The organism is Gordonia westfalica (genome assembly GCF_900105725.1).
Lineage (GTDB): Bacteria > Actinomycetota > Actinomycetes > Mycobacteriales > Mycobacteriaceae > Gordonia > Gordonia westfalica.
This window is the reverse complement of the sequence record NZ_FNLM01000034.1, coordinates 1-57671: the sequence shown is the minus strand read 5'-3', so window position 1 is coordinate 57671 and position 57671 is coordinate 1. Positions and strand designations below refer to the sequence as shown.

Below are 57671 nucleotides of genomic sequence, written 5' to 3'. Positions count from 1 at the left end.
CGTCACCTACGACGCGGCGACGTCGAACCGGGGCCTGACCCGGGCGCGCGCCCTGGTCCGCAAGGTGACCGGCAAGGATCTCTACCCGGAGCCGGATCATCTGCGCACCTTCGCCGAGGACATGTTCCGCACCGACCCGGTGGCCGAACGGTTCGTCGACGAGGTCTACGGCACCCTCGGACCCGAGGCCGCCCGCGCACTGTTGGACAAGGCGCTCACCGAGGGACTCGAGAGCATCGAGAACCCGCCGCCCGCGCTGGTCGAGCTGTTCGAGGAGTTCGAGACCATTCCGGAGTGGGTCGATCCGGCGCTCATCGCCGAGGGTGAGGAGATCTGGCGCCGCTGGGGTACCGGCCTGTTCAGCGTCGCCGGCGGGATCACGCTGGAGATGTACACCGAGGCCGCGGTCGCCAAGCCGCTGTCACTGGCCGGCGGATACGCCGGCGACAACGCGCTGCGCCGATTCCTGGAGACCTCCCGGTTCTGGATCGACGTCTCCCAGCCCGGCGCGCTGCTGACGCCCGGATCAGCCGGACGCGCGACGGCCATGCGGGTCCGCGTGATGCATGTGTGGGTTCGACGCACCGTCGCCGAGCATCCCGAATGGGACGTCGAACGGTGGGGCGAGCCGATCAGCCAGTCGTATCAGCTGCTGACGCTGCTCGGCGGCAGCGTCGTACCGGCGTCGGCCCTGTGGCTGACCGGGGTCCAGACCACACCTCGAGAGATACGGGTCCTGCTGCACTATCAGCGCTACCTCGGACACCTGCTCGGCGTGCGCACCCAATGGTTCCCCGAGACCATCGCCGACTCGCTACGACTGCTGGCCTTCGTCAACACGACACGCAGCTACGACGCGGGTGCCGAAGGCGCCGAACTCATCGAGTCGTTCCCCGCCGCATTCGCCAACGAGAACGCCAAGGGCCTCAAACGCATCCGCGGCAAGTACAACGCCATGATGTACGCCGCCTACTCGACGATCTACATGATGCCGACGACGCGCTTTCGCTACGACATGCCCAACCCGATCCCGGGCCTCGCGCTGATCCTCCTGCGGCTGCCCGCGGTGACTCTCGTCGAGACACTGCGCCGGGTGTCCCCGACGTTCCGCCGCCTCCACGAGAAGGCGATGTGCCGGCATCGGGAGAATTGGCACGACTGGCAGTCGTCGGGCCGCCCGGCCGAGTTCACGCACGGCAAGGGGCTGCGACGCTGACGCCTGCTCGGCCGGGTCGAGCGCGTGACCGGCAGGACGCCACGGTTTTGTCACCGCAACCCGCACGATTAGCGTTGTCGAAATGACCCAACCCCCGATCACGGAACCGACAGCCGGCGAGGCCCCCGACCTCGAGGCGCGCGTCGGCCACTATTACGTCCTCGACGGCTCCTATGAGGTCGGACGCGAGAAGGTCCGCGAATACGCCCGCGCGGTCCAGGACTACCACCCCGCCCACTGGGAGCCCGAAGCCGCTGCCGCTCTGGGATATTCGGGACTCGCCGCGCCGCTGACGTTCACCTCGATCCCGGCGATGGCCGCGAACCGCGAGCTGTTCGAGTCGGTGATCGTCGGCTACGACACCTACGTGCAGACCGAGCAGGTCTTCGAGCAGCACCGCCCGATCGTGGCCGGAGACGAGCTCGTCACCGATGTCGAACTGTCGAGCGTGCGCAAGGTCGCGGGCCGGGAACTGATCACGGTGACCAACACCATGACCGACGCCGCGGGCGAGAAGGTGCACACGATGCACACGACCGTCGTCGGCGTCACGGCCGACGAGGTCGATCCGACCCTCGGCCCGGCGGTGCGCAAGGTGATGATGCACGACGTCAACATCTTCAGCCACGAGGACACCCACCACCTGTACGAGAAGACAGTCCGGCCCGAGGGTGAGATCCGCGTCGCCGACGGCTCGGCGCGCCCGTCCGGCGCCCGGTCCTTCGACGAGCTGTCCGTCGGCGACGAACTGCCCATCCACAACGCCCGCATCTCGCGCGGCGACCTGGTCAACTACGGTGGCGTCGCCGGTGACGCCAACCCCATCCACTGGGACGAGGCGGTCGCTAAGCTCGCCGGGCTGCCCGACGTCATCGCGCACGGCATGCTCACCATGGGCCTCGGCGCGGCTTTCGTCGCCTCGTGGTCCGGCGACCCCGGCGCGGTCACCCGCTACTCGGTCCGGCTCTCGCAGACGGTCCCCGTCTCGGCCGACAACGGTGGCGAGATCGAGTTCAGCGGACGCATCAAGTCGCTGGACCCGGAGACCCGGACCGGCGTCGTGATCATCGTCGCGAAGTCGGGTGGCCGGAAGGTGTTCGGTCTCGCGACCATGAACATCCGCTTCTCCTGACGTCGGTTCCCCCGACGCCGGGGAGCGCTATTATCTGCATATGAATGCAGATAAGCATTCACCGATCGCTGAAGACCAGGTGCGATTGGTGGTCGAGGTCTTCCGGATGCTTGCCGATCCAACCCGGATCCAGCTGCTGTGGGCGCTGACCGACACCGAGATGTCGGTCAGCGAACTCGCAGACGTGGTAGGCAAGCCCGGGCCCTCGGTGTCACAACATCTCGCCAAACTCCGGATGGCGCGGCTGGTCCGCACCCGACGCGCCGGGACCACGATCTACTACAGCCTCGAGAACGAACACGTCCAACGGCTCGTCACGGACGCGGTCTTCAACGCCGAGCACGCCGGGCCCGGCGTACCTCCACACCATCGCGACGACCCCACGCTGCGCTCCGTCGATCCGGGTGTCGGCCGCGAGGCCTGAGCGATGACACATCTCCCCCGCGACCCGCATGCGAACGAGCAGCCTGACCACCATGCACACGGCCATCCGCATCACCACGACCACCCGCACCGACACGGCTTCACCGGGGTGATCGCCGAGATCTTCGCGCCGCATTCCCATGACGCCGCCGACAGCGTCGATTCCGCGCTCGAATCGTCGCGAGCGGGTATCCGAGCAGTGAAGATCAGCCTGGTGGTCCTGGGCGTCACCGCGCTGGCACAGGCCGGCGTCGTCGCCGTATCGGGCTCGATTGCACTGGCCGCCGACACGATTCACAACTTCTCGGATGCCCTCACCGCGGTACCGCTCTGGATCGCCTTCGCGATGGGCACCCGGCGAGCCACGCGCCGCTACACCTACGGGTTCGGGCGCGTCGAAGATCTGGCCGGCCTGTTCGTCGTCGCGATGATCGCGTTGTCGGTGATCATCGCCGGATACGAAGCCATCGGAAGACTCATGAATCCCCGCCCCATCGAACACGTCGGGTGGGTGGCGCTGGCCGGTCTCGTCGGCTTCATCGGCAACGAATGGGTGGCGCTGTACCGCATCCGGGTCGGCAGACGCATCGGTTCAGCCGCCCTCGTCGCCGACGGACTCCACGCACGCACAGACGGTTTCACGTCCCTTGCGGTGCTGCTCAGCGCAGCCGGTGCGGCAGTGGGGATTCCGCTCGCCGATCCGATCATCGGACTGCTGATCACGGTCGCCATCCTCGCGGTCCTGCGCACCGCGGTGCGAAACGTCTTCCGCCGCCTCCTCGACGGCGTGGACCCGGCACTCGTCGAGACCGCCGAGAAGACCCTCGCCGAACGTCCGGGAGTCCTGGCCGTCCGCAGCGTTCGCATGCGCTGGATCGGACATCGCCTCCACGCCGACGCCGAACTCGACGTCGATCCGAACCTACGGCTGACCGAGGCGCACACCATCGCGCACGACGCCGAACACGAACTGACCCATGCCGTTCCGAAGCTCGCCAGCGCGCTGATCCACGCTTATCCCGCACACGACGATCACGAGCACCCGATCAGTACTCACCCTTGATCACGAAGTACGAACCGCGAATGGCCCCGGCGAGCTTCGACTTCTGACGCGCGAACTTGAACTCCGATTCGAGTTCCTCGGCGAGGATTCGGGTCTGCCACTTCCCTGTCTCACATTCGGCCGGTACAACATCAGAGCCCCCGACGCGGGTCGGGGGCTCTGATGCCTGCGGGCTGCAGACGGATCACTCCAGAACGAACACCGGGATCTGGCGGTCGGTCTTGGTCTGGTACTCGGCGTAGGGCGGGTAGGCCGCGACCGCGAGCTCCCACCAGTGGGCGCGCTCGTCGCCGCTGATCTCACGCGCGGTCAGTTCCTTGACCTCGGTCCCGTCCTGCACGGTGACACGCGGGTTGGCCTTGACGTTGAAGTACCAGGCAGGATGCTCGGGCGCCCCGCCCTTGGAGGCGACCATCGCGTACTTTCCGTTCTCCTCCACACGCATGAGCGGCACGTACCGCTTCTTGCCCGACTTCGCGCCGGTGGTGGTGAACAGCACGATGGGACGATCCATCACCTGGACACCATCGGTGGTGCCCTGCTCCAGGATCTTCTCGGTCTGCTCGCGGACCCAGCCTTCAGGACTCAATTCTGCGTTGGCACTCATGGTGCAGGGAACACCCTGTCGCCGGCCGTTATTCCCTCGACGACCCGTTCACCGTCACGCAGAAGCGTCGGACGCGCCACCGGGCCGGACGTACAAACCGTCGACGAACACATCCACCAGCCGCCGGTTGCAGTCGAACCCTTCCCCGGGCACCGGCTGACACAACAGGGCAATCCCGTGCAACAGCATCGTCGCGCCGATGTCCGCCCGCAGGTCGTCGGAACCTGCGGCCAACAGCGAGTCCACCGCCGGCTCGAGTCGATCCACGATGTGGTCTGCCAACGAACCGAAGGCCGGATCCCCGAGTGCAGAGCCGAGGCGAGACCTCGCTTGGTGCCCACGAGTTCGATGTACCGGTCGACCCACCCGGCCAGCGCGTCGGCCGGTCGAAGAGAGTCCCGCAACTCCTCGGCGAGGTCCGCGCAGGCGTCGATCTCCTTCTCGAGGACAGCTACCACCAGGGTGGACCGCTTCGGAAAGTGGCGGTAGAGCGTGCCCACCCCGACCCCGGCCGCGTCGGTGATCTCCTTGGCGGGCGCGTCCACCCCGGATCTCGCGAAGACGATTCTTGCCGCATCGATCAGCGCGACGACGTTGCGCTGCGCATCGGCGCGCTTGCGCCGCGGCCGAAGCCCGGCGTCGGCGGCGGGGTCGACCTCGTGCGTCTGCATGGCACCACCCTGTCACGATCAGGCGTTCCGGAAAAGTCTTCCGGTTGGCCTTGTCTACCGGAATGCCTTTCCGTATATTAATCGGAACAGCATTCCAGTTAGGCGCGGCGGTCGCCGTCCGGTGGCCCTCTCCCACAACCACCTCACCGAGGAGAGCCCCATGCAGTACCGCACACTCGGCCGAACGGGGATCCAGGTCAGCCCGTACGCACTCGGCACCCTGCTACTCGGGGCATCGATGGGCAGCCCCGACCATGACGAGTCGGTCCGACTCATCCACACCGCGCTCGACGCCGGGATCAACTTCATCGACACGGCCGACGCGTACTCCCTGCCGCCGCATGGCGCTTCGGAGGTGGTGGTCGGCAAAGCGCTTCGAGGACGACGCGAAAATGTCGTTCTGGCAACGAAATTCAGTCGCCCGATGGGCGGCGACCCGAACCGGCGGGGCACCTCGCGCCGATGGATCGTGCGCGCGGTGGAAGAGTCCCTCCGTCGCCTCCAGGCCGATTACATCGATCTCTACCAGTCCACCACCCCGACCCCGACACCGATCTCGAAGAGACTCTCGCCGCACTCACCGACCTGATGAGCAGCGGCAAGGTCCGCGCCATCGGTTCGTCGAACACCCTGGTCTCGGACATCGTCGACGGACAGTGGGTCGCCGAGCGCCACGGCTTGCGCCGGTTCCGCACCGACCCGGCACCGTACTCACTGCTCAACCGCGGCATCGAAACCGAGATCCTGCCGACCGCACAGCGTTTCGGCATGGGCGTCATCGCTTGGGGCCGCTGGGCCAGGGCATGTTGACCGGGCGGGTCCGGCGAGGACAGAAGAGCGATCTCGTCCGCACAGGCATGATCAAGGCTCTCGACGACGAGAGGCGGCTCGAGAAGGTCGAGCAATTCCTCAGGTTGGCCACGGAGTCGGGCATCCCGATCACCCACCTGGCGATGTCGTTCGCCATCACCCATCCCGGCATCACCAGTGCCCTGATCGGACCGCGCACGATCCCGCAGCTCGACGACCTTCTCAAAGGGCTCGACGTGGCACTGCCCGACGATGTCCTCGACCGCATCGATGAGATCGTCCCGCCCGGAACCGACATCGGCAGGCTCGACCAGACCTATCTGCCCCCGGGCCGTTCTGAACCGATCCATGTCGCGTCGGCCCGTCCACGAGCGCGCCGCTGCTGTCTGACCCGCTACGGCTCACCCGACCTCGGGCCGTGTGTCGTCGCGGGCAGTGTGTCAGAGGCGTCCCGATACAGTGGGGCGCGCCAGACCCACCCGCACGAGCAACAGAGACGCCGATGACCTCAGCACAGGATCGAGATGCCGGCTCGACGACCAGCCTTTCCATGCCGACGCCGGTCGGCTCGATCACGGTCACAGGCAACGGCCGGGCGATCATCCGTGTCGCCTGGCGTGAAACGGCCGAGGCGATGGAATGCGCCCCGGCGGATCCGGCTCTTGCCGATCCGCTCCTGGCCGAGGCGGTCCGACAGCTCCGCGCGTACTTCGACGGTGAGCTGACGTCGTTCGATCTCCCGATCGCACTGCCCGACGTCTCCGACTCGGCCCGCGCCGTCCTGACGGCACTGCACCGGGACGTGCCGTTCGGATCGACGGTCACCTACGGTCAGCTCGCGACGATGAGCGGCACCACCGTGCCCGCTCGGAGCGTCGGGACGATCATGGGTATCAACCCCGTGCCGCTGCTGATCCCCTGTCACCGCGTCGTCGCAGGCGACGGTCTGGGCGGGTACTCCGGAGGCCCAGCCGGAGAAGGCCTGACGACGAAGCGTCGGCTCCTGGAATTCGAGGGCGCACTCCCGCCCACGTTGTTCTGAGGCCGGCAGGTCGCACGACCTCAGGCGATGGACTCCTCGGCCTCGATGGTGGGCACCGCATCGAGGAGTTCACGCGTGTAGGGATGCTCCGGGCTCCCGAAGACGCGGTCGGCGTCGCCGTATTCGACGACCTCTCCCCCGCGCATCACCAGGATGTCGTCGGCGACGTGGTGGATGACACCGAGGTCGTGCGAGATGAAGACCAGTGAGACACCGGTTTCCACCTGCAGCATCGCGAGCAGGTCGAGGATTCGGGCCTGGATCGACACGTCGAGGGCCGACACCGGCTCGTCGCACACGATCACCGACGGCTCGGGTGCCAGCGCGCGGGCGATGGCGACGCGCTGCCGCTGTCCACCGGACAGGTGCAGCGGGTGACGTCGACGGAACGCATCGGAGAGTCCGACGCTGTCGAGGAGCTCGGAGATGCGGTCGTCGAGTGCCTTGCCGCGCAGGTCCCGGGAACGCAGACTGTCGCGCAGGATGCGTTCGACGTTCCACCGCGGATCGAACGAGCTGAGCGGGTCCTGGTAGATGACCGACATCAGGTGACGGTTCGCACGACGTTCGACGTCGCTCAGCGCGCTCCACGGACGCCCGTTGAGCTCGACGGTCCCCGAGTCCGGGTCGGTGAGCCCGAGGACCATCCGGGCCGTCGTCGTCTTGCCCGATCCGGATTCGCCGACGATCCCCAGCGTCTTGCCGGGCAGGACGTCGAAACTGACGCCCTGCACGGCCGGCCTCACCGTCCTGTGTCTGCCCTCGAACGACTTTCGGAGATCGCGTACGCGCAGCGCGGGAGGCGTGTCGGCACCGGAACCCCTCGGTGCGTCGGGAAGGGTCTCGCCACTCGTCAGGAGGGTGCCCTTGGAGGTGCGCGACGGCACCGATGCGAGCAGGCTCCTGGTGTACTCGTGCGTCGGGTTACGCAGCACTTCGTCGGTGGAGCCGTATTCGACGATCTCGCCGTGCCGCATGACCGCGACGCGGTCGGCGAGCCGGGCGACCACGGCGAGGTCGTGGGAGATCAGGATGACGCCGTTGCCGCGCCCCTTGGCCTCGCCGAGGACGTCGAGGATCTGAGCCTGCACGGTGGCGTCGAGGGCGGTGGTCGGTTCATCCGCGATGAGCAGCTTCGGATCCTGCGCGAGAGCCGATGCGATCAGCGCGCGCTGGCGTAGTCCACCGGAGAGTTCGTGAGGACGTTGGGCGGCCCGCACACGGGGTTCGGGAACGCCCACCAGAGTCAACAGTTCGACGACCTTCTCGTCGCGTTCCGCACGGCGGAGCGGCGATCGATTTCGAAAGACGCTGCTGCCCCCTGATTCCGAGTGCGCAGTCAGCGCTTCCCCGATCTCGCTTCCGACGGTGCGCAACTGATCCAGCGACACCAGCGCGTCCTGCAGGACGAATCCGATCTCCCGTCCACGCAGCCGGCGCCAGTCCCGATCCTTGTATCCGACCAGCGACCGACCGTCGAAGGCGATGGCCTCGGCGCTGATCCGGGCGCCCTCGCCGGTGAGCCCGATGAGCGTGCGCGCGGTCACCGACTTGCCCGATCCGGACTCACCGACGATGGCCAGGCATTCGCCCGCGTTCACCGAGAACGAGACGCCCTTGACGACCTCCCGTCCGCCGAAGGACACGTGCAGGTCCCGGATCTCGGCGAGGGGTGTCCGGGTACCGGCGTCGTCGGTGCGGTCCTCGATGGAGGTCGCGACTGCGGTCATCGGGTGGTTCCTTCCAGTCGGGCGCCGAGGTGGCGTCCCACGGTGGTGAATGCGAGTGCGGTGATCACGATGACGAGACCGGGGAAGATCTCGAGCCACCAGGCGACGGTGATGTAGGTGCGGCCGGCGTCGAGCAGCGCACCCCATTCCGGCGACGGCGGGGCGACGCCGAGACCGAGGTAGGCCAGGCCGGACGCCCAGATGATCGCCTGACCGATACCGAGCGTGGCGGTGACGATCATCGGTCGCAGAGCGTTCGGAGCGATGTGCTGCACCAGGATCCGCGTTCGCGAGTGTCCCAGCGCGGTCGCCGCCTCGATGTAGGCGGCGTTGCGGACCGTCAGGACCTGTCCGCGGATGATCCGGGCATAGCCCGGGGCGATGCCGATCCCGATCGCGAAGATCAGCGTGTACGGTCCGGGGCCGAACACCGACGTCAGCAGGAGGCCGAGCAGGATCGTCGGGAAGGCGAACAGGACGTCGATCCAACGATTGGCCAGTGCCTGTGCAATCCGTCCCGAGAGCCCGGCCGTGATCCCCAGTGTCACGGCCAGCACGAGGGCGACGCCCACCGCGCCGAGTCCGATGGCGAGGGACTGCCTGGTGCCGAAGATGATGCGGCTCAGCAGGTCGCGCCCCGACAGGTCGGTGCCGAACCAATGCGCCCAGGTCGGCGGCGACAGCGTCGCGTCGAGGTTGATCGCGAGCGGGTCGTACGGCGCGATCAGCCCGGGGACCACCGCGGCGAGGGCCAGCAGGACCAGCACCCCGAGCGCGGCGATGACCGTGGGTGGCAGCGACCACGGCCGCCGTGGCGTCTCCGGTAGCGCGGTGACCGTACTCCGCGACGTCTTGATGGACGGTTTCTGGGTGGTGGTCACGGGACCTCGATCCGGGGGTCGATGACGGTGTACAGGAAGTCCACCAGCAGATTGGCGACGGTGTAGATCGCAGCGACGAGCACGACGATGCCGCTGACCAGCGGAACATCGCGAGAACTGGCGGCCGCGACGAGGGTCTGTCCGATGCCGGCCCTCGCGAACACGGTCTCGGCGATCACCGCACCCGACAGCAGGGCACCCATCGCCCAGCCTGAGACGGTCACCGCGGGAATGACGGAGTGGCGCAGCACGTGTCGGGCACGGACCGACAGGTCGCCGAGTCCGCGACTCCGGGCCGTGAGCACGAAGGGCTGGTCGAGCGCCCGTGCGAACTCGTCGCGGGCGACGCTGCCGAGGAACCCGGCGAGCGGGATCGCCAGCGTGAGCACCGGGAGGACCAGACCGCGCAGCGAGTCGCCGCTCTCGACCGGGAACCACGCGAGGTTGATCGCGAAGACGACCAGCAGGATCGAACCCAACCAGTACTGCGGGAGTCCGGCGCTCACGGTATCGAGCAGAGCGCCGACCGCACCGCCCGGCCCGCGACGACCTGCCGTCAGCGTCGTGGTCACCAGCACCAACAGCCACGCGACGATCAGCGCGCTGATGGTCAGGACCAGAGTCGGGCCGAGCTGAGCGGCGATGACGTCGGTGACCGGCTCGCTCAGCTGGTACGACGTACCGAGGTCACCGTGCAGGAGCCCCTGGAGGTAGTGCAGATACTGCTGCCAGATCGAGTCGGTGAACCCGAACTGGTCGTTGACCGGACCCAGCTCCTCGGGAGTGCGTTCGCGACTCTCTCCCGACGACAGGTTCAGCAGCAGGGTGGCGCGGTCACCCGGTGCGAGCACCTGCAGGAGGAACGTGATCGTCGCGGCCGCCCACAGCACGAACACGGCCGAGCCGAGTTTGCCGAGCCACCGCAACCACACCGCGGCACCCCCGCCGCGTCGACCCCTGGTCGCCGCGGCCGCCGGAGCCGCGTCGATGATCGTCGTCTTGTCGACCGGAATGGTCATCGCACAAACCTCGCATCCGCGAACACCGGTTCACCTTGGGATTTCTCGACCCACACGTCGTGCAGCTTCGGGTTGGCCGCGATCGAGGTCGTCTGCGTGTACAGCCCGATGGACAGCGCCTGGTCACCGATCAGCCTCTGGGCCTGGCTGTAGAACTCACGCTGCTCGGCCGGATCTGCCGAACTGTTGGCCTTCTCGATCAGCCCCTGCAGGATCGGGTCGTTGTAGTAGGCCGTGTTGTGCGGGTTGGGTGAGTCCTCGAGCCGCTGACGCCAGTTGATGTAGAGGAGGCCCGGGGTCGGGCTCGTCCAGTAGCCGACGTAGGCGTCGTAGGTGGGCGCCTTGGCGTAGTTTCCGCCGAAGTACTCGCTCTGCGTGGCCGGGACGAGTTCGATGTCGAAGCCGACGTCGCGGGCCTGGTAGGCGATGTTCTGCAGGATCGCCGCCCCCTCGGGTCCGACGATGGCGTCGGCCGCGTACACGACGCGTGCGGTCAGGCGACGGCCGTCCTTCGTGCGGATACCGTCGGAGTCGCGCGAGGTCCACCCGGCCTGGTCGAGTAGCGCGTTCGCCTTGTCCGGATCGCGGACGTAGGCGCCGGCAGCGGGATCGTAGTCCGGAGTGCTCTGACTCAGCGCACCGTTCGAATTGAACGGCACCACACCGAGAAACGCGGTCTCCACGGCCTTCTCGCGGTCCGCCGAGTAGGCGAACGCCTGGCGCACCCGGACATCGTCGAACGGTGCGTGATCGACGTTGAGCGTGATCGCGTTGGGTCGACCCGGCGTCACGTACTGCCTGGTCTGGAACCGCGTCGTCGCGTCGGCCCAGTTGATGGCCGGGACGTTGTAGATGACGTCGGACGAACCGCTGGTCAGCGAGCCGTATCGCAGGACCGGATCCTTGAGGAACTTCCAGATCACCTTGTCGACGTAGGCCGGTCCCTGATGCTTCGCATTGGCCGGCGCCGAGTTGTAGTGCGGGTTGCGCACGAAGGTGATGCTGCGGTTGCGATCCCAGCGTTCGATGATGAACGGTCCGGACCCCACCGGCTTCGAGCAGTTCGCCTTCTTCCCGCGCGCGAGCGCCGTCGGCGACTGAATTCCGAAGTAGCCCTGGGTCAGAACGGTTAGCAGCGGACTGTACGGCTGCTTGAGATGCAGCGCGTAGGTGTTGCGGTCGATGACCTCTCCGCCTGCGTAGTACTGGCCGATGTACGCCATGACCGTCCCGTTCGGCGCGTCCGGGTCGAGGTACTTGTCGAAGTTCGTCTTCACCGCCGCGGCATCGAGATCGGTTCCGTCGCTGAACTTCACGTCGGACTTCAGGTGGAAGGTGTAGGTCTTGCGGTCGGGCGAGATCTCCCAGTTCGTCGCCAGCCACGGCACGGGAGTCCCGTTGTCGTCGAGCGAGACCAGATTGTCGAGGTATTGCCGCGCCAGGTAAGCGTTCTGGACCCAGCCGCCGTGGATGCACGGCGGTTCCTGCTCGTGCCCGTACTCGATGACGCCGCCGTCGAGGTACTCGCCGGCCGCAGCGGGAACGCCCGTCGACGTGCCGTCTCCGGTTGCCGGGCGCTCACCGCACGCCGACAGCAACGCCGCGGCCGACAGGCCCACTGCCAGTAAAGCTCGAGTCCGTCTGGAACGGACAGATCTGAACACGCCAGGTACTCCTCGAGTTCGAGAGTCGTGAAACGACAGGGTGGAAAGAGAGAATCGGCGGGTCGGCACCGGTGGTTCGGCACCGTCGAGTCGGCACGGTGCACCCGCGGTCAGCTCCGTACGGTAGTGATCGGAGACATCTGCGTCAGGCATTGGATTCACCCTGAGTACAACGACGCACACGGCGGGGGGCGAAAGTACCGTCATCCGGGTGTCAGAGCCAAAACCCTTGCGTTTCGCCGCCTTTGTGATGAACACGACGTCCCACATCCTGCACGGGGCGTGGCGCGCTCCCGATGCCCGGCAGACGGATTTCAACTCGCTGCAGCACTGGATCGACCTCGCGAAGACGTTGGAGAAAGCCAAGTTCGACTTCGTCTTCTTCGCCGACGTCGTCGGACTCTACGACGACTACCAGGGCGACTGGAAGAAATTCGTCGACACCGGACTGCAGATCCCCAGCAACGACCCGCTCGTTCTCGCGTCCGCACTCGCGTCGCACACCGAGAACCTGGGTATCGCCATCACCAGCTCGATCCTGCAGGAACACCCCTTCGACTTCGCCCGGAAGATCTCCACGCTCGATCACGCCTCCAACGGGCGCATCGCGTGGAACATCGTCACGAGCCTCTCCCAAAATGCTTGGCGCAACTTCGGATACGACGGGATCACCGCCCACGACGACCGCTACGCGTGGGCCGAGGAGTACGTCGACGTCGTCTTCAAGCTCTGGGAGGGCAGCTGGGATGACGGCGCCCTGGTCCAGGACAAGGCCAGCGGCATCCACGCCGATTTCGACAAGGTCCACAAGATCAATCACGTCGGCGACCGCTATCGGGTCGAGGGTCCACACCTGGTGGCGCCCTCGCCGCAGCGCACGCCGGTGCTGTTCCAGGCCGGTTCGTCCCCGACGGGCCGCCGGTTCGCCGCCCGTAATGCCGAGGCGCAGTTCATCGTCTCGCCCACGCCGCAGGCTGCGAAGGGACTCGTCGACGACACCCGTCGTCTGGCTGCCGAAGCCGGCCGGGACCCGCAGGACATCCAGTTCTTCCAAGGTCTTTCGTTCGTCATCGGGAGTACCGAGGAGGAGGCACGCCGGAAGGCGGCCGAGCTCGACCAGTACATCGACCCGAGTACGATCATCGCCCACTCGGCCGGCGGCCTGGGGTTCGATCTCGGGTTCTACGACCTCGACACCCCGATCGGCGAGATCAAGACCGAGGGCACGCAGAGCACGTTGCTGTGGCTGCGCGAGGCCGTGCCGGACCGCGAACCGACCGTCCGCGACCTGGCCGAACTGCGCAGTCGCAGCGGACGTGTCGTCGGCACTCCGGAACAGATCGCCGATCGCCTGGCGGAGTGGCGCGATGCCGGCGTCGGTGGCATCAACGTCATCAACGCGACGATCCCGGGCACGTACGTCGAGTTCGCCGAGCACGTCCTGCCGGTACTGCGTGAACGCGGACTCGCGCAGCACGACTATGCGCCCGGCACGACGCGGCGCAAGCTGACCGGTCGGGACACCCTGCCGGAGACGCATCCCGCCGCGGCGTACCGCGGTGCGTTCGCGGAAAAGGTCGAGGTGCCGGTGTGAGCGTCCTGACCCGGGTCGTCGCCGACCGTTCGACAGTCCTGGCCGAGATCGCGGCCGATGCGGCTGCGCGTGAGCTGACCGGGACCGACCCGCACGCCCAGGTGCGATTGCTGAGCGAATCGGGTTACACCGCTTTGACTCTCGACGATGCGTCCGGCCCCGGGGCCGGCGCACCCGAGCTGTTCGAGTTCCTCATCGATCTGGCGCGTGCAGACCCGATCGTCGCCCACATCCTGCGGGCGCACTTCTGGTTCGTCGAGCAGATCCGCCGGTTCCCCGACGGGTCCGTGCGCGACCGGTGGGTCGCGGAGATCGCCGCGGGCAAGGTGTTCGGGAACGCGACCAGCGAACGCACCGGAAACGCCGGATCGCTGTCCTTCCAGACCCAGCTGAAAGCAGTCGACGGCGGGTGGCTGCTGACCGGGGCCAAGTTCTACAGCACCGGCACCGCGTTCTCGGACTACGTCTCGGTCACCGCGACCGTACGAGGCGGGGACTTCGACGGCCAGGTCGCGCGGATCGTCCTGCCCGTCGACCGGGCCGGCATCAGCATCGTCGACGACTGGGACGGGATCGGCCAGAACCGCACCGGTACCGGCACCACCACCCTGGACAACGTCCGGGTGACCGCCGACGACGTCCTCGCCTTCACCGACCCGGCGTCGACCGCGGCGATCGCCAACGACGGGCCGTTCCTGCAGCTCTATCTGCAGGCACTCATCACCGGAATCCTGTTGTCGGTCACCGATGATGCGACCGCCCTGCTGCGTTCGCGCTCAAGGACTTTCGATCACGCTCCGGCAGATGAACCGCGTCATGATCCGGTACTGCTCGGGACCGTGGGTGAGATCGACGCAGCCGCCCACGTGGCGCGGGCCGCCGTCCTCGACGCCGCACGGACCGTCGAGGAGGCGTTCGCGCCGGCACGCAGCGGCATGATCGAGCCCGATCTGTTCGTCAAGGCGTCGGTGGCGGCCGCGCGGGTGAAGGTCCACATCGATCGTGTCGGACTGCGTGCTGCCGCAGACCTGTTCGACGTCGGCGGAGCGTCGTCGGCGAGCCGGGCCAAGAACCTCGACCGGCACTGGCGCAACATCCGCACCGTGACCCTGCACAACCCGACGTCGTACAAGGCGATCGCCCTGGGTGACCTCCTGGTCAACGACACTCCCCTGCCGGCGAACGGGTACTTCTGACCGCACCACTGCACCCTGGAGCTCAGAGCTAGACACACCCAACTGCTCCCTGAGTGCGAGGAGCGCAAGCGACGAGCCTCGAAGGGCCTGGCGACATCACGTCGCCAGGCCCTTGTCGCATTCCCTCCGCCGGAACGAAGTCGCACGCGATGTCGATCAGGCTCTGCACCTTCGGCCGAGTTCGCGCGTCCTAAGCGATGTCGCACGCGACCTCAGTCCGGGTAACCCGTGCAATACACTGTGCCCGCGACGATCTGGTGATCACCGCGGGCACGAAGAGCTGCGTATTCGTCAGTTCACCGCACCTGCGAGCGTCTCGTCCGGAGCTCTGGTCACTCCCGCCCCGAACGCACCGCGGTACCGCGTGGCGTGATGGCGATCCGGCAACCGATCCCCTTCGCCGAAGATCTTCTGACGCAGCGTACCGTCGGAGTACTCGCTCTGGATGAGACCACGCTTGCGCAGAGTCGGGATCACCTGGTCGACGAAATCCTCGTATGAGGTGGGGATCTCGTAGTTCATGAGGTTGATGCCGTCGACGCCGCTCTGCTGCCAGGCAGCGAGCTCGTCGGCGATCTTCTCCGGGGTCCCGACGATGCGGAGATTGGTCGCGGTGTGGTGCGCGACATCGCGCAGCGTGGCCGGGCGGTCGGTCACGAGGTCGTTGATCCAGCCGATCATGGACCGGACTCCCTCGGTCTTGATCTCGCCGACCGGGGTGTCGAGGTCGTCGTGACCGAAGTCGATGCCGATGGAGCCCGACATGTGCGCGAGGTGGCCGTCGTGGTCGATCCACTCGTCGAGTTCCGCCGCGACTCGTGCTCCTTCGGCTTCGGTCGACGTCGGCACGACGTACAGGCCCTGGAAGAACTTCAGGTCGTCGGCTCGGCGCCCGAGCGCGACCGCACGCCTGCGGATGTCGGAGGTGTCCCGCAGTGCGGCTTCACGGTTGGGTGTTCCGAGGAACACTGCTTCGGCGTTCTGCGCCGCGAAGTCACGGCCGGCCTCGGAGGCACCCGCCTGGAACAGGAACGGCGTGCGCTGGGGGCTCGGCGACACCAGGTGTGGCCCTTCGACCTGGTACCGCTCTCCGATGTGGTTGATGCGGTGGACCTTGTCGTATTCGGCGTGGATGCCGCGCTCACGGTCCTGCAGCAGCGCGTCGTCGTCCCAACTGCCCTCCCAGAGCTTGTAGGTGACGTCGACGTACTCGTCGGCCCACGCGTAACGCGCATCGTGGGCGGTCAGTCCTTCGAGACCGAAGTTGCGGCTGGCATTGGGCAGGTAGTTCGTCACGATGTTCCATGCGATACGACCCTTCGTCGCGTGGTCGAGCGTCGAGATCCGGCGGGCGAAGTTGAACGGATGCTCCTGCAGAATGCTCGCGGTGAATGCGATCCCGAGATGCTCGGTCGCATAGGCGATCGCGCTGGCGAGCACGCTCGGGTCGTTGCTCGGGACCTGCAGACCCGCTTCGAAGTACTTCCGCTCGTCACCGCGGTACGGGGCGTAGAGCCCGACGACGTCGGCGAAGAATATGGCGTCGAACTTTCCACGCTCGAGCGTCTTCGCGAGATTCACCCAGTGGTCGAGATCGTTGAAGTCTGCCGACCTCGACGACGGGCGACGCCACGTGCCCTGGACGATGTGGCTCGTGGTGTTCATGACGAACGCCGCGAAGTGGAGTGGACGGACAGGTTCTTGGGACACGAGTGCTGCTTCTTTCACGACGAGGGACGCGACTACGACTGCTGCACCCTAGGTGCGTCCGGTTTGCCGGGGCACTGCTTGTGCGCACCGTGATCGAAACCCGACAGTCGGCGCGCACTCCCCCTGCGACGCAGCGTCCGATCACCTCGGGTTCTGTCCGGTGGCCCGGGGCCCAGCACACGCAGCTCGTAATCCGACAATGTCTCGAAACTTACGAGACCCTATTTTGCGACACCAAAGTTCTGAAAATACGCGCTGCTAGGAGACTTCTCCAAATTCCGTCTCGAATCTCGGCGCGTCTCAGAAACCGTATCGAGACTTTTGAGATAAGGTTTGGTTCGTGACGGACGAAGCGAGAGGTGGCGCACCGGGAATGGCCCTCGGATACGCGCGCGAGACCCCGGGAGCCCACGCTCTCGGTCCACAGATCGACGCATTGACGGAAGCCGGGGTGGATCCGGGACGGATCTACTCCGACGCCGCCGACCGGGTTCGGTCCGCGGACCGTCGGGCGGGCATGAATGCGCTGCTGGACTACGCGCGGGCCGGTGACACGACCGTCGTTGTGGGAATCGATCGCCTCGGCCGTAACATTCGCGAAGTCATGGCCATCACACGCGAACTCGCGAAACGCCGCATCGGCCTCCGCTCGTTGCGTGAGGGGATCGACACCGACGATCCCACCGGCGCGATGGTCGTCGGCGTCCTCGCGTCCCTGGCCGAACTCGACGACCCCTCCCCCACGCTCGACTCGGCGAGACCACTGACGACGGCGAGCCGGCGACCGGCGTCGACCGTCGGGCGCCCGCGAGTCCTCGACGACGAGCAGGTGCTGCGCGCCGAACAGATGCGGGCCGCAGGCGAATCCGTACCGAGGATCGCCCAGGCGCTGGGAGTCAGTCGCGCGACGCTCTACCGCACCCTCGCCGAAAGGCGTACGGTCCGTTGACGAATCATGAGAACGAGCTCCCCGAACTCGACATCGTCACCGAATACGGCGTCGTCACGCGGCTGCCCACCTCGTTCCCCATCTACGACGCCGACCTCGACGAGCACCTCGATCCCGATCTGTTCCAAAAGGGGTTCGACGACGCGGAGGCCGCCCTGTGTTCACTCCCGGCACCGTGGGCACGTCAGCTCGCGTCGTCGACCCTCGACTGCCCGCCCGACCCGGATGACGAGGAACCCAGCTACACGCGCGGATACCGCGCGGCACTGTACGGGCACCTGCGGCACGCCGGCAGATGAGCAGCGACACCATCGTGTTCGACGAGGTCGAACGGATCTGACCGACTTTGCCCGACGGCACGCGGCCCTGCGAGTCGGTGCCGAGTCCACCGACGCCGTATTGTTCACTCGTGGTTCAGCTGACAGTGGGAAGCCATCGCGACGACGCGACGTCCGAAGTCGTTCTCTCCGCACACAAGTTCAACCGGCACACCTTCTGGTGCGGCCAGAGCGGATCGGGAAAGACCTACGCACTCGGAGTGGTGCTGGAGCAACTGCTCCTCAACACACGGCTCCCACTGCTCATCCTCGACCCGAACGCCGACTTCACCCGGCTACCGGAGACGCGTGACACCACCGACCCCGACGTCGCCGCGGCCGTCGAAGAATCCGACATCCGGGTACTGCACACGACCCGACGCGACCTGCCCCAGTTGCGGACGCGGTTCACCGAACTACCGCTGACGGCCAAGGCCGCCGTCCTGCAGCTGGATCCGATCGCCGACGCCGACGAATACAACGTCCTGCTCCACGCCGACGCCGCCATCTCCGGCGCCGCCAGTCCCGACCAGAGCACCTACCTCACCGCGCTACGCGCCTCCGACGACCCCGGCCACCAGCGGCTCGCCAAACGGATCGAGAACCTCCAGGTCCTCGACTGGGACCTGTGGGCGCGGGGCGAGGTCGCGGCCACCGACATCATCGACGAACGCCCACAGGCCACAGTGCTCGACCTGGGCGGGTTCGCCCACCCGGCCGAACCCAAGGTCGCCGCACTCAGCGTGCTCGAACACCTGTGGGCCCGCCGTGAAGAACGACGCCCCGTCCTCATCGTGATCGACGAGGCCCACAACATCTGCCCGCCCGTCGCCACCAGCGCCGTCGAGCAGGCCCTGATCGATCGCGTCGTGCAGATCGCCGCCGAGGGCCGCAAATTCGGACTCTGGCTTCTCCTGTCGACACAACGCCCGACGAAGATCCACCCCAACGTGCTGTCCCAGTGCGACAACCTGTGCCTCATGCGGATGAACGCACCACGCGACCTCGCCGAACTCGCCGACACCTTCGGATTCGTCGGCGAACACCTGCTGGCCGAGTCACCCGAATTCCGCCAGGGTGAAGCCCTCTTCGCCGGCGGATTCATCACCACGCCCACCTTCACCCGAATGGGGGCTCGGATCACCGAAGAGGGCGGCGCCGACGTCGGGGTGCCGTTGCTCGCCTGAGCGCAGCTTCTCTGCGGTGAGCCCGCGTTCGATCGGACCGACTGCGATAAAACGGACGCCCGACCATCCGAACGGATGACGGTGACGGCACGGTCGTTGGTGAATCGTGATCAGCTGGTGATGCCAAGGCCTTCGCCGTACGCGGCGTCGGTGCGACCATGGATCGAGTCGGGAAACGCGGTTCGCGAATGCGAACCGGGCGCAGTGTCAGTTCGGCGCCCGCGCCGCGATTCGAGCGGTTCAAGTTGGCGGGCCGCACTCTCCTTCGGACAGTGCAAGGTGGTCGTGCCATGAATGGATCGACGGGCAACAATGCGCCGATGAGGGGCGACGGCGACCTCGGCACACGGGAACTCGGGCATCTGCGTGCGGAGCTGGACGACATCGACGACCGGCTCCTCGAGGACGTGCGCGCCCGGATAGAGGTGTGCACCCGCATCGCGCATCTCAAGGAGCGGCCCGCCATTCCGGTGATGCAGCCGCGCCGCGTCGGAGCGGTGCACGAGCACGCCCACCGGTACGCCCTCGACCACGGGCTCTCCCCACAGTTCCTGCACGACCTCTATGACCTGCTCATCGCGGAGACCTGCCGTGTGGAAGACCTCATCGTCGCGACCGAGGAGTTGCGGACGAACGGGGTTCCGGTCGGGCACGAGGGCCCGGATCGTGTCCTCGCCGAGCGGACGGCCGCGGACGGCGCCGGCAACATCGACGTGGACTGAGGTGGTCGCGGTGCGCACACTGCTGATCGATAACTACGACTCGTTCACGTACAACCTGTACGCCTTGTTGACCGAGGTCAACGGCCGGGAACCAGTGGTCGTCGCCAACGACGTGCCATGGGCGTCGGTGGACCTGGGGGCGTTCGACAACGTGGTCGTCTCCCCCGGCCCGGGTCGCCCGGACTACGTCCGCGACTTCGGGATCAGCACGCGGGCCATGACCGACGGCGGACTTCCCGTGCTCGGGGTCTGCCTGGGACATCAGGGCCTGTGTCATGTGTTCGGCAGTCCGGTGGTGCCGTCCCCTGAGCCGCGACACGGACGGATCAGCAGTGTCCACCACGACGGCCGAGACCTGTTCGCCGGGCTGCCGTCCCCGTTCCGGGCGGTGAGATACCACTCGCTGGCGGTGATGAACATCCCCGACGTGCTGGAGGCACAGGCGTGGTCGGACGACGGTGTCCTGATGGCGGTGCGTCACCGGGAACTGCCGTTGTGGGGCGTGCAGTTCCATCCGGAGTCGATCTGCACGGAGTTCGGTCGCGAGCTGCTGGCGAACTTCGCGGCGGCGACGCCGGTGCGGGCACGCCGGTCGGTACCGACGACTGCGACAGTTTCCCCGACCCTGCCGACAACCGGGGTGGCACAGGCAACGCCGGCGACTCCGGCACACCGTTACCGCGTTCGGTCGGAGCGGGTGGACCGGATCGTCGACCCTGAGGCGGTATATCAGCGGCTGTTCGCCGGTGGACCGAACAGCTACTGGCTGGACGGGTCCGCGGCCAACGAAGCAGGCAGCCGATTCTCCGTGATGGGCGACTGCTCGGGGCCGCGCGCCGAATACGTGACCTACCGGGTCCCGGAAATGACCGTGCGGGTGGAACATTCGGACGGTGGCGTGGAGGAGATCCGCAGTACCTTCTTCGATTACCTCGACGCGCAACTGCGGGAACGGTCGGTGGCGCCGCAGTCGGATCTACCGTTCGGGTTCTGTCTCGGCTATGTCGGCTATCTCGGTTACGAACTCAAAGCGGACACCGGCGGACAGTTGGCACACGCCTCCGAGCAGGCCGACGCGGCCCTGGTGTTCGCGGACCGGGCCGTGGTGATCGATCACGAGCGCGGGTGCGCGTACTTGCTCGCACTCGAGCCGGTCAACAGCCCAGACCCCGACACCGCAGACCCCGAGACCGCGCAGTGGTTGTGCGAGACGGCGTCGACCATCCGGGACATGCGCGACCCGCTGCCCGGACCGGCGGCGACTGCTCCCCCGCTCATCCAGGCGCCGCACGAGGTGCCGGTCGTATTCCGGCACGACCACCCGACGTATCTGCGACTCATCGAACAATGCCTCGCCGAGATCCGGTCCGGCGAGTCGTACGAGGTGTGCCTGACGAACTCGGCGACCGTGCACCGCAGCCTCGACCCAACGTCCGGCTACTCGTGCCTGCGCGAGATCAGCCCGATGCCGTACAGCGCGTTGCTGCAGTTCTCGGGGATATCGGTGCTCAGCGCGTCCCCGGAGCGGTTCTTGAAGGTGGGGGCGGACCGGACGGTGGAGTCGAAACCGATCAAGGGCACCCGGCCGCGGTCGGCGGATCCCGTGCAGGATCGGGGGTTACAGTCCGACCTTCGACAAAGCGAGAAGGATCGGGCGGAGAACCTGATGATCGTCGATCTCGTCCGCAACGACCTGTCGCGCGTCTGCGTGCCCGGGTCGGTGCACGTCCCGTCACTGTTCGACGTGGAGACGTACGCGCCGGTGCACCAGCTGGTGTCGACGGTGCGCGGGACGCTCCGTGAGGAGTGCTCGGCGGTCGACTGTGTGCGGGCCGCATTCCCGGGCGGCTCGATGACCGGGGCGCCGAAGATCCGCACGATGGAGATCATCGACAAACTCGAAGCCGGTCCGCGCGGGGTGTATTCGGGAGCGATCGGCTACTTCTCGCTGACGGGAACCGCCGACCTGTCGATCGTGATCCGCACGATGGTCGCGACCGATTCCGAGGTGACGTTCGGGGTCGGGGGCGCGATCGTCGCCTTGTCGGATCCGGACGACGAGTTCGAGGAGACGATGGTGAAGGCACTGTCGATGCGACGCTGCCTGTCCGTCGCCGATGAGAAGGAGCCGTGACCGGATCGCCCGCCCCCGGCGCTCGGTCGGTGGTCGTCGCCGGAGGAGCGGGGGCCGTCGGGACGATGCTCGCCGACCGGTGGCGCGCTGACGGGAACACCGTACACGTCCTCGATGCCCGCTGCGGCGACGACATCCGATGTCCGGGCCCGGAAGCGTCTGCACGACTGTACGAGGCGGACGTCGTGGCCCTCGCGGTGCCGGAGGAGGTGGCCCTCACTGCGGTGGAGGCGTTGCGATCGCGGCTACGGCCGACGGCGCTGGTGGTCGAGACGCTATCGGTCAAGTCTCAGTTCGCTGCGGCCGTAGCCGATCTGGGCGGGGCCGATCCCGATCGGGGCGGGCCGATCGTCGGGATCAACCCGATGTTCGCGCCGTCCCTGGGGTTGCCCGGCCGTCCGGTTGCGGTGGTCGTCCATCGTGACGGCCCGGGCGCGGACGGTCTGCTCGAGGACCTGGCCCGGTGGGGCGCCCGGATCGAGGTCACGACCGCGGACCGCCACGACCGGGTGTGCGCCGCGGTACAGGCCCTCACGCACGCGACGATCCTGGCGTTCGGATGTGCGCTCGCCGATCTCGGGGTGGACGCCGACGAGGCGGCGGCACTGGCCACGCCCCCGTTCACGACGATGTCGGCGCTGCTGGCGCGGGTCACCGGCGGTTCGCCCGCGGTGTATCGGGACGTGCAGGCGTCCAACCGTTGTGCGCCGGCGGCGCGGGAGGCGTTGGCGCGGGCCGTGTCCCGGGTTTCTGCCGCCGCCGATGGTGACACGGACGATTTCACCGCACTGCTCGTCGACGCCGGTGTCCCGCTGGGCGGTCACGCAGACGAGTACGCGAAACTGTGCGCGCGGATGTTCGAAGGACTGTCGCCATGACCGGCCACCTCCCCGATCACGACGCCTCCGATCCGCTGGAGACGGCGGTGATCAGCGGGCTGGTCCGCAGCTGGCCGCGGCGGGCGACGGTGCGGCGCAACGAAACCGAACTCGACGTACCCACGATGGACGACCTCTACGACGACACCCGTGTCGACTACCCCGAGTCGCTGCTCCCGTTCGCCGGGCACCCGAACTGGGAGCGGCTCGACGAGGATGTCCGGTCCCGGGTCCGTGCGTGGGGGTGGATCGCCTACAACAAGGACGTCGTCGACGTCGAACAGGACGTCGTGACACCCGCTTTCGGACTGTTGTTCCGCGACGCCTTCGGCACCGGGTTCTCGGATGCCGGCCGGGCGGCGGTGGTGCAGTCGATGGTCGACGAGGAATACCACACGCTGATGCACCTGAACGCGTCCGCGCTCACCCGCCGTCGTCGCGGCTGGGCGCTGCCGGACGCAACGCTGCCGCAGTCGTCGACCGTGCGCGGGCATCGGGAGGCGGTCGCGCGGGCGGACTCGCCACGAGCGGCGGCCCTGACGACCCTGGCGTACGCGACGGTCGCGGAGACCTCCATCGGCGACTACCTGACCTTGATCGCCACCGACCCGACGATCCAGCCGGTGCACCAGGCCACCGTCGCATTGCACCGCCGCGACGAACGCGCGCACGCCTCGGTCGCCGTCGAGATGATCGCGATGGTGCACGACAAGCTGGACTCCGACGACCGGACGTTCCTGGCGCGGGCCCTGCGCGACGGGGTCGAGGCGTTCACGGCCACCGACACGGCCGTGTGGTCGGCGATCCTCGCCGCCGAGCAGATCCCGGACGGCGACGCGATGCTGCGCGAGGTCGCCGACGATCCCGACCGCTCGCGATTCCTCCAGGACTGCAGCGCGATCGACCGGCTGCTCGCCCGGTTCGGTGGGCTCGACCGGTGTTGACCACGATCCGGCAGCCCCGCGAAGTCGCTGGTCAAGGCTCAGACGCGCTGGCCGGAAATCGTGACTGTGGCCTCAGATAGTGGTTCCTCGACGCCGCGCCGCGCAACCCTGCGACTCGATGCCGAGACCGCCGAAGCCGTATTGTTCAGTCGTGGTTCAGCTGACAGTGGGAGATCATCGCGACGATTCGACGAGCGAGGTCGTCCTCTCCGCGCACAAGTTCAACCGGCACACCTTCTGGTGCGGTCAGAGCGGATCGGGAAAGACCTACGCCCTCGGGGTGGTGCTGGAGCAGCTGCTCTTGAACACTCGACTCCCCTTGCTCATCCTCGATCCGAACGCCGACTTCACCCGGATGCCGGAGACGCGCGACACCAGTGACCCCGAAACCGCCGCCGCCATCGTCGCAGCCGACATCCGAGTGCTGCACTCGACCCGGCGCGACCTCCCTCAGTTGCGGACGCGGTTCACCGAACTGCCACTGACCGCGAAGGCCGCCGTCCTGCAGCTGGATCCGATCGCCGACGCCGACGAGTACAACGTCCTGCTGCACGCCGACGCCAACCTCAGCGACGCGGGCCCGCTCGACGAGGGCACGTATGCCACCGCGCTGCGCTCCTCCGACGACCCCGGACACCGGCGGCTGGCCACACGAATCGAGAATCTCCAGGTCCTCAACTGGGACCTCTGGGCGAGGTGGCGGCCACCGACATCATCGACGAGCGTCCGCAGGCGACGGTCCTCGATCTGGGCGGCTTCGCCCATCCGGCCGAACCCAAGGTCGCGGCGCTCAGCGTCCTCGAGCACCTGGGGGCGCGCCGCGAGGAACGCCGTCCCATCCTCATCGTGATCGACGAGGCCCACAACATCTGCCCACCCAACGCCACCACCGCGGTGGAGCAGGCCCTGATCGAGCGTGTCGTGCAGATCGCCGCCGAAGGCCGCCAATTCGGTCTCTGGCTTCTGCTTTCGACGCAGCGCCCGACCAAGATCCACCCCAACGTGCTGTCCCAGTGCGACAACCTGTGCCTGATGCGGATGAACGCGCCGCGCGATCTCGCCGAGCTGGCCGACACCTTCGGGTTCGTCGGCGAACACATGCTGGCGGAGTCCCCCGAATTCCGGCAAGGAGAAGCACTCTTCGCCGGCGGATTCATCCCCACACCCACATTTCACCCGGATGGGGGCGCGGATCACCGAAGAGGGCGGCGCCGACGTCGCGGTACCGCTCGGCATCTGAAATCAGACGCCCTATTCGCCAAGCTAGCGGGCGAGCCCAACCTCGCCAATGAATAACCCGATCTGAATCTGATGTGCTGATCCGTTCGAATAGCGTGCCGTCACTACTCACATTGGTCCTGACAATGCTCATCGCCCCGTTCTCGGACCACTTCGACGAACCACCCACACTCCCCGAATAGAAGGTAGACAAGATTCGCTAGCCTGACTATCCCGAATCGATTTCCACCCGGTCAATGTCGCGAGAGCGCCCTCTTAGTCAATTCCGAACCCCAACCGCATTGCTTCTTCCTCAATCCTGCGAAGAGTCTCCGAATTGACCCCAGAAAATTTCAAGCGATTATGCACATCTTTTAGTAGGTGCCCCATATAGAAGTCCGCAGCAGTGTCCTTCAACACGTGATACAGCAATTCCGCAATCTTCTGGGGCGCAAGGGCAATCCGCTCGTCGGTTAGGTTGTGAAGGAACAGATCACGATTTTCGAGACCCGAGGTCTCGACCTCCAGGATCAAGTCGATTGCCTGCTCAAGCGAAGTGGTCAGCGCAAGTGGCCAGCTGAGCATTGCAGACGCCTCATCGCTATCAAGCATCCGCGGAACGCTTCGGATGCGATCACGCACATAGGCACCTATCCAGCGTTCCCACTGTTGCTCGGCCGACGCTGCGTCAAGCTTGCCGAGTTCACGCCCGATAGCCTGCGCCCACGACACCCGATCAGACACTTCACTGCTAGTTACGAAGTCAGCCAGCCAGTCCGAAGGATTAGTTTCGGCAGCGACGGCAACCTTAGCCAGTAGGAAAGGCAGATGCCTCTGACCTGGACCGTCAAGGTCTTCTCGATGCGGGACTGAACCTATCAGCATGCCCAAGAATCCATCGTCAAGGAGCTTCTGGCTCCATTGACCGTGCGAGAGAAAACCACTCCATGCTTTGGCAGCACTCGAACTATCATTCCAAATTAGCAAAGGAAAAAGGTATTGCTTACACCAAATCGGGTCTGCGGAATGGAAGAAGGCTAGAAATCCGCAGAATCTAATTACAGCCGACTCGCTCCGGGAATCATTCCCCTCAATCATTTCAGCAATATAGTCAGCGACATTTGGTGGAATGCCTCGCCAACTGTCTTCAGCCATACGCCAGAGATGACCGATTCTATCTACCCAGTATTCAGCGAGATGGCCAGCAGGATGGTTGAGCGCAAGCAAGGCGTGATCGTCGGCACGCTGAATGAAACTCGTGGTAGTTGGATCCATTGATAGCCAACACTTCTTGGCAAGCTCCTCACTCTCGTCGTAGCGAAACCACTCGACCAACGCTTCTCCTGTAGCTACAAAGCCACCAATCATGCTTGTCACATTTCCCAAGATGGGTTCGATCTGCATAGCAGCGATACGCTTGAGGATGATGCTCGCCAACGCGTCATCCGGATTCGCCACACTCCACCCCTGGACGACTACCCTTTCGACCAACGACCGGCCGTTACCACCTTCATCGAGCACCACGAGCCCTAGGTCTGGCGACTCCTGCAACACAGCACGCATAGCCCCAGCGAGAGCTTCCCACCGTCGCTCATCGTCCCAGCCCGAGAGGGACGACTCGCATTTCACTAGGGCCTCCACCGTGGACTTGGGCTCGTCCACCAGTTGCCGATGCAGCTCAAGTTTGTCAGAGGGCGGAGCTGCCGCCCAGTTGCCCGGCTCGGATACGGACTCGACCGCGTTCTCGTTCTCAACCAGTTCGGGATGAGCTGCCTGTAGCTCGGCAAGTGCCGCAATGACCGGTTCTTGCGAACTTGCTTCGGCGGACTCGCTGATCAGCTTCAGCAGACTCTTTGCTCGACGCGGAGCGTACTTGTCCTCTTCCCAATGCTCACGGATAGCATCTACAAGCGACGCAATCGACTGGTCGCTGGCCGAAGAGCAACTCTCCGATACCAACCCGCCTATCTCTTCCCTTAGCTGGTAGTCAGTTAGCCACCCAGCCCCTAGGAGCCACCCAGTCTTCTCATCACCCGTCACGTCCTGGCGTTGTGTCCATCCGAGTACAGCCAACCGGCGTAGCAGGACAACCTCGCTGGATTGCCATGAGCGAAGCCGCATCTCAACGTCATGACCCCCTGCCTCCAACATCTTTTCCAGACATTCACGGCCAATGTCTACAAGAAGCCCAATCGAGCCACCGATGCCAGTACCGACCGAAATGCTCGAGACATAAATACTCGACGGCCGGCGCCGGTCATCGTCGCCGGCCACCCTCAGTTGCAGGTCAGCGCGACGAAGATGCCTCTCCACGATATCGAGAAGTTGGTGGGAGAATTCTCCTAAATGAGGGCGGAAAATTCGTTCCCATGCGTCCCTGAGTGATGCGTCACTCTCGCGCATCGAGGGCTCAAATCTTGCCCCTAAGATCTGGGAAAATGAACTCGCCGGCAATATCATCGGTTCAGATAAATAATCGATCAAGAATAGGGCAACGTCAGAATCCTGCTCTAAGGTGTGATTTTCAAGTAACATCGCCAGGTACGAGGACAAATTGCGGTTATTCCGACCGCTGGCAACCAAGAGCAACCAACGCCTCACTCGCTCTGAGAGTGGAGGGCCTAACTCCATCAGCTGCCGAACTACCGCAATGCTGAGGTCATCACCCAATGCGCCTCCGGCATTAACAGCAAGCTCGAACGCTGTGTCCGACTCGTTATCATCAAGAATATACGTCTCAGCAAACCAGTTCGCGAGTTCGCGTGTAATTTCTGGATCGATATTAGGCGATGAATGAAAGACTGAAGCGAACTCATGTCTGCCAGAGACCCACTGAAGCCACCCATCACCTCTCGCAAACTCGCAGAAGAACCGGACGCTATCTCTGTTCGCCAGAACCTCTTCAAGGAAGGAAACAGCCTCCGGCACCGGCGATGGTTCTTGGTCCGCAACTATCCGCCTCACCCGGTCACGCGTACCGAGTAGCCCCTCCGTGCTTCGGGTAGCCCAGTCGTTCAGAACCGCTGCCTGTTCCTCACGAGGACAGCAGATCGCACTGATCCCCAGTCGCCGCCAGAATGTCGTATCCGGGTCCGACGTCAACGCATACCTTTTATCCGCACGTCTCCCCAGTCCGCGGGCCAGATACTTCATGATTGTGTCGTTGTGGCTATATCCAACAAAAAGCACTGGGTACTCGCCGAACATTCGGTCAAGAAAACGTGCGGCCCACGCATCGGTCAGGTATGCCTTGCCAAAGTCCTCGTCGGTCACGATTAGGCGATGATGCTCCTGATCAAGTCGCCCGTGGAGGTACACCATCCCCGCGAAGTCATCTCCGAGTGGCAGGGCAGGCGCGAGGTACTCGACTAGATCATGATCCCCAAGTACAGAGGACAGGTGAACGTCGTAGTTTGTAGTCACTATTCGAATAGTCGAGGCAGATGACAACGCGGCGATGGCTTTGTGTAGCGGCGCTGGTCGCGAGTCTTTTCTAGACACGATCTCAAACACCCGGCGGTGAACGTCGACGCCGTAGTCGTCACGAAGCCTTCCAAGGATCTCGTCCAATGGCAACCTCTTGAGATCCTCGTCCGAAAAGACGGAGGAAAGATTGCTTCCGTCTCGGATCTCACCCACCAAGCCTTCAAAACTGGGGAGCGACGAAGGCCGGCCGATCGATGCACCAGCACCGACGAAGATAACCAACCGTCCGGCGGCGTGAGCATCGATGAGCTGTGCAGGAAGTTCAACGCTGCCGAAGTACATGCGGGGAGTCTACAAACGCACGAGAGCGCCTTTCAGCAGTACACGCCATTCCTGTCGCAGTGCATAGAACGTCCACTCAGGTCCGCTGCGCGCCACAGCATCCTCGGCTCAGCGAACTCGGTGTATGCGTTGGCTGCCCTAGGTGTACTGACCACGGACGTCAGGTACGGCGTGGCGTCGTGACATGACGAAGACCTCCGAGTGGAGTGCGAGCTGTCTAGGAACGCTCCCCGAACTTGGAGGTCTTCGTGTCCCACCGTAATGCCCGTTGTCAGAAACTGGCCGTCTGCGCCTGGCTCGTTGTGTTGTCGAGGAGGGATGGCCGCTACGACGGGCTGCTGACCGGTTTCAAATCGCCGCCACTGCAGCCCGGCGCTGGGCCAACCGCTATCGCGAATTCGGACCGGCCGGCATGACCGATCGCAGCTCCCGACCGCACCGAAGCCCCACCAAACACCGACTCGAACCGAGCGACGCATAGTCAAAGTCCGAGTCATCCGCCGCTGGGGCCCAGCTCGGATCGGGTATCTGCTCGGTGTCCATCCCTCCACCGCGCACCGGGTGCTGACCCGTGACGGGCTAGCCCGGCTGCGCTGGATCGACCGGCCGACCCGCCGTACCGTGCGTCGCATCGACACGGCTGCGGTCGGTGAATTGGCCCATATCGACGTCAAGAAGGTCGGAAAGATCCCCGCAGGCGGCGGATGGCGGATGCAGGGGCGCACGATCGGCAGTCGCAATTCCCGAGCGGATAGGAGCACCGGGTTGCGCAGCCACAATGGCGACCCCGCCCGAGGCTATCACTTCCTACACACCGCGATCGACGCACTCACGACTGGTCTACAGGGAACTGCTTGCCGACGAGCGCAAGAAGACCGCGGCCGCATTCTGGATTCGCGCCAACTCCTGGTTCAACTATTGCGGAATCACAGTCCGAAATGTCCTGACTACAACGGTTTCTGCTATCGATCCCACGCCTTCCGTGACGCACTCGACGGCATCGAGCACCGCCGCACCCTCCCCTATCGGCCCCAGACCAACGGCAAAGTTGAACGCCTTCACCGCACACCGGCAGACGAATGGGCCTATCCGCGCCTCTACACCAGCGACGCCGAATACCCTCTCGGTGGCTCCACACCTACAATCACCATCGCGGCCACACCGCATTCGGAGGCGACACACCCGCCAGTCGCGTACCCAACCTCTCAGGTCAGTACACCTAGGCGGCCCCGGCCGGACCGATACCTGCTTCTTGACGAAAGCCGGTCCTTGCGGTCCGTCACATACAAAATGAGTGAGCCCCTCCCAGACGGGAGGGGCTCACATTTCTGTCGGGCTGACAGGATTTGAACCTGTCACGCTTTATGACCCGGAAAGCGAGCGTGACCAGCGCTAACACCGTCAGTACCAGGGCTATTCGGCCGAGCACCCATCGGACATAGCCGCACGTCACGGACATGGATGTCACCTCCTATTGCACGCTCCAGGAGGACCCCACGACTACGGCAGGCAAGACCCGGCGCTCATTCGGGGCGATCCGCAAACTACCGTCCAAGCGGTTCCAGGCCAGCTACATCCACGGGGCCGAACTCACCCGGTACACCGCACCAACGACGTTCTCGGCCATAATCGACGCGGAGGGCTGGCTGGCCACAGAGCGCCGACTCATCGAGAGCGGAGCCTGGACGCCACCGGCCACGCGCGCTGAGGCCAACACCGCGAAGGGCCTCGCCCTCAAGACATACGCCGACCGCTGGCATGACGAGACGGTCAACCGGCACAAGCCGAGGACGCGCGCGCTCAATCGCGGGTACTTGGACAACGTGATCCTCCCCGGCCTCGGTGACCGGCCGCTCAAGGCCCTCACCGTGGCCGAGGTCCGGGAGTGGTTCGCGGGCCTGGAGGACTTCCCCACCCGCAACGCCAATGCCTACCGCCTCCTGCGGACGATCCTCAACCAAGCGGTGGATGACGAGATCCTGGACACCAACCCATGCCGGGTAAAGCGTGGCGCGGTCAAACATCGCAAGTCAGAGCCGGTGGCCCTGTCCGCGGAGGAGATCCGGGCATTGGCCGACAAGATCACGCCGCGCTACAAGGCCTGGGTCCTCCTGGCCGGGTTCTCCGGACTCCGGTTCGGTGAGCTGACCGCACTCCAGCGCTCGGATCTCGACATGTCGAAGGACAGCCTGGCCGTGACCGTCCGGCGCGCAGTCACCCGCGTGGACCTGACTTTTATCAATTAGTGCGCAGGTTGCTGATGGCTTGGAGTGCTTCGTTGAGGTCGTCGGGGATGGGGTCGGCGGCGGTGATGGTCTGTTCGCCGGCTTGGATGGTGACGGTGCGGTAGCGCCGGGCGGTGGTGACGAATTTCTTGATCGACCAGCCGGTGCGGGCCTCGATGACCCGGGTGACGGCGAGGGCGGCGAACACGACGGTGAGGTGGGCGCGGATCGAGTCCTCGGTGCGATGGTAGATCGGCCGCGCTGCAAGGTCTGATTTGGACATGCGGAAACTTTTCTCGATCCGCCACAGCTCGTGGTAGGTGCTGATCACGAAATTGCTTGTCGGAGCGTCGATATTGGTGGCGTACGCTTTCCATCCGGCCAGTGTCCGGGCTTTGGTTTCCAAGCTGCGGTTCACGCTCGATTTCTTGTCTTTGAGGGTGACGAATCGGTTGCGTTTGATCGGGATCTTGCCCTCGACGGCCTTCTCGGCCTTGGCGATCTGCTCGTTGATACCGCGCACCGATCGGCGTGCCCGATCCGCCTTGTACTGGTAGTAGACGACTTGGTGGCGGCGATGGCGTGTCTTGCTGTTCGCCGGCCACCGCTGGGTCAGGAACAGGCCGTCGGGGATCTCACGGCCGGGATTATCGTTGTGCCACTTACTGATCACGTACGGGATGGTGGGGATCTTCTCGCCGAGGATGAACGAGAGCCCGGCAGCCTCGATCGCTGCTTTGTTGTCTGCGGAGATCATGCCGGCATCAGCGACGACGGTGACGTTGGTGAGGTGATGGGCAGTCATGAACGCGCGCAATGTCGGCATCAGCGTGAGGGTTTCGGCTTTGTTGCCCTCGAAGGCCTCCACCATCAGCGGAAACCCCGACGCGTCGGTCAACAAGCCAACGGTGATCTGCGGTTCCAAGCGGCGTTCCTTGGAGAATCCGGGCTCCCGGAATCCGTCGGCCTTGTCGGTCTCGAAGTAAAGCGTCGTCACGTCGTACAGCACGAGCGTCGCCGATCCCAGCCCGGCGTAGGCGGCGCACGCGGCGGCGAGTTTCTGCCGCCATAGCGGCTCAGCGGATTTTGGGGCACGCCGATTGAGCGTCGGATACGACATCGGCGCCAACCCCGCTTCCTCGAGGACGCGCAGGGAGTCGAGTTTGCTGGTCGGTTCCAGGATGCGGGCGATCACCAACTCCTCGAACACCTGGTCATCGCCGGTGGCACGGGCGAATCCGAGTTCGCGGTACACCCCCGAGAGCGCATCGCACAGGTGCGCCATCTTTGAGGCGGTGATCGGCAGCGGCCCTCCGGGAACCGTGGTCGCGCCGATCCCCAGATCCAACTCGACCTGATCCCCAGCGATCCGCTGGGCGGCAACAGCTTTCAGCGCCGCGACAGCAGCAGCATCATGGGCTGAACCCAAATGCTCGATATCGCGCGACCCGCGCCTTGAGGAATGCACGATCTGGACCGCCGTCGCTCCCGACGCGGTCTTCACGGTCCGCACATACGCCACACCTTGTAGCCTACGAACCCCGAATTAGTGCGCAAATCCACGCCCGCCACGACCCATCACCGCAGGTCACGGCATCGCCGTGAGCCAATGTCCGATTCGGTGATAAAAGTCAGGACTCCAGCGCTCGGATCTCGACATGTCGAAGGACAGCCTGGCCGTGACCGTCCGGCGCGCAGTCACCCGCGTGGACGGCCGCGGCGTCCCGCTGGACCAAGGCGAATGCAAGATCTGGGTACGCGCGGTCCTCTCGACCACACTCCCGGCCAGGATCGCGCTGGTCCTCGACCCCAACGTGGTCAGCATCGACACCCTCGGCGGCCTGGACATCGAATGGTCCACCGAGAGCGGAGAGCTGTTCTCCCGCAACCAGATCCAAGCCCGCGTGGAAACCCGGATCGGTGTCAGCGTCTACCAGCCCGCCGCCACCTACAAGGTGGCCACCCAGGCCGCGTGATGTAACAACGGCCCCGGATCTCCAGGTGGAGATCCGGGGCCAAGGGTTCTTACCAGCCTTCGAACAGAGTCGGGTTGCTGTCGAGCAGTTCGCGGATGCGGTGACCTAAGCTGTCGTGCATATGAGATGAACAAATTGATTTCGTGGGCGATTTCGTGCTCGATACGCGATTTAAGAGAGCGCACATTAGCAGGATGCGACCAGTTCTCATGAGATAGGACATCTCATACGCGTCATACTTAATACCCGGTTGATGCTTGAGTGCATTGTATCTGTTCCAAAATAGTTCGGCCCACTTATCGATGTCGCCCACAAAGGTGGCGAACTCTGACCCAACGTGCCTTGCAAGCGTTAGCGCATGATTCTTACCGCCAGACTTGGTCCATTTAGGTCGGCCATTCCTCTTGCAAGATCCGACCCAGTACTCGATAGCAACAGATATGTTTATCATCTCGATCTCAACGGTCCCTGTGCCGATCGAGTACTTATTAGTTAACGGGTACGTCGCACGCGGATATTCGGCGCAAAGCCTAATCCACCGCGCCACCCCGGGCATTCCCCCGATTGTCGCTAGGTAGAAACTCGGCCAGCTCCTGCGCTCCGCTGGCTCAGATACGCCACGCGGCACCTCCATGAGTGCGGACGACCATAGCTTCCCCTTGTTGCTCGGATCTTCATTGGCGTTCGCCTCGATCACGGCCGTGCCCTCCCCGGCGAGCACAAGGTTATCGTAGGCAAGACTCAACAACGCCTGAAAGTTCGCCACCGGGTTTATCAGATCGTACCAATTCTTCGCACGCTCATACTCCACCGTAAACTGGAGGGGAGCTGCACCGATAAAACCCTCGGCATCTATTCCGCGGGCTTTCCACGGAACACCGATTTCTACACTGGCACCTCGTTTAAGTTTGGCCGTGACGGGGTGAATCTTCCTAAGTTCAAATGTAGCTGATTCCGGTTTTCCGTCGGAGCCTTTCTTGGTCTTCGCGACGACCGCCTTTGCACCACACCACTCGATAACTCCAGGGAAGGTTGCGCTAATCGCAAGCAGGTCAGTGCTGGCGAGGTCAAAAGGATCTATGCCAACTACGATCGCTCGCGCGTGATAGCTCTTGACTGGGGTCGTTGCACCGCCGCCGAAAATGCTGTTCTCGGGCATGTCGCGGATGTCGTACGCGAGAAACCCTCCTTGCTCGGTGGCCCCGACGACAGCCGCGGGGTACTGCCGCTCGTGGTCAAGCCTCCATCCTTCCTCGGCGGTCTTCATCGTGCGGACGGCATAGTGTGGTCCAACCTTCGACCCGTGACCAGGCCTGCCAGTTTCACTCTCGGGGAAGTCCTGGAGGGAGGTCCAGAAGTGGCCCATGGTGCCGACGAGGGCCTCGCGAAGCTTCTTGTCCATGGAGCAACATCTAACCCGACGCAGGTCAGACATCGCGGAAAGACTCGCACCCCGGCCCCAAACCGTCCGACAACCTCGGGTTGGGTGGTGTCGGAGGACCTTGCCGACGACACAGCCGTGCAACAACAGACGGCCCCAACTCCGAACGGAGCCGAGGCCGGTATTGCACGCTTATTGCACAAAGACGAATGACCAGCACAAAAGTGCTGGTCATAACGTCGGGCTGACAGGATTTGAACCTGCGACCACTTGACCCCCAGTCAAGTGCGCTACCAAACTGCGCCACAGCCCGTTTGCTCCCTGCTGAAGCGGAGCGATGTAAAGCCTAGCCGACGACTGCCGTTCGGAACCAATCGCCTGGTCAGGCGGGGTTTCCGGCCGGTCGGCAGATGTCGCGAAACGTGGCGTCGACCGCCACGATCAACGACATCTACTGCCGATGCCTAGACCGCGGAACGCTTCTTGAACCAGATCCAGCCGCCGGTGACGATCAGCGCGCCGACGAGCGAACCGATGATGCCGCTGGGATGCAGCTCGACGCCGTGACCGGTGATCAGGCTGATCAGCAACCCGCCGATGAAGGAGCCGACGACGCCGGCGACGATCGCCAGACCCCAGTCGATACTCCACATGTTCTTGCCACCGATGATGAGCTGAGCCAGGGCACCGATGACCATTCCGAAGACGATGATTGCCAAGATGAGCACGAGACGCGGTATGTCACAGCGCCTCCCACAAACGTCCAGGCCGCACCAGTAACCGACAAACCCACCAGTTTTCGGCAAACGCACCACCCGACGCGGGGGTGGGTCTGCCGAAAAAGGGTGGGTTTGTGGAGTCGGTCAGCGTTTGCGGCGCTGCTCCCGCTTGTCACGCACACGCACGTTGATGCGCACCGGCGAACCGTCGAAGTTGAACTCCTCGCGCAGACGACGCTCCAGGAAGCGGCGGTAGCCGGCCTCGAGGAAGCCCGTGGTGAACAGCACGAAGGTCGGCGGTCGCACCGACGCCTGGGTCGCGAACATCACGCGCGGCTGACGACCACCGCGCAGAGGCGGCGGGTTGGCCGCGATGACGTCCTTGAGCCAGCTGTTCAGCGGTCCGGTCGAGATGCGCTTGTCCCACGCGTCGAGCGCGCTCTCCATCGCCGGCACCAGCTTCTGCACCGAGCGACCGGTCGACGCGGAGATGTTCACCCGACGCGCCCACGGCACGCGGGCGAGTTCGCGGTCGATCTCCTTGTCGAGCTGATAGCGACGATCCTCGTCGACGAGGTCCCACTTGTTGAACGCGATCACCAGGGCGCGGCCGCTGTCGATGATGAGCGAGAGCACCCGCAGGTCCTGCTCGGTGATCGGTTCCGAGGCGTCGATCAGCAGGATCGCGACCTCGGCGGCGTCGAGTGCCGCCCGCGTCCGCAGGGACGCGTAGTACTCGTGGCCGCTGGCGGTGCGCACCTTGCGGCGCAGGCCCGCGGTGTCGACGAAATTCCAGGTCTTGCCACCCAGTTCGACGATCTCGTCGACGGGATCGACGGTGGTACCCGCGACGTTGTCGACCACCGAACGTTCGGTGCCCGCCAGCTTGTTCAGCAGCGAACTCTTGCCCACGTTCGGCTTGCCGACGAGTGCCACACGACGCGGGCCGCCCAGCACGGGTGCCTCCCGCGGAGTCGCGGGGAGCTTCTCCAGGATGACGTCGAGCAAATCACCGGCACCACGACCGTGCGCGGCCGACACCGGATGCGGCTCACCGAGTCCCAACGACCACAGGGCAGCCGTATCGGCTTCCGCACGCTCGCTGTCGACCTTGTTGGCGCACAAGATCACCGGCGTCTTGGACCGGCGCAGGACACGCGCCACGGCCTCGTCGGTGGCGGTGGCGCCCACAGTCGCGTCGACGACCACGACGATCGCGTCGGCGGTCCGCATCGCGAGCTCGGCCTGCGCCGCGACGGCCTGCTGCAGGCCCTTCGCATCGGGCTCCCAGCCGCCGGTGTCGACGACGGTGAAGCGTCGTCCCGACCAGCTCGCCGAGTAGGACACACGGTCACGTGTGACGCCCGGGATGTCCTCGACCACGGCCTCACGCCGGCCCAGGATGCGGTTGACGAGAGTGGACTTGCCCACGTTGGGCCGCCCGACGATCGCCAGCACCGGCATGTGCTCGACCTCGGCGGCACCGTCGGCGCCCTCGATGTCGGTCAGCTGCCAGTCGGCCTCGTCCGACCACGTGCCGTCACCCGGCAACGCCGCCACATCGGTTTCGAAGTTGTCGCTCACAGCTCTGATGCTCCGATCCGGGCCTCCACGAGGCCGCTCAGTTCGTCGAGGACCTCCATGAGGGTCTTGTCACTGGTGTCGACGACGACGGCGTCGTCGGCGGCACGCAGCGGCGACACCGTGCGCGTCGAATCCAGATGATCACGACGGTTGACGCTCTCGAGGACGGCCGCATAGTCGCTGTCGCGTCCGGCGGCCAGGTTCTGCTTGTGACGCCGGTCGGCTCGCGCCTCGGGCGTCGCGGTCAGGAAGATCTTGACATCGGCCGTCGGGAACACCACGGTCCCGATGTCGCGTCCCTCGACCACCACGAACCGGCCCTGTGCGTTCTGCCGCTGCAGCGCAACGAGTTTGGTGCGCACCTCGGGAACCGCGGACACGGCCGAGACAGCGCTGGTGACGTGATCGGTCCGGATCGGACCCGATACATCGCGTCCACCGAGAAGCACCGTCGACGATCCTTCGCCGTTGGGGATCAGCTCGATGTCGACCGCATCCACCACTCGGGCGATACCGGCCGGATCATCAAGGGCCACACCGGCGTCGAGAACCGCCAAGGTCACCGCGCGGTACATCGCCCCGGTGTCGAGATAGCTGGCGCCGACCTTGTCGGCGAGCAGCTTCGACACCGACGACTTACCCGTCCCGGCCGGCCCGTCGATGGCGACGACGCGGGTTGCACCCTCGGTCACAGTCCGACCGCCTTGTACAGGCCACCGACCTCGTCGCTGCCGAGGACACGCAGGCTGCCCGGCCGCTGCTCGCCGAGCGCGACCGTACCCACATGGGTGCGAACGAGTTTCGTGACCGGGAAGCCGACCTCGTCCATCATGCGGCGCACGATGCGGTTACGACCCTCGTGCAGGGTGATCCGCACCAGCGACTGGCCCTCGTGGACCTCGATGACGGTGAACTTGTCGACCTTGACCGGGCCGTCCTCGAGTTCGATGCCCTCGCGCAGGTGACGGGCGATCCCGCGCGGCACCTCGCCCTTGAGCGTGGCCAGATAGGTCTTGGGCACCTCGAACGACGGGTGCATCAGACGGTGAGCGAGCTCACCGTCGTTGGTCAGCAGGAGCAGTCCCTCGGTGTCGGCGTCGAGCCGGCCGACGTGGAACAGACGCTGTCCGGCCATCACGCGTTCGGCGACCACATCGCCGACGCACGGGCGGCCCTGGTCGTCGGCCATGGTCGACTGCCAGCCCTTGGGCTTGTTGAACGCGAGGTACTGCTTGGTCTCGTCCATGATGACGCGCGCATCGTCGACGTGGATGATCGCGGTGTCGGGGTTGATGCGCAGGCCCTGCTCGGTGACGACCTTGCCGTCGACCTTCACCCGACCGGCGGCGATCATCTCCTCCGCGCCGCGGCGCGAGGCGACACCCGCCTGGGCCAGGACCTTCTGGAGTCGGACGCCGTCTGCGACGAAGGCGGGACCGTTGCCGCTCACCTGCTCAGGCGCCACCTGATGCCGCGCGGGCCGGGCGTTGTTGAGCCGGATCTTCCCGACGTCTGCGTTCGGTGTCGACGACCCCTTGCGGTGCGTCTTCTTGGTTCGCGGTTGCTGTGCGGGGGCGCCCTTGCGGCGTTTTCCCGGTGAGCCATCTCGGCCAGCGGAAGCCATTGTTCTCGATCCTGTGTGTCGGTAGATCTATGCGGTTCTAGTCATCATTCAGGTCACCGTCGGTGACCAGTACCTTCGAGTCTGACGGCTGAGAGGACAATTTGGCGAATCGGGGATCCGACAACAACTCGTCGTCGAGGTCGTCGATGAGGTCGACGTCGGGCAGCAGCGGCGCCAGATCGGGCAGTTCGGACAGCGATGCGAGGCCGAGTCGCTCGAGGAACATCTCGGTCGTCGCATAGGTGGTGGCGTTGGTCTGCGGGTCCTGGCCGACCTCGTTGATCAGGCCGCGGGCGACCAGCGTCCGGATCACACCGTCGACGTTCACGCCGCGGATCGCGCTGACCCGCGCACGCGTCACCGGCTGCCGGTAGGCGATCACGGCGAGCGTTTCCAGGGCCGCGCGCGTGAGCTTCGACCGCGCCCCGTCCAGCAGCAACCGCTCCACATACGGCGCGTAGTCCGCCCGCGTGTAGTAGCGCCAGCCGTCGCCGGCGAAGCGCAGATCGAAACCGCTGCGCGCCGCCGTGAGCTCCGACGACATGGCGTTGAGCATCTCGCGCACCCGGGTCCGGTCCTGGTCGACGGCGTTGGCCAGTTCCTCGGTGGTCACCGGGGTGTCGACGACGAGCAGCACGGCCTCCAGCGCCGACCGCAGAGTCGCGTCGTCGAGGACCTCGACCTCGTCCTCCCCCGTCAGCGCCGTCTGCTCGGGATCGGCCGGGCCGGGATCGCTCGCACTGTCCTCCGGCGCGGCCCCGTCGGAAGCACCCTCGTCGGAAGTTGCTCCGGCCCTTGTCTCGTCGGCCCCTGTCTCGTCGGCCCCTGTCTCGTCGGCGACCGCCTCGTCGTTCACGTCGTCGGCGTCGTCGATCGGTCCGTCGGTCATCCGTAATCCTCTGCCTTGTCGATGCGCAGGTCGTCGATCTGGCGCTCGCCGGTCCACATCACCGCGAGATCGCCGAGGGCCTCGGGCTGTTCGAAGGTGATGGCCTGTTCACGGTAGAGCTCCAGCAGGCCCAGGAAGCTGCCGACGATCTCCAGCCCGCTCTCGCAGTCGGCGGTGAGATCGCGGAACGCGACCCACTCCCCGACCGACGCGCTCAGCAGCGCGGCCATCCGGCGGGCCTGGCCCGGCACCGACACCGACTGCACGTCGTGGAGATGGTCGAGTCCGACCGTCGGCACCGGCCGCGGCGTCAAAGCGGTCGCGGCCACCTGGACGAAACCGTTCGCGTCGACGCCGAGCGTGACCTCCGGCAGCAGATCCTCGAACCGTTGCTCCAGGGAGACGGCACGCGGATAGCGTTGCAGCGCCGCCGCTTCCAGCTCGCCGAACAGCTGCGCCACCTGCTTGTACGCGCGGTACTGCAGCAGTCGGGCGAACAGGAGGTCGCGCGCTTCGAGCAGTGCCAGGTCCTCGGGATCGTCGACCTCGCCGGACGGCAGCAACCGCGCCGCTTTCAGATCGAGCAGGGTGGCCGCCACGACGAGGAACTCGGTGGTCTGATCGAGGCCCATCTCCGGGCCCATCTCACGCGTGTAGGCGATGAAGTCGTCGGTCACCTCGTGCAGCGCGACCTCGGTGACATCGAGCCGATGCTGCGAGATCAGGTTCAGCAGCAGGTCGAACGGACCCTCGAAGTTGCGGAGTTTGACCCGGAACCCGGATTCGGTGACCTCGTCGGCTTCTGCCGATTCGGTCCCCGCCTCGTCTGTCACCGCCGATTCGGTCCCCGCCTCGTCTGTCACCGCCGAGTCGGGCTCGGTGACGGTGGGATCGGACACGCCGGGGTCGGTATCGACGGTCATGCGCCCTTGACGTTGCGCGCGATCACCTCGCGCGCCAGCGCCCGGTAGGCCTTCGCGCCGGCCGAGCGGGGTGCCCACGAGGTGATCGGTTCACCGGCGACGCTCGTCTCCGGGAAACGGACGGTCCGGGAGATCACGGTGTCGTAGACGGCCTCGCCGAACACCTCGACGACACGTGCCATCACCTCGCGGGAGTGCAGCGTGCGGGCGTCGAACATGGTGACGAGGATGCCGCCGAGGTCCAGGCGCGGGTTGAGACGGTCGCGCACCTTGTTGATCGTGTCGGTGAGCAGCGCCAGACCTCGCAGCGAGAAGTACTCGCACTCCATCGGGATGAGCACGGTGTCCGAGCAGGCGAGGGCGTTCACGGTGAGCAGGCCCAGCGACGGCTGGCAGTCGATCAGCACCACGTCGTAGCGGTCCAGCACGGGGTGCAGGGCACGGGCCAGAGACTGTTCGCGACCCACCTCGGTGACGAGCTGGATCTCCGCGGCCGAGAGGTCGATGTTGCTCGGAAGCAGGTCGAGTCCGTCGACGCGGGTACGCATCAGCACCTCGTCGGTAGCCACCTGCGGCGGGACGAGAAGGTTGTAGACGGTCTGCTCGAGCTCGTGGTGCGGCACACCGAGACCTGCCGACAACGCGCCCTGCGGGTCGAGGTCGACGAGCAGCACGCGACGCCCGTACTCGGCGAGAGCAGCACCCAGATTGATGGTCGAGGTGGTCTTGCCGACCCCGCCCTTCTGATTGCACACGGCGATGACGGTGGCCGGTCCATGACGATCGAGCGGCCTCGGATCGGGCACCTCTCGATACGGGCGACCGGTGGGGCCGATCTCGTCGATGTCGTGGGCTTCCTCGGTGTCCTTTCCCGGCGACACCTGGATGCTGTACTGATCCCCCGCGGAGGTCACGACCGCCTTCCCCCGAACCCTCGAGTCGGGTTCGGAGACTGCGGTGCGCTCGGAGTGGTCACGTGTCCGCCGCTCCCTTCACTCTTCGGTGCCCGATGCATGTCGGCCAGTCGGCGATTGCCGGTCCGTGGACGACGACTCGTATCAGCCTAGGACATGGCTGCCGTCATCCCGCGGTCGGCGCGCGGTCAGCGGGCGCGGGGATGTGCGACGGCATACACCTCGCGCATCGTGTTCACGGTCACGAGTGTGTAGACCTGCGTGGTGGTCACCGAAGCATGCCCCAGCAGTTCCTGGACGACGCGGACATCGGCGCCGCCGTCGAGGAGATGCGTCGCGAAACTGTGCCGCAGGGTGTGCGGCGACACCGCCTTGTCCAGCCCGGCGCGTTCGGCCGCGGTGACCAGCACCTGCCATGCCGACTGCCGCGAGAGGCGTCCGCCCCGCGCATTGAGGAACAGCGCCGGCGTCGCCCGCGACACCAACGCGGGACGACCGCGGACCAGGTAGGCGTCGATGGCGTCGATCGCCGGTCCGCCGAGCGGGACGAGACGCTCCTTGCCGCCCTTGCCCCGCAGGCGCACGGCCCGGGTCTCGAGGTCGAGGTCGTCGACGTCGAGTGAGGTGGCCTCGGAGATCCGGGCGCCGCAGCTGTAGAGGAACTCCAGCAACGCCCGATCGCGCAGAGCGCGGGGATGGTCTTCGGCACCGGCGGCCTCGAGGATCGCCAGCACCTCGTCGACGGGCAGCGATTTGGGGAGACGACGCGCCGGCTTCGGTGGACGAACCGTGTGCGCGACGTCGGTCGCGACCATCCCCTCCTCGACCGCGAACTTGTGAAAACGCCTGGTCGCCACCAGGGTTCGCGCGATCGAGCTGTCGGCGAGAGGCGTGAACCCGGCATCCGGATCGCCCCGACGCAGGTCGACGAGGAACTCGCGCACATCCTCCTCGGTCACGGCGTCCAACGCCGCGACGTCTCGTGATTCGAGATACCGCCGGTACCGCTCGAGATCACGGCGGTACGACGACACGGTGTTGGCCGCCGCACCCCGTTCGACGGTGAGGTGATCGAGGAAACGCGAGATGTCGGCGGCGATCGTCACGGGCGACCCACGACCGGCCCGTTCACGGGCGACGCCGGCGGCCGCGGAGCGCGGTCGGCTCGTCGGTCCACGGGGCGTCGACGCCGCGCAGCCTGCTCCCCGTCCGCTCCGCCGTCGAAGCGGCCAGGATGCCGGCGACACTGGTGGCGTTCACGATCTCACCGGCCAGGACCATCGCGACGGCGTCGTCGAGCGACACCCATTCGACCTCCAGGTCGGCTTCCTCGTCGACCCGCTCCGCCTCGTCGAGATGGTGCAGGTCCTCGGCGAGGTAGAGACGGAGTGCTTCGTCGGTGAAACCCGGCGAGAGCGCCAGATCGACGAGGACGTGCCAGGTGTCGGCGGCCAGGTCGGCCTCCTCGCCCAGTTCGCGCTGCGCCGCGGTCAGCGGCGCCTCACCGTCCTGGTCGAGAAGGCCGGCCGGCAGCTCCAGGAGACGACGGCCGATCGGGTGCCGATACTGGCGCACCATGGCGATCCGGCCGTTCTCGTCACGGGCGAGGATCGCCACCGCACCGAAGTGCTCGACGACTTCCCGCTCGGCGATCCGGCCGCCGGGCATGGCCACGTCGTCGACGCGCAACGTGATGATCGCACCGTCGTAGACGGTGCGGGTGCCGGTGACATCGAACTCGTGGTCGCCCAACCCGGTCAGGCCCCGGCGCCGGTCTCGTCGATCCCGGCGACGGGTTCGACGGTGACGTCGTTGACCGCGGCAACAGCCTCGGCCGGAGCGTCATTGGACTCGTAGTCGTCACCGAGATCCACCGGAAGCCGTTCGGCCGCCTTGTACTTCAGCGCGGCCTCGATGAACGACCGGAACAGCGGATGCGGGCGCGTCGGACGACTCTTGAGCTCCGGGTGCGCCTGCGTCGCGACGAAGAACGGGTGCACCGACTTGGGGTACTCGACGAATTCGACGAGGTGCCCGTCGGGCGAGGTCCCCGAGAAGACCAGACCCGAATCGGCGATCTTGTCGCGGTAGGCGTTGTTGACCTCGAAGCGGTGACGGTGACGCTCGGACACCTCGCGGGAGCCGTACGACTCGGCCACGACCGAACCCGCCTTCAGGACGGCGTCGTAGGCGCCGAGGCGCATGGTCCCGCCCAGGTCCGCTTCACCGGCCACGGCGTCGGCCTGGTCCGCCATCGTCGAGATCACCGGATGCGGGGTGTCGGGATCGAACTCCGTCGAGCTGGCCTCGTCGAGCCCCACCGACCGGGCGGCCTCGATGACCACGCACTGCAGACCGAGGCACAGGCCGAGCAGCGGGATGCCGCGGCGGCGGGCGTAGGAGATCGCGCCGACCTTGCCCTCGATACCGCGGATGCCGAAGCCTCCGGGGATCAGGATCGCGTCGACGTCGCCGAGTGCGGCCTGCGCACCAGCCGGGGTGTCGCAGTCGTCCGACGGCACCCACTTGATCTCGGTGCGCGCCTTCCAGGCGAAGCCACCGGCACGGATGGCCTCGGTGACCGACAGGTAGGCGTCGGGCAGATCGACGTACTTGCCGACCAGCGCCACCCGGACCGTCTCGCGCGGCTCGTGGACCCGGTGGAGCAACTCGCCCCAGACCGTCCAGTCGACGTCGCGGAACGGCAGCCCGAGCTTGCGGACGACGTACGCGTCGAGGTGCTCGTTGTGCAGCACCTTGGGGATGTCGTAGATCGACGGTGCGTCGGGGGTCGAGATCACGCCGTCGAGTTCGACGTCGCACATCAGCGCGATCTTCTTCTTGAGCCCCTCGGGCACGTCGCGGTCGCAGCGCAGGATGAGCGCGTCGGGCTGGATACCGACGTTGCGCAGCGCGGCGACGGAGTGCTGGGTGGGCTTGGTCTTCAGCTCGCCCGACGGCGCCAGGTACGGCACCAGCGACACGTGCAGGAAGAACACGTTGTCGCGGCCCACGTCGTGGCGCACCTGGCGAGCGGCCTCGATGAACGGCAGCGACTCGATGTCGCCGACCGTGCCACCGATCTCGGTGATGACGACATCGGGAACCTCACCGTCGGCATCGGGTTCACCCATGGCCAGCACCCGGGACTTGAGTTCGTCGGTGATGTGCGGGATTACCTGCACGGTCTCACCGAGGTACTCGCCGCGCCGTTCCTTGGCGATGATCGTCGAATACACCTGTCCCGTGGTCACATTCGCCGATTGCGAAAGGTTCCGGTCCAGGAAGCGTTCGTAGTGTCCGACGTCGAGGTCGGTCTCCGCGCCGTCCTCGGTGACGAAGACCTCTCCGTGCTGGAAAGGATTCATCGTGCCGGGATCGACATTCAGATAGGGATCGAGCTTCTGCATCGTGACCCGTAGGCCCCGAGAAGTGAGAAGTTGACCCAGGCTCGAAGCCGTGAGGCCCTTACCCAGTGAAGAGGCGACGCCACCAGTGACAAATATGTGCTTGGTGTCGTGAACGTGTCGCAAAGGTCGCAAAAGCGTATCTCCCGTCGGCCGAATCGGGGCCGATGCCCTGATTACCTACGGGACTCCAGGGTAACACCACTCGGCACGGCCACCGTACCGCCACACCGGCGCGCGGCGTGGCGGCCCTCACTCCGGGACCGGATTACACAGGCGGTGGCGGCCGGGACGGTGGTCAGGCGGCCGGTTTGCCGTCGGCCCCGACGGTGACCGCGGTGGCGCCGGCGCCGGTGCCGTAGGCCCCGGTCGCACCCTTGCCCTCGGCGGCGAGCGCCAGGACCGTCGTGATGAGACCGGTCGGCTGGTCGACGTTGTCGACCGTGGACACCGCGTTGGCCAGCGACGGGTCGGCACGAACCACGGCGATGGGTGAGCCCCCGTTCGCCGAACCGGTCCTACCCACGAGCACCCCGCCCACGCCGCGGACGGATGCCGCCGCGGCAAGCCGGGCCACGAGCGCACCCTGTGCACCCGAGTCGGGACCGAACTCGTCTCCGGTGACCACGACCATCAGATCCGCCGGTGTGACGGCGTTGTTGGCGTAGTCGATGAATCCGCCGTCGCGCAGGGCCGCCAGACCGGTCCGACGGTCGCCGGACGACGCCGGCCGGGTGGTCTTGCCGGAGAGCACCAGCGTTCCGAGGAGGTCACCGGCCCGGCTGCCCGAGTCGGTCAGCTCGGCACGGAGCATCGCGCCCGGCGGGATCGTCTGGTCGACGATGGTGCGCAGTTGCTCGGCGTTCTGGTCGCTCAGCAGCGACTCGGTGAGCGCGATCTGACCGGCGAAGCGCGCACCGGCCCCGGAGATGTTCTCCTTCACGGCGTCGACGTCGGCGTCGGCCGCGTTGGGGGCGGTCACCACCAGAACTGACTGTCCGCGCAGGGTGTTGGCGATGAGCCGGGGCCCGATCGCCAGATCGAAACTGTTGGACGCGTTCAGTTTCGCGTTCAGGTCGTCACGCTGGTCCTCGAGATCACCGATCCGGTCCCGGCTGGTGCCGGTCATCGAATTCACCCGATCGCCGACGAACCCCGAGCCGAGGAACAGTCCGAGCGCCAATGCCAGGAATACCGCGACCAGTGAGATCGCATGCTGTCGTAGCGAAATCATCGCCTATCGGTTCCAGACCTCTCGCGCCCAGTCCAGCAGCGCATTCCACTGCGTGACAATCCAATCGGTGACGTCGGTGCCGGTGTTGGACAGCAGCAGCGCCGCGATCACGGCGACCAGTGCGGCCAGGACGACACATGCGATGGCGGCGCCGGACACGCGGCTGCGGTACAGCGTCGCAACGGCTTTCGCGTCGACGAGCTTCTGCCCCACCTTGAGTCGGGTCAGGAACATCGACGGGTTGCTCTCGCGGCGCGAACGGTCGAAGAAGTCGTCGAGCGATCCGGGGTAGCCGACGGTGACGATCAGGTCGGCGCCGTGGTAGTCGGTCAGCAGCAGGGCGAGGTCTTCCGCGGAGCCGGCCGCGGGGAAGGTGGTCGCGCCGATGCCGAGATCCTGGATGCGTTCCAGGCCGGTCGCGTGACCGTCGGTGTCGGCCGGGAGCACCAGCTGCGCACCGGATTTCAGCGTCGGCGTCTTGATGTGCTCGGGATCGCCGACGATGATCGCGGGCTTGTACCCGGCCTTCATCAAGGTGTCCGCACCGGTGCCGACACCCACCATCACCGGCTGGTACTCCTTGATGAACGGCTTGAGCGAACGCAGATCCGCAGCGCGGTCGGCGCCCTCGCCGACGATGACCACATGCCGGCCGGCGAGGTTTGCGTCGATCTCCGGCACGCCGACGCCGTCGATCAGCAGCGGCGACTCGCTCCGGATGAACTCGATGGTGTTGCCGGAGAAGGCCTCCAGGTGGTCGACCAGACCCGCCTTGGCGCCGATCATGATGTCGGCGATGTCACGCTCGTCGAGTTCGGTGCCGAGTGCCAGGCGACGCTCACCGACGAACAGACGGTCATCGTGGACCCGCACCTTGGCGCCGTCCTTGACGCGCTTGAAGATCTCCGGGCCCACGTCGTCGAGCAGGACGATGCCCGATGCGACCAGCACCTCCGGACCGAGGTTCGGGTAGCGGCCGGTGATGGAGCGCGAGACGTTGACCACCGCGACGACGTTCGCCTCGACGAGCGCGTCGGCGGTCACGCGGTCGAGATCCACCTCGTCGAGGATGGCGATGTCACCGGGGCCGACCCGACTCAGCAGCCGTTTGGTGTTCTTGTCGATCCTGGCGATACCGGTCACGCCAGGCAGTTCTTCGGTGTTACGCGCGAGCAGTGCAGGCATCTTCATGACCGCAATGATTGACCGAAGACACGGCCGAGCCAGGGAGGCGCGCCGTAACACGAGAAACTTTTGTCACACGAGTAACACGGGTTCCAACCCGTCGACGGTCAGTGAGCGGCCCGCTCCGCCTCCGCGATGGCGAGCAGTTCCTCCGCGTGGGCGCGTCCGGTGTCGGACTCCCCCAGGCCGGCGAGCATGCGCGCCAGCTCGGCGACCCGTTCGTCCCGGTCGAGGGTCCGCACACTGCTGGTGACCAGCGCGCCCTTCTTGGACTTGCCGATGACGAGGTGGTTGTCGGCGAAGGCCGCGACCTGCGGGAGGTGGGTGACGACGATGACCTGGTGGGCGCGGGCCAGACGTGAGAGCCGCTTGCCGATCTCGACGGCGGCGCGCCCGCCGACGCCGGCGTCGACCTCGTCGAACACCATGACCGAGCCGGAGGTCGGGGCCGCGAGCACCACCTCCAGCGCGAGCATCACGCGCGACAGTTCGCCGCCCGACGCAGATTTCGCGATCGGCAGCGGCGTGGCCCCGGGATGTGCGACGAGAGCGAATTCGACCTTGTCGGCGCCGTCCGCGCCGGCATGGGCACGGGTGCCGTCGACCGTGATCGCGAGTCGGTCCTCGGGCGAGGCCGGTTCGGGCCCCACGGAGACCGCCAGCGCCGAGTCGCCCATCGCGAGGCCCTTGAGTTCCTTGGACACCTTGTCGGCCATCGACGACGCCGCCTTGACGCGCAGGGTGTGCAGCTTTGTCGCGGCGGACTCGACCTTCTCCAGCGCCGCGGCGGCCTTGGTCTCCAGTTCTTCGATCGACGACCGGGGGTCCTCGATCTCGGCCAGGCGGGCCTGCGCCTTGTGCCGCCAGTCGATGACCCCGTCGACATCGGGCGCGTACTTGCGCACGAGTGACTTGAGCTCGGCCTGACGCGCGAGGAGTTTGTCGAGTTCGTCGGCATCGGCCGGCAGGCTCGAGGTGAACGCCGTCAGTTCGGCACCCACGTCGGTGATGACCGTGAGCGCCTCGGCGACCCGCGGGACCAGACCGCGCAACGTGTCGTCGGCAGCCCCTTCGAGGAGCGTGCGAACCGTACCCAGCCCTTCGATGACCGACGACCCCGAGTCGCCGGCGACGATGTGGTGCGCCTGGTCGGCGGCGCCGCGAATGGATTCCAGGTCGGACAGGCGCCGGATCGTCGCGGTGAGTTCCTCGTCCTCACCCGGGACCGGGTCGACCGCGGCGATCTCCTCGATGCCGAACCGCAGCCGGTCGGCTTCCTGGGCGAGCTCGCGGTAGTTGGCGCGTCGGGCGTCGAGTTCGTCGAGGATCTGCACCCACGTGGTCCGCGCTTTGCGGTACGCCTCCAGTGCAGCAGTCGCCTTCGAACCGCCGAAGGTGTCGAGCGCGGCGCGCTGATGCTCCGGTCGCAGCAGACGGAGCTGATCGTTCTGGCCGTGGATGGCGAGGACTGCGGTGGTGAGCTGGCCCATCACGCCGACCGGTACCGACCGGCCACCCAGGTGTGCCCGTGATCGTCCGTCGGCGCTGACCGACCGGACCGCGATGACGGTGTCGTCGTCGTCGAGTTCGGCGCCGGTGGAGTCGAGGATCTCGGCGACCATCGGGTCCTTCTGCACGCCCTCGGCGTTCGCCAGCCGGAACCGGCCCTCGACGATCGCCTTGGCGCTGCCGGAGCGGACCCGGGTCGCGTCTGCACGCGCCCCGGACAGCAGGTGCAGGCTGGTGACGATCATCGTCTTGCCCGCACCCGTCTCGCCGGTGAGCACCGTGAAACCCGGATGGAAGCGCGCCTGCGCCTCCTCGATGACACCGAGTCCGGTGATCGACAGTTCTTCGAGCACCCCTATGCCTGCCTCCCTCGCCATCCCGTGACCGGGAGGGCGAACTTGGTCACGAGCCGGTCGGCGAACGGATCGGAGTCGATCCGGATCCAGCTCACCGAGCGCTCGCTGCGTACGACCTCGACGCGGGCGCCGGCCGGCACGTCGAGTGCTCGACGGCCGTCGCACAGCGCCACCGCCGAGCGTCCGTTCTTGTCCACTTCCACGGCGATGCGCGACCGCGGGCTCGTCACCATGGGCCGCGCGAACAACGCATGGGCGTTGTTCGGGACCACGAGGATGGCCTCGAGGTCCGGCCACATCACCGGACCGCCCGCCGAGAACGCGTAGGCCGTCGACCCGGTCGGGGTCGCGACCAGCACACCGTCGGCGCCGAACGCCGACACCGGGCGTCCGTCGACCTCGGTGACGAGTTCGAGCACGCCGTTCTTGCTGGTGTTGAGGATCGCCACCTCGTTGAGCGCCCAGCTGCTCGCCGTCGGCGGGTCAGGGTCCGCCGGGTCGACGATGTCGATCTCGAGCGTCATGCGCGGCTCGATGCGATAGTCACGGGCGATGAGCTGGGTCATCACCTCGTCGACCTTGTGCGCCTCGGACTCGGCGAGGAATCCGATGTGCCCGAGATTGATGCCCAGGACCGGCACCTCCGCCGGGTAGGCCAACTCGGCGGCGCGCAGGAACGTGCCGTCACCGCCGAGGACGATGACGAGCTCGCAGCCCTCGGCCGACGCGGACTCGGCCGTGGTGACCTCGACGACGGCGCCCAGGGAGCGGAGATATTCGGGATCGACCGGGATGTTGCCCGGCCGCTCCGGCTCGCCCTCCCGGTTCCGGTAGATCACGTCATGGTCGGGAGCATCCCGGTCGAGGGTGTCGTGGTCGACGACGCGCAGCGCGACACCGGCGGCTCCGCAGTGCCGGGCGATGGCCTCGATCGTCTCGAGGACGTTCTCGCGTCCGGTGTGGGCGACCACCAAGAACTCGCGGGCACCGGCGGACTCGGTTACCGAATCGTCGGTCACTGGTGGTTCCCTCCCAGAGAAGTGTGGTCGGACAGGTGCGGTCGAGCAGGATCGAACTGAACAGGCGCCGGTCGGTACGGACTCAGCGCGGCCCCTCCGCAACCGCACGATCGATCATGGAGCGGAGCTCGTCGGACGAGCCCGACCGGTCGACCCTATCGCTCTCCCCCGACTCCTCGCCTGCCCGGTCACCGGGCCCGTTGCGCAGCCAGAGGAAGAATTCGACATTGCCCGACGGTCCGGGCAGCGGACTGGCCACGACGCCACAGGTCTCCAGCCCGAGGGCGGCGGCCTCGGTCGCCACTCCCAGGACGGCCTCGGCCCGCAACGCGGGATCGCGTACGACGCCACCGGACCCGACGCGGTCCTTCCCCACCTCGAACTGGGGTTTGACCATCGGCAGCAGATCGGCCCCCGGCCGCGCGCATCGGGCGAACGCGGGAAGGACGAGTCCGAGCGAGATGAAGGACAGGTCGGCGACGACGACGTCGACCGGACCACCGATCGCCTCCGGCTCGAGGTGCCGCACGTTGGTGCGGTCATGCACATGGACGCGGTCGTCGTTCTGCAGACGCCAGATCAGTTGTCCGTAGCCGACATCCACGGCGACGACCTCGCGCACGCCGCGACGCAGCAGGACGTCGGTGAAGCCACCTGTCGACGCCCCGGCATCGAGACACCGGCGTCCGGCCAGCGTCAGACCCTGGGGTTCGAACGCCTCGAGCGCCCCCAGCAGTTTGTGGGCACCGCGTGACGCCCAGTCGTCCTTCGGTGCCTCGACGACGACGATCGGGGTGTCGCGGGTGACTCCGGTCGCGGCTTTCGCCGCCACCGTTCCGTTGACCTTCACGACGCCGGCGTCGACGAGTTCGCGGGCCTGTTCCCGGGACCGTGCCAATCCGCGTCGGACGAGTTCCGCGTCGAGTCGTGCTCTGGTCGCCACGTCAGTGCCGCGTCCGGGTTTGGCTCATCGGCGGTCCACCGCATCGAGCGCAGCGGTGAGCGAGTCGTGAGCCTGCTCGAGGAGATTCGCCTGGCGCTCGAGGGCAGCGAGCGAGAAGGTGTCCCCGACGGACTCGCGGACCTCGTCGACCTGCGCCAGGAGCTCCGACACCGTGGCTTCGACGTCCGGGAGGTCAAGCTCGGAATCCGGGCCCGACGGCGCGTCGTCGTCCAGGGCTGCCATCGGGTCGTACTGGTGACGCGGCATGGCGCCCGGACCGGGTCGGGGCGCCATGCTGTTCGGTGTCGGACCGCTGCTCAGGTCCGAACGACCGCTCTCGTCACTCGGATAGGTCATCGTGAACCACGCTAGCCGACGAGGGTGACACCCAGCGAAGCCAGCTTGTCCCGCGCCGTGCCCTCGGCACGAATCCTCAGCTCCTCGGGATCGGCGACACCGGCGTCGACCGCCGCCCAGGTGGCGGCTGCAACCGCCGGCACGAGACCGATCTGGTCGCCCGAGCCGGACACGGTGACGGTGGATCCGTCCACGTCCACCTTCCAGCCGGGCTGGTCGGACACGCGCACCGAGTCGATGTCGTCGAACATGCCGGCCAGATCGTCGACGACGTAGGTGGGTCGCTGTTCCGGTGGCGCGGCCAGCAGGTCGGTGACCGTGCTGACGCCGGTGAGGACCAGAGCGCTCTCGATGCCGACGGCGTGTGCACCCTCGATGTCGGTGTCGAGACGATCGCCGACGACGAGCGGGGCGTTGGCCGCAGCCCGCGTGATGGCATCCGCCATCAGCGGCGCGGCGGGCTTGCCGGCGACGAGCGGTTCCTTGCCGGTCGCATTGCGCAGGGCGGCCACCATCGAGCCGTTGCCCACGAGCAGCCCGCGTTCGGACGGCAACGTGGCGTCGACGTTGGTCGCCACCCACAGGGCGCCGGCTCGGATCGCCAATGCGGCCTCGGAGAGCTGTGCCCAGCCGGTGTCGGTCGAATGGCCCTGGATCACGGCTGCGGGCCGATCGTCGGCGCTCCGCGTGACACCGATGCCGACTTCGCGGACCTCTTGCGCCAGGCCGTCCGTGCCGATGACCAGCGCCCTCGAACCCGGTGCGAGATGTTCGGACAGCAACCGGGCTCCCGACTGCGCACTGGTGACGACCAGGTCTTCGGTGGCGTCGAAGCCGAGTTCACGGAGGTGCGCGGCGACCTCGGCGGGCCGACGGCTGGCGTTGTTGGTCACGAAGAAACGCGGGATGTCGAGCCGGTCGAGGGTGTCGACCGCATTCGGCAGGGCCTGGTGTCCGGCGAACACGGTCCCGTCGAGGTCGAGCAGGAGCGCGTCGTAACGATCGACGAGTGCCTGCGACCCGGCGCCGTCCTCCGCGACGTAGCTCGACGTCGCCGACAGGTCGGCGGTGCCCTCCACACTCTCGATCGAGTCGGCGTCGACGGACTGCTGCTCGCGCACAGTCTCGTTCACCGCCTCCGGGACCGCGACGTCGGGGGTCTCGTCCTCGACCTTCGCGGGCGCAGCACTCGACTCGGCTGCGGTCGACCTGGCTGGGGTCGACTCGACGGCAGGTTCGACGGAAACAGGCTCGGTCTCGGCGGGCTCGGTAGAGACCGGAGCTGCGGAGACCGGAGCTGGGCTCTCGGGTTCTGCCGCCGGTGCAGCCGAGACCGCGGAATCGGCGAGCACATCGACGCCGTTGACATCCTGCTCGTCGACGGCCGCGGGTGCGTCGTCGCCGGCGAGCTCGGTCAGACGGAACTCGGCGTCGGTCACGTCATCGATGTCGGCAGCGGCCGCATTCATGAACCAGGTGACCGATTCGTCGCGTCGGCCGGATGCGTACAGCGCGGACGCGTACGCGTAGAACAGTCGCGCGGGACCGGTGCCGACCTGGCCGGGCTTGAGATTCTCGGCCTGCAGCGTCACGACCGCCTTCTCGGGCTCGCCGAGGTCGATCCGTGCACCGGCTTCGACGATGCGCATCTCGGTGGCATCCTCACCCTTGAGCGCACGACCGTCGTCGCCGCGGGCGATCTCGACGGCACGCTCCGGACGACCGAGCCCACGCTCGCAGTCCGCGATGAGGGGCAGCAACGAGGTGTTGCCGGTGATCCGACGAGCGGCACGCAGCTCGGTGGCCGACTCCTGCCACTCGCCGGCGTTGTAGGCGGCGATGCCCGCCGTCTCCCGGACCACACCGACACGCGATGCGCGGCCGCGGGCGGCACGAGCGTGTTCGAGAGCCAGGGCAGGCTCTTCGAGGAGGAGTCGCGAGACCATCACCAGGTGCTTGGCGACGATCTCGGCGTTGGTCTTGTCGAGAGTCAGGAGGTCGCGACGAACCTCCGGGTCGAGGTCCGACGCATTGACATCATCGGGGAACGGAGGGCCCTGCTGCCGGCGACCACCGTCGCCGCGCTCGCGGCCCGGGCGTTCCGGACGTCGCCCTCGACCCGAGTCGCTCTGACCGCGGGATCCCCGCTGACCTCGGGGACCGCCCTGGCCCCGAGACTCCCGCTGATCTCGTGTATCACGCTCACCGCGTCCGTCGCGCTGCGGACGATCACGATCACTCATAGCTGCCAATCTATGCCCTTGAACCTTGGTGGGAAGCACCGACGCCCACGTCGAGACGACGTGGGCGAACGAGAAAAGCCCCGTATCCGACGAAAAATTTCATCGAATACGGGGCCCTTCTGAAATTGTGTTCGGCGGTGTCCTACTCTCCCACACTGATTAAGGTGCAGTACCATCGGCGCTGGAGGGCTTAGCTTCCGGGTTCGGAATGGGGCCGGGCGTTTCCCCTCCGCTATGGCCGCCGTAACTCTATAAAACAACCCACAACAGGCTATTTGTTTGTTGTGTGTTGTTTCAGAAGTGTCATAGTGGATGCGATCACACGGGGGCTACGCCCCCGTGAACCCCCAAAAACATGTAGGGGTCTTGCTGTGTGAACAACAGTGTTGTTGGTAAGTCCTCGGCCGATTAGTACCAGTCACCTGAACACATTACTGTGCTTACAGTTCTGGCCTATCAACCCCATGGTCTGTAGGGGGCCTTAACCCTGCTAAGAGGGTGAGAAACCTCATCTTGGAACAGGCTTCCCGCTTAGATGCTTTCAGCGGTTATCCCTTCCGAACGTAGCTAACCAGCGGTGCCCTTGGTAGGACAACTGGCACACCAGAGGTTCGTCCGTCCCGGTCCTCTCGTACTAGGGACAGGTTTCCTCAAGTTTCTTACGCGCGCGGCGGATAGAGACCGAACTGTCTCACGACGTTCTAAACCCAGCTCGCGTGCCGCTTTAATGGGCGAACAGCCCAACCCTTGGGACCTACTCCAGCCCCAGGATGCGACGAGCCGACATCGAGGTGCCAAACCATCCCGTCGATATGGACTCTTGGGGAAGATCAGCCTGTTATCCCCGGGGTACCTTTTATCCGTTGAGCGACACCGCTTCCACTTGCCGGTGCCGGATCACTAGTCCCGACTTTCGTCCCTGCTCGACATGTACGTCTCACAGTCAAGCTCCCTTGTGCACTTACACTCAACACCTGATTGCCAACCAGGCTGAGGGAACCTTTGGGCGCCTCCGTTACATTTTGGGAGGCAACCGCCCCAGTTAAACTACCCACCAGGCACTGTCCCTGAACCCGATCAGGGTCCGAGGTTAGAAGTCCAATACGATCAGAGTGGTATTTCAACAACGACTCCATGAACACTGGCGTGCCCACTTCACAGTCTCCCACCTATCCTACACAAACCGAACCGAACACCAATACCAAGCTATAGTGAAGGTCCCGGGGTCTTTTCGTCCTGCCGCGCGTAACGAGCATCTTTACTCGTACTGCAATTTCGCCGAGTCTGTGGTTGAGACAGCAGAGAAGTCGTTACGCCATTCGTGCAGGTCGGAACTTACCCGACAAGGAATTTCGCTACCTTAGGATGGTTATAGTTACCACCGCCGTTTACTGGGGCTTAAATTCTCAGCTTCACCACCGAAGTGATTAACCGGTCCTCTTAACCTTCCAGCACCGGGCAGGCGTCAGTCCGTATACATCGTCTTACGACTTCGCACGGACCTGTGTTTTTAGTAAACAGTCGCTTCTCTCTGGTCTCTGCGACCCACACCAGCTCAAACCGTAAAGATCGTCACCAGTCTGGGTCCCCCTTCTCCCGAAGTTACGGGGGCATTTTGCCGAGTTCCTTAACCACAGTTCTCTCGATCGCCTTAGTATTCTCTACCTGACCACCTGTGTTGGTTTGGGGTACGGGCCGTGTACCAACTCACTAGAGGCTTTTCTCGGCAGCATAGGATCATGGAATTCACCACTTCGGCTACGCATCACCTCTCAGGCTGCATGTGTTCCGGATTTGCCTAGAACACGCCCTACAGGCTTACACCAGTACAACCACTGACTGGCCCCACTACCTTCCTGCGTCACCCCATCGCTTGCCTACTACCAGCCAAGGTCCCATGCATCACCCCACCCGGCACCCGAAGGTGCTCCCGGGGGATCTGGATGGTTAGTACAACTGATTCAGCATGGGCGCGGATACACGGGTACGGGAATATCAACCCGTTGTCCATCGACTACGCCTGTCGGCCTCGCCTTAGGTCCCGACTCACCCTGGGCGGATTAGCCTGGCCCAGGAACCCTTGGTCATTCGGCGGAAGAGTTTCTCACTCTTCTTTCGCTACTCATGCCTGCATTCTCACTCCCACACCCTCCACCACTAGATCACTCTGCGGCTTCCACGGATGCAGGACGCTCCCCTACCCACCCACACACCTGGTTGATTCTCCGTAGAAAACCAACGGGCTGTTGTGTGAGTGCCGCGGCTTCGGCGGTGTACTTGAGCCCCGCTACATTGTCGGCGCAGGATCACTTGACCAGTGAGCTATTACGCACTCTTTCAAGGGTGGCTGCTTCTAAGCCAACCTCCTGGTTGTCTTCGCGACCCCACATCCTTTTCCACTTAGTACACGCTTAGGGGCCTTAGCCGGCGATCTGGGCTGTTTCCCTCTCGACTACGAACCTTATCGCCCGCAGTCTCACTGCCACACTCTCACTTACCGGCATTCGGAGTTTGGCTGACGTCAGTAACCCTGTGGGGCCCATCGGCCATCCAGTAGCTCTACCTCCGGTAAGAAACATGTGACGCTGCACCTAAATGCATTTCGGGGAGAACCAGCTATCACGGAGTTTGATTGGCCTTTCACCCCTACCCACAGCTCATCCCCTCCATTTTCAACTGAAGTGGGTTCGGGCCTCCACGACGTCTTACCGTCGCTTCACCCTGGCCATGGGTAGATCACTCCGCTTCGGGTCTAGACCCGGCGACTCTAACGCCCTATTCAGACTCGCTTTCGCTACGGCTACCCCACACGGGTTAACCTCGCCACCGAGCACTAACTCGCAGGCTCATTCTTCAAAAGGCACGCCATCACCCACAGCCACAAGGACTCACAGGCTCTGACGGATTGTAAGCGTCCGGTTTCAGGTACTATTTCACTCCCCTCCCGGGGTACTTTTCACCTTTCCCTCACGGTACTTGTCCGCTATCGGTCACCAGGAAGTATTCAGGCTTACCGGGTGGTCCCGGCAGATTCACAGCAGATTCCACGAGCCCGCTGCTACTTGGGCATCCATCACGCAAGACCATGTGTTTTCAGCTACCGGACTCTCACCGTCTACGGCAGACCATTCCAGGCCACTTCACCTAACACACGATTTTCTGACTCACGCTTCCACAGGCAGATGGAAGAAGACGAACCCCACAACACCACACACACAACCCCTACCCGGTATCACATGCGCATGGTTTAGCCTCATCCGCTTTCGCTCGCCACTACTCACGGAATCACATATTGTTTTCTCTTCCTATGGGTACTGAGATGTTTCACTTCCCCACGTTCCCTCCACACCCCCTATACATTCAGAGGTGGGTAACACGACATCACTCGTGCTGGGTTTCCCCATTCGGACACCCTCGGATCACAGCTCGTTTGACAACTCCCCGAGGACTATCGCGGCCTACCACGTCCTTCATCGGCTCCTGGTACCAAGGCATCCACCGAACGCCCTTACACACTTACAACAACACCTACACCCACAGGGGCTCCGCCCCGTGAACCCCCAAAAACCAGGGCCCACCAAGAGACACAATCCCCCACCAGTGTAGACATCACAAAAACATTTCTGCTAAATCACAGACCAACAAAAAATTGTTGATTTGAAATAAAGATGCTCGCATCCACTATGCACTTCTCAAACAACACACACCATCCCACCGCCCACACCTCCGCGCCCCATCACAGGACACCTCACCAGCATGATTGGCCGAACAGCTAGGTCAAAGACAACCCACACACACCCGAAAGCATGCCGCGTGTTCTCTCAGAACCCCGATAGCGTGACAATGAACCCACCGGCCTCACGACCTGGCAGCAACCCAACTGCCACCACCATGTAGCGGCAACAGTCATCGGTTTGTCTGATGTTTCACCCTCGAACACACCCGCCGTGACTCATTCGGCCACAGAAGCGGGGGTCCACGGGGGCCAAGCCCCCGTGCGTTGTGCTCCTTAGAAAGGAGGTGATCCAGCCGCACCTTCCGGTACGGCTACCTTGTTACGACTTCGTCCCAATCGCCGATCCCACCTTCGACAGCTCCCTCCCACAAGGGGTTAGGCCACCGGCTTCGGGTGTTACCGACTTTCATGACGTGACGGGCGGTGTGTACAAGGCCCGGGAACGTATTCACCGCAGCGTTGCTGATCTGCGATTACTAGCGACTCCGACTTCATGGGGTCGAGTTGCAGACCCCAATCCGAACTGAGACTGGCTTTAAGGGATTCGCTCCACCTCACGGTATCGCAGCCCT

43 protein-coding genes, 1 tRNA gene, 3 rRNA genes and 4 pseudogenes (1 of these 51 running past the window's edge) are annotated in these 57671 nt (G+C 65.5%); 19 read left to right on the top strand and 32 right to left on the bottom strand.

What is annotated here, in order from left to right; translation table 11 throughout:
- The 4 genes from BLU62_RS05540 to BLU62_RS05525 form a co-directional block, all read left to right on the top strand.
- A protein-coding gene (locus BLU62_RS05540; protein WP_074852707.1) for an oxygenase MpaB family protein crosses the window boundary here: on the top strand, positions 1 to 1216 show its 3' portion. Its footprint begins 59 nt before the window's first position; 1216 of the gene's 1275 nt are visible here — the last part of the coding sequence; the start codon falls outside the window, past its left edge; its stop codon occupies positions 1214 to 1216.
- Between the two features lie 82 nt (positions 1217 to 1298).
- Entirely contained in the window at positions 1299 to 2348 is a 1050-nt protein-coding gene (locus tag BLU62_RS05535) for a fused (3R)-hydroxyacyl-ACP dehydratase subunits HadA/HadB (protein ID WP_074848559.1), read from the top strand.
- Between the two features lie 40 nt (positions 2349 to 2388).
- Complete coding sequence (locus BLU62_RS05530) at positions 2389 to 2772, top strand: ArsR/SmtB family transcription factor (RefSeq protein ID WP_074848558.1); 384 nt, start codon at positions 2389 to 2391, stop codon at positions 2770 to 2772.
- A 3-nt stretch (positions 2773 to 2775) separates the two neighbouring features.
- Positions 2776 to 3834: a cation diffusion facilitator family transporter gene (locus BLU62_RS05525; RefSeq protein ID WP_074848556.1), complete on the top strand. Its 1059-nt coding sequence runs from the start codon at positions 2776 to 2778 to the stop codon at positions 3832 to 3834.
- Here the strand turns inward: BLU62_RS05525 and BLU62_RS34520 are convergent.
- The 3 genes and pseudogenes from BLU62_RS34520 to BLU62_RS05510 all read right to left on the bottom strand — a co-directional run.
- Positions 3818 to 3910 (bottom strand): annotated as a pseudogene (locus BLU62_RS34520) (phage tail protein); the annotation flags it as partial. The gene BLU62_RS05525 and the pseudogene BLU62_RS34520 sit on opposite strands and share 17 nt — an antisense overlap.
- 108 nt (positions 3911 to 4018) lie before the next feature.
- Positions 4019 to 4441, bottom strand: a complete 423-nt coding sequence (locus BLU62_RS05515; protein ID WP_074848554.1) for a nitroreductase family deazaflavin-dependent oxidoreductase — start codon at positions 4439 to 4441, stop codon at positions 4019 to 4021.
- Positions 4438 to 5112: a TetR/AcrR family transcriptional regulator gene (locus tag BLU62_RS05510; RefSeq protein WP_342028588.1), complete on the bottom strand. Its 675-nt coding sequence runs from the start codon at positions 5110 to 5112 to the stop codon at positions 4438 to 4440. The genes BLU62_RS05515 and BLU62_RS05510 overlap by 4 nt, the downstream gene beginning before the upstream one ends.
- On the opposite strand from BLU62_RS05510, the pseudogene BLU62_RS34885 reads away from it, so the two are divergent.
- Together BLU62_RS34885 and BLU62_RS05500 are read left to right on the top strand one after the other, a co-directional pair.
- Positions 5111 to 6428, top strand: a pseudogene (locus BLU62_RS34885) (aldo/keto reductase). The gene BLU62_RS05510 and the pseudogene BLU62_RS34885 overlap by 2 nt on opposite strands.
- Positions 6425 to 6964 (top strand): methylated-DNA--[protein]-cysteine S-methyltransferase, encoded by a 540-nt coding sequence (locus BLU62_RS05500; protein ID WP_074848553.1) that lies wholly within the window; start codon positions 6425 to 6427, stop codon positions 6962 to 6964. Before BLU62_RS34885 ends, BLU62_RS05500 begins: the two are co-directional and overlap by 4 nt.
- Before the next feature lie 20 nt (positions 6965 to 6984).
- Here BLU62_RS05500 and BLU62_RS05495 read toward each other — a convergent pair whose 3' ends face one another.
- The 4 genes from BLU62_RS05495 to BLU62_RS05480 are packed head-to-tail and all read right to left on the bottom strand — an operon-like array spanning position 6985 to position 12258.
- A complete protein-coding gene (locus BLU62_RS05495) occupies positions 6985 to 8694 on the bottom strand; it encodes a dipeptide ABC transporter ATP-binding protein (RefSeq protein ID WP_084811739.1) in 1710 nt (569 codons plus the stop codon).
- Positions 8691 to 9551: an ABC transporter permease gene (locus tag BLU62_RS05490; protein WP_425284596.1), complete on the bottom strand. Its 861-nt coding sequence runs from the start codon at positions 9549 to 9551 to the stop codon at positions 8691 to 8693. Before BLU62_RS05490 ends, BLU62_RS05495 begins: the two co-directional genes overlap by 4 nt.
- 20 nt (positions 9552 to 9571) lie before the next feature.
- Entirely contained in the window at positions 9572 to 10594 is a 1023-nt protein-coding gene (locus BLU62_RS05485) for an ABC transporter permease (protein ID WP_074848549.1), read from the bottom strand.
- Positions 10591 to 12258 carry an ABC transporter substrate-binding protein gene (locus BLU62_RS05480; RefSeq protein ID WP_074848547.1) on the bottom strand — a complete coding sequence of 556 codons (1668 nt, stop codon included), beginning with the start codon at positions 12256 to 12258 and terminating at the stop codon, positions 10591 to 10593. The genes BLU62_RS05485 and BLU62_RS05480 overlap by 4 nt, the downstream gene beginning before the upstream one ends.
- A 211-nt stretch (positions 12259 to 12469) precedes the next feature.
- Between BLU62_RS05480 and BLU62_RS05475 the strand changes: the two genes are divergently transcribed.
- Together BLU62_RS05475 and BLU62_RS05470 are read left to right on the top strand one after the other, a co-directional pair.
- A complete protein-coding gene (locus BLU62_RS05475; RefSeq protein ID WP_074848545.1) occupies positions 12470 to 13852 on the top strand; it encodes an LLM class flavin-dependent oxidoreductase in 1383 nt (460 codons plus the stop codon).
- Positions 13849 to 15048 carry an acyl-CoA dehydrogenase family protein gene (locus BLU62_RS05470; RefSeq protein WP_074848543.1) on the top strand — a complete coding sequence of 400 codons (1200 nt, stop codon included), beginning with the start codon at positions 13849 to 13851 and terminating at the stop codon, positions 15046 to 15048. Before BLU62_RS05475 ends, BLU62_RS05470 begins: the two co-directional genes overlap by 4 nt.
- 291 nt (positions 15049 to 15339) lie before the next feature.
- Here the strand turns inward: BLU62_RS05470 and BLU62_RS05465 are convergent, their stop codons facing one another.
- A complete protein-coding gene (locus BLU62_RS05465) occupies positions 15340 to 16758 on the bottom strand; it encodes an LLM class flavin-dependent oxidoreductase (RefSeq protein ID WP_280141515.1) in 1419 nt (472 codons plus the stop codon).
- Positions 16759 to 17131: 373 nt separating this feature from the next.
- Between BLU62_RS05465 and BLU62_RS05460 the strand changes: the two genes are divergently transcribed.
- The 8 genes and pseudogenes from BLU62_RS05460 to BLU62_RS05425 all read left to right on the top strand — a co-directional run bounded on the left by BLU62_RS05460 (position 17132) and on the right by BLU62_RS05425 (position 25129).
- Positions 17132 to 17707, top strand: a complete 576-nt coding sequence (locus BLU62_RS05460; RefSeq protein ID WP_074848541.1) for a recombinase family protein — start codon at positions 17132 to 17134, stop codon at positions 17705 to 17707.
- Complete coding sequence (locus BLU62_RS05455) at positions 17704 to 18006, top strand: hypothetical protein (RefSeq protein ID WP_074848539.1); 303 nt, start codon at positions 17704 to 17706, stop codon at positions 18004 to 18006. The genes BLU62_RS05460 and BLU62_RS05455 overlap by 4 nt, the downstream gene beginning before the upstream one ends.
- A gap of 110 nt (positions 18007 to 18116) precedes the next feature.
- The gene (locus BLU62_RS05450; protein ID WP_074848537.1) at positions 18117 to 19211 is read left to right on the top strand and encodes an ATP-binding protein; all 1095 of its coding nucleotides are present in this window, start codon (positions 18117 to 18119) and stop codon (positions 19209 to 19211) included.
- Between the two features lie 290 nt (positions 19212 to 19501).
- Entirely contained in the window at positions 19502 to 19933 is a 432-nt protein-coding gene (locus BLU62_RS05445; RefSeq protein ID WP_074852704.1) for a chorismate mutase family protein, read from the top strand.
- A 1-nt stretch (position 19934) separates the two neighbouring features.
- Positions 19935 to 22067, top strand: coding sequence for an aminodeoxychorismate synthase component I (gene pabB, locus BLU62_RS05440; RefSeq protein WP_074848535.1), 2133 nt, complete (start codon positions 19935 to 19937; stop codon positions 22065 to 22067).
- On the top strand, positions 22064 to 22945 hold the full coding sequence (locus tag BLU62_RS05435; protein ID WP_074848533.1) for a prephenate dehydrogenase dimerization domain-containing protein: 882 nt from the start codon (positions 22064 to 22066) through the stop codon (positions 22943 to 22945). Before pabB ends, BLU62_RS05435 begins: the two co-directional genes overlap by 4 nt.
- On the top strand, positions 22942 to 23889 hold the full coding sequence (locus tag BLU62_RS05430; RefSeq protein WP_074848531.1) for a diiron oxygenase: 948 nt from the start codon (positions 22942 to 22944) through the stop codon (positions 23887 to 23889). The genes BLU62_RS05435 and BLU62_RS05430 overlap by 4 nt, the downstream gene beginning before the upstream one ends.
- Before the next feature lie 166 nt (positions 23890 to 24055).
- Positions 24056 to 25129, top strand: a pseudogene (locus BLU62_RS05425) (ATP-binding protein).
- A gap of 254 nt (positions 25130 to 25383) precedes the next feature.
- Here BLU62_RS05425 and BLU62_RS05420 read toward each other — a convergent pair.
- Positions 25384 to 28875: a DUF4020 domain-containing protein gene (locus BLU62_RS05420; protein WP_084811737.1), complete on the bottom strand. Its 3492-nt coding sequence runs from the start codon at positions 28873 to 28875 to the stop codon at positions 25384 to 25386.
- A gap of 248 nt (positions 28876 to 29123) precedes the next feature.
- Between BLU62_RS05420 and BLU62_RS05410 the strand changes: the two are divergent.
- Positions 29124 to 30098 (top strand): annotated as a pseudogene (locus BLU62_RS05410) (IS481 family transposase).
- A 234-nt stretch (positions 30099 to 30332) separates the two neighbouring features.
- Entirely contained in the window at positions 30333 to 31121 is a 789-nt protein-coding gene (locus tag BLU62_RS05405; protein WP_244278074.1) for a site-specific integrase, read from the top strand.
- On the opposite strand, the gene BLU62_RS05400 is transcribed toward BLU62_RS05405, so the two are convergent.
- A complete protein-coding gene (locus BLU62_RS05400; RefSeq protein WP_074848524.1) occupies positions 31114 to 32622 on the bottom strand; it encodes an IS1634 family transposase in 1509 nt (502 codons plus the stop codon). The two genes, BLU62_RS05405 and BLU62_RS05400, sit on opposite strands and share 8 nt — an antisense overlap.
- Before the next feature lie 136 nt (positions 32623 to 32758).
- On the opposite strand from BLU62_RS05400, the gene BLU62_RS05395 reads away from it, so the two are divergent.
- Positions 32759 to 33076: a hypothetical protein gene (locus tag BLU62_RS05395; protein ID WP_208863602.1), complete on the top strand. Its 318-nt coding sequence runs from the start codon at positions 32759 to 32761 to the stop codon at positions 33074 to 33076.
- 49 nt (positions 33077 to 33125) lie between these two features.
- On the opposite strand, the gene BLU62_RS05390 is transcribed toward BLU62_RS05395, so the two are convergent.
- The 22 genes from BLU62_RS05390 to BLU62_RS05280 form a co-directional block, all read right to left on the bottom strand.
- Complete coding sequence (locus tag BLU62_RS05390; protein WP_074848522.1) at positions 33126 to 34478, bottom strand: ApeA N-terminal domain 1-containing protein; 1353 nt, start codon at positions 34476 to 34478, stop codon at positions 33126 to 33128.
- Positions 34479 to 34696: 218 nt separating this feature from the next.
- Positions 34697 to 34770, bottom strand: a tRNA-Pro gene (locus tag BLU62_RS05385).
- A 151-nt stretch (positions 34771 to 34921) separates the two neighbouring features.
- Positions 34922 to 35185 carry a GlsB/YeaQ/YmgE family stress response membrane protein gene (locus tag BLU62_RS05380; RefSeq protein WP_074848520.1) on the bottom strand — a complete coding sequence of 88 codons (264 nt, stop codon included), beginning with the start codon at positions 35183 to 35185 and terminating at the stop codon, positions 34922 to 34924.
- A 135-nt stretch (positions 35186 to 35320) separates the two neighbouring features.
- Positions 35321 to 36760: a ribosome biogenesis GTPase Der gene (gene der / locus BLU62_RS05375; RefSeq protein ID WP_074848518.1), complete on the bottom strand. Its 1440-nt coding sequence runs from the start codon at positions 36758 to 36760 to the stop codon at positions 35321 to 35323.
- Complete coding sequence (gene cmk, locus BLU62_RS05370) at positions 36757 to 37452, bottom strand: (d)CMP kinase (RefSeq protein ID WP_074848516.1); 696 nt, start codon at positions 37450 to 37452, stop codon at positions 36757 to 36759. The genes der and cmk overlap by 4 nt, the downstream gene beginning before the upstream one ends.
- Complete coding sequence (locus BLU62_RS05365; protein ID WP_074848514.1) at positions 37449 to 38384, bottom strand: pseudouridine synthase; 936 nt, start codon at positions 38382 to 38384, stop codon at positions 37449 to 37451. Before BLU62_RS05365 ends, cmk begins: the two co-directional genes overlap by 4 nt.
- 37 nt (positions 38385 to 38421) lie before the next feature.
- The gene (scpB, locus tag BLU62_RS05360) at positions 38422 to 39273 is read right to left on the bottom strand and encodes an SMC-Scp complex subunit ScpB (protein WP_074848512.1); all 852 of its coding nucleotides are present in this window, start codon (positions 39271 to 39273) and stop codon (positions 38422 to 38424) included.
- A complete protein-coding gene (locus BLU62_RS05355) occupies positions 39270 to 40196 on the bottom strand; it encodes a segregation and condensation protein A (protein WP_099047834.1) in 927 nt (308 codons plus the stop codon). Before BLU62_RS05355 ends, scpB begins: the two co-directional genes overlap by 4 nt.
- Positions 40193 to 41083 (bottom strand): ParA family protein, encoded by an 891-nt coding sequence (locus tag BLU62_RS05350; protein WP_425284595.1) that lies wholly within the window; start codon positions 41081 to 41083, stop codon positions 40193 to 40195. Before BLU62_RS05350 ends, BLU62_RS05355 begins: the two co-directional genes overlap by 4 nt.
- A 215-nt stretch (positions 41084 to 41298) precedes the next feature.
- Entirely contained in the window at positions 41299 to 42216 is a 918-nt protein-coding gene (gene xerD, locus BLU62_RS05345) for a site-specific tyrosine recombinase XerD (protein WP_074848509.1), read from the bottom strand.
- A 22-nt stretch (positions 42217 to 42238) separates the two neighbouring features.
- Positions 42239 to 42862, bottom strand: coding sequence for an NUDIX domain-containing protein (locus BLU62_RS05340; protein WP_074848507.1), 624 nt, complete (start codon positions 42860 to 42862; stop codon positions 42239 to 42241).
- Between the two features lie 5 nt (positions 42863 to 42867).
- Positions 42868 to 44652, bottom strand: coding sequence for a CTP synthase (locus BLU62_RS05335; protein ID WP_074848504.1), 1785 nt, complete (start codon positions 44650 to 44652; stop codon positions 42868 to 42870).
- 163 nt (positions 44653 to 44815) lie between these two features.
- Positions 44816 to 45751, bottom strand: coding sequence for a copper transporter (locus BLU62_RS05330; protein ID WP_074848502.1), 936 nt, complete (start codon positions 45749 to 45751; stop codon positions 44816 to 44818).
- Between the two features lie 3 nt (positions 45752 to 45754).
- On the bottom strand, positions 45755 to 46942 hold the full coding sequence (steA, locus tag BLU62_RS05325) for a putative cytokinetic ring protein SteA (protein ID WP_074848500.1): 1188 nt from the start codon (positions 46940 to 46942) through the stop codon (positions 45755 to 45757).
- 101 nt (positions 46943 to 47043) lie between these two features.
- Positions 47044 to 48798 carry a DNA repair protein RecN gene (gene recN, locus BLU62_RS05320; RefSeq protein ID WP_074848498.1) on the bottom strand — a complete coding sequence of 585 codons (1755 nt, stop codon included), beginning with the start codon at positions 48796 to 48798 and terminating at the stop codon, positions 47044 to 47046.
- A gap of 2 nt (positions 48799 to 48800) precedes the next feature.
- A complete protein-coding gene (locus tag BLU62_RS05315) occupies positions 48801 to 49820 on the bottom strand; it encodes an NAD kinase (RefSeq protein ID WP_074848496.1) in 1020 nt (339 codons plus the stop codon).
- A gap of 82 nt (positions 49821 to 49902) precedes the next feature.
- Entirely contained in the window at positions 49903 to 50763 is an 861-nt protein-coding gene (locus tag BLU62_RS05310) for a TlyA family RNA methyltransferase (RefSeq protein ID WP_074848494.1), read from the bottom strand.
- Positions 50764 to 50787: 24 nt separating this feature from the next.
- A complete protein-coding gene (locus BLU62_RS05305) occupies positions 50788 to 51120 on the bottom strand; it encodes a hypothetical protein (protein ID WP_074848492.1) in 333 nt (110 codons plus the stop codon).
- Between the two features lie 11 nt (positions 51121 to 51131).
- Positions 51132 to 53363, bottom strand: a complete 2232-nt coding sequence (locus BLU62_RS05300) for an HAD-IIA family hydrolase (RefSeq protein ID WP_084811736.1) — start codon at positions 53361 to 53363, stop codon at positions 51132 to 51134.
- A gap of 129 nt (positions 53364 to 53492) precedes the next feature.
- Positions 53493 to 53609, bottom strand: a 5S ribosomal RNA gene (gene rrf / locus BLU62_RS05290).
- Positions 53610 to 53751: 142 nt separating this feature from the next.
- Positions 53752 to 56885: ribosomal RNA gene (locus tag BLU62_RS05285) — 23S ribosomal RNA — on the bottom strand.
- A 491-nt stretch (positions 56886 to 57376) separates the two neighbouring features.
- Positions 57377 to 57671, bottom strand: a 16S ribosomal RNA gene (locus tag BLU62_RS05280); the annotation flags it as partial.

What these genes read in the sequence shown, in the direction of transcription:
- BLU62_RS05535 (WP_074848559.1), top strand. Translation starts at nt 1,299, where the DNA reads ATGACCCAACCCCCGATCACGGAACCGACAGCCGGCGAGGCCCCCGAC.
- BLU62_RS05530 (WP_074848558.1), top strand. Translation starts at nt 2,389, where the DNA reads ATGAATGCAGATAAGCATTCACCGATCGCTGAAGACCAGGTGCGATTG.
- BLU62_RS05525 (WP_074848556.1), top strand. Translation starts at nt 2,776, where the DNA reads ATGACACATCTCCCCCGCGACCCGCATGCGAACGAGCAGCCTGACCAC.
- BLU62_RS05515 (WP_074848554.1), bottom strand. Translation starts at nt 4,441, where the DNA reads ATGAGTGCCAACGCAGAATTGAGTCCTGAAGGCTGGGTCCGCGAGCAG.
- BLU62_RS05510 (WP_342028588.1), bottom strand. Translation starts at nt 5,112, where the DNA reads ATGCAGACGCACGAGGTCGACCCCGCCGCCGACGCCGGGCTTCGGCCG.
- BLU62_RS05500 (WP_074848553.1), top strand. Translation starts at nt 6,425, where the DNA reads ATGACCTCAGCACAGGATCGAGATGCCGGCTCGACGACCAGCCTTTCC.
- BLU62_RS05495 (WP_084811739.1), bottom strand. Translation starts at nt 8,694, where the DNA reads ATGACCGCAGTCGCGACCTCCATCGAGGACCGCACCGACGACGCCGGT.
- BLU62_RS05485 (WP_074848549.1), bottom strand. Translation starts at nt 10,594, where the DNA reads ATGACCATTCCGGTCGACAAGACGACGATCATCGACGCGGCTCCGGCG.
- BLU62_RS05460 (WP_074848541.1), top strand. Translation starts at nt 17,132, where the DNA reads ATGGCCCTCGGATACGCGCGCGAGACCCCGGGAGCCCACGCTCTCGGT.
- BLU62_RS05445 (WP_074852704.1), top strand. Translation starts at nt 19,502, where the DNA reads ATGAATGGATCGACGGGCAACAATGCGCCGATGAGGGGCGACGGCGAC.
- BLU62_RS05430 (WP_074848531.1), top strand. Translation starts at nt 22,942, where the DNA reads ATGACCGGCCACCTCCCCGATCACGACGCCTCCGATCCGCTGGAGACG.
- BLU62_RS05420 (WP_084811737.1), bottom strand. Translation starts at nt 28,875, where the DNA reads ATGTACTTCGGCAGCGTTGAACTTCCTGCACAGCTCATCGATGCTCAC.
- BLU62_RS05405 (WP_244278074.1), top strand. Translation starts at nt 30,333, where the DNA reads ATGGATGTCACCTCCTATTGCACGCTCCAGGAGGACCCCACGACTACG.
- BLU62_RS05395 (WP_208863602.1), top strand. Translation starts at nt 32,759, where the DNA reads ATGTCGAAGGACAGCCTGGCCGTGACCGTCCGGCGCGCAGTCACCCGC.
- BLU62_RS05390 (WP_074848522.1), bottom strand. Translation starts at nt 34,478, where the DNA reads ATGGACAAGAAGCTTCGCGAGGCCCTCGTCGGCACCATGGGCCACTTC.
- BLU62_RS05365 (WP_074848514.1), bottom strand. Translation starts at nt 38,384, where the DNA reads ATGGCTTCCGCTGGCCGAGATGGCTCACCGGGAAAACGCCGCAAGGGC.
- scpB (WP_074848512.1), bottom strand. Translation starts at nt 39,273, where the DNA reads ATGACCGACGGACCGATCGACGACGCCGACGACGTGAACGACGAGGCG.
- BLU62_RS05355 (WP_099047834.1), bottom strand. Translation starts at nt 40,196, where the DNA reads ATGACCGTCGATACCGACCCCGGCGTGTCCGATCCCACCGTCACCGAG.
- BLU62_RS05330 (WP_074848502.1), bottom strand. Translation starts at nt 45,751, where the DNA reads ATGATTTCGCTACGACAGCATGCGATCTCACTGGTCGCGGTATTCCTG.
- steA (WP_074848500.1), bottom strand. Translation starts at nt 46,942, where the DNA reads ATGAAGATGCCTGCACTGCTCGCGCGTAACACCGAAGAACTGCCTGGC.
- BLU62_RS05305 (WP_074848492.1), bottom strand. Translation starts at nt 51,120, where the DNA reads ATGACCTATCCGAGTGACGAGAGCGGTCGTTCGGACCTGAGCAGCGGT.
- BLU62_RS05300 (WP_084811736.1), bottom strand. Translation starts at nt 53,363, where the DNA reads ATGAGTGATCGTGATCGTCCGCAGCGCGACGGACGCGGTGAGCGTGAT.